Source organism: Micromonospora sp. NPDC000207 (assembly GCF_040300925.1).
Classification (GTDB): Bacteria; Actinomycetota; Actinomycetes; order Mycobacteriales; family Micromonosporaceae; genus Micromonospora.
Window position 1 is genome coordinate 1 of sequence record NZ_JBEPEQ010000041.1, and the last position, 44,650, is coordinate 44,650.

Annotated in this window: 37 protein-coding genes; 27 read left to right on the plus strand and 10 right to left on the minus strand. The window is 71.3% G+C overall.

The genetic code is table 11. The annotated features are described in order from the left end of the window. The 7 genes from ABT336_RS12670 to ABT336_RS12700 all read left to right on the plus strand — a co-directional run. On the plus strand, nucleotides 1-672 hold a 672-nt coding region (locus ABT336_RS12670), incomplete at its 5' end, for a glycosyltransferase family 2 protein (protein WP_502891165.1). Beyond that, nucleotides 669-1,829: a glycosyltransferase family 2 protein gene (locus ABT336_RS12675; protein ID WP_350896683.1), complete on the plus strand. Its 1,161-nt coding sequence runs from the start codon at nucleotides 669-671 to the stop codon at nucleotides 1,827-1,829. The genes ABT336_RS12670 and ABT336_RS12675, both read left to right, overlap by 4 nt. Next, nucleotides 1,807-3,228: an aspartate aminotransferase family protein gene (locus tag ABT336_RS12680; protein ID WP_502891166.1), complete on the plus strand. Its 1,422-nt coding sequence runs from the start codon at nucleotides 1,807-1,809 to the stop codon at nucleotides 3,226-3,228. The genes ABT336_RS12675 and ABT336_RS12680 overlap by 23 nt, the downstream gene beginning before the upstream one ends. After that, nucleotides 3,222-4,271, plus strand: coding sequence for an NAD-dependent epimerase/dehydratase family protein (locus tag ABT336_RS12685; RefSeq protein WP_350896684.1), 1,050 nt, complete (start codon nucleotides 3,222-3,224; stop codon nucleotides 4,269-4,271). Before ABT336_RS12680 ends, ABT336_RS12685 begins: the two co-directional genes overlap by 7 nt. Then, the gene (locus tag ABT336_RS12690) at nucleotides 4,271-5,227 is read left to right on the plus strand and encodes a UbiA prenyltransferase family protein (protein WP_350896685.1); all 957 of its coding nucleotides are present in this window, start codon (nucleotides 4,271-4,273) and stop codon (nucleotides 5,225-5,227) included. Before ABT336_RS12685 ends, ABT336_RS12690 begins: the two co-directional genes overlap by 1 nt. After that, the gene (locus ABT336_RS12695; protein ID WP_350896686.1) at nucleotides 5,227-6,366 is read left to right on the plus strand and encodes an endonuclease/exonuclease/phosphatase family protein; all 1,140 of its coding nucleotides are present in this window, start codon (nucleotides 5,227-5,229) and stop codon (nucleotides 6,364-6,366) included. The genes ABT336_RS12690 and ABT336_RS12695 overlap by 1 nt, the downstream gene beginning before the upstream one ends. Before the next feature lie 46 nt (nucleotides 6,367-6,412). Further along, entirely contained in the window at nucleotides 6,413-7,558 is a 1,146-nt protein-coding gene (locus ABT336_RS12700; protein WP_350896687.1) for a glycosyltransferase family 4 protein, read from the plus strand. A 131-nt stretch (nucleotides 7,559-7,689) separates the two neighbouring features. Here ABT336_RS12700 and ABT336_RS12705 read toward each other — a convergent pair whose 3' ends face one another. Beyond that, on the minus strand, nucleotides 7,690-8,532 hold the full coding sequence (locus ABT336_RS12705; RefSeq protein ID WP_350896688.1) for an SAM-dependent methyltransferase: 843 nt from the start codon (nucleotides 8,530-8,532) through the stop codon (nucleotides 7,690-7,692). A 201-nt stretch (nucleotides 8,533-8,733) separates the two neighbouring features. On the opposite strand from ABT336_RS12705, the gene ABT336_RS12710 reads away from it, so the two are divergent. The 7 genes from ABT336_RS12710 (at nucleotide 8,734) to ABT336_RS12740 (ending at nucleotide 18,182) form a co-directional block, all read left to right on the plus strand. Further along, nucleotides 8,734-10,182 (plus strand): hypothetical protein, encoded by a 1,449-nt coding sequence (locus ABT336_RS12710; protein WP_350896689.1) that lies wholly within the window; start codon nucleotides 8,734-8,736, stop codon nucleotides 10,180-10,182. Nucleotides 10,183-10,240: 58 nt separating this feature from the next. Beyond that, nucleotides 10,241-11,248: a hypothetical protein gene (locus ABT336_RS12715; protein ID WP_350896690.1), complete on the plus strand. Its 1,008-nt coding sequence runs from the start codon at nucleotides 10,241-10,243 to the stop codon at nucleotides 11,246-11,248. A 382-nt stretch (nucleotides 11,249-11,630) separates the two neighbouring features. Continuing rightward, complete coding sequence (locus ABT336_RS12720) at nucleotides 11,631-12,872, plus strand: glycosyltransferase family 4 protein (RefSeq protein ID WP_350896691.1); 1,242 nt, start codon at nucleotides 11,631-11,633, stop codon at nucleotides 12,870-12,872. Between the two features lie 185 nt (nucleotides 12,873-13,057). After that, nucleotides 13,058-14,602 (plus strand): O-antigen ligase family protein, encoded by a 1,545-nt coding sequence (locus tag ABT336_RS12725; protein ID WP_350896692.1) that lies wholly within the window; start codon nucleotides 13,058-13,060, stop codon nucleotides 14,600-14,602. After that, on the plus strand, nucleotides 14,599-15,714 hold the full coding sequence (locus ABT336_RS12730; protein ID WP_350896693.1) for a GumC domain-containing protein: 1,116 nt from the start codon (nucleotides 14,599-14,601) through the stop codon (nucleotides 15,712-15,714). The genes ABT336_RS12725 and ABT336_RS12730 overlap by 4 nt, the downstream gene beginning before the upstream one ends. 9 nt (nucleotides 15,715-15,723) lie before the next feature. After that, complete coding sequence (locus ABT336_RS12735; RefSeq protein ID WP_350896694.1) at nucleotides 15,724-17,334, plus strand: flippase; 1,611 nt, start codon at nucleotides 15,724-15,726, stop codon at nucleotides 17,332-17,334. Then, entirely contained in the window at nucleotides 17,331-18,182 is an 852-nt protein-coding gene (locus ABT336_RS12740; protein ID WP_350896695.1) for a sulfotransferase family protein, read from the plus strand. Before ABT336_RS12735 ends, ABT336_RS12740 begins: the two co-directional genes overlap by 4 nt. Before the next feature lie 205 nt (nucleotides 18,183-18,387). Here ABT336_RS12740 and ABT336_RS12745 read toward each other — a convergent pair whose 3' ends face one another. Genes ABT336_RS12745 through ABT336_RS12755 form a run of 3 tightly spaced genes read right to left on the minus strand, consistent with a single transcriptional unit; the run spans nucleotide 18,388 to nucleotide 21,609 of the window. Further along, nucleotides 18,388-19,869: a hypothetical protein gene (locus ABT336_RS12745; RefSeq protein ID WP_350896696.1), complete on the minus strand. Its 1,482-nt coding sequence runs from the start codon at nucleotides 19,867-19,869 to the stop codon at nucleotides 18,388-18,390. Continuing rightward, complete coding sequence (locus ABT336_RS12750) at nucleotides 19,866-20,681, minus strand: sulfotransferase family protein (protein ID WP_350896697.1); 816 nt, start codon at nucleotides 20,679-20,681, stop codon at nucleotides 19,866-19,868. The genes ABT336_RS12745 and ABT336_RS12750 overlap by 4 nt, the downstream gene beginning before the upstream one ends. Further along, entirely contained in the window at nucleotides 20,674-21,609 is a 936-nt protein-coding gene (locus ABT336_RS12755; protein ID WP_350896698.1) for a sulfotransferase domain-containing protein, read from the minus strand. Before ABT336_RS12755 ends, ABT336_RS12750 begins: the two co-directional genes overlap by 8 nt. Nucleotides 21,610-21,859: 250 nt before the next feature. On the opposite strand from ABT336_RS12755, the gene ABT336_RS12760 reads away from it, so the two are divergent. Genes ABT336_RS12760 through ABT336_RS12770 form a run of 3 tightly spaced genes read left to right on the plus strand, consistent with a single transcriptional unit; the run spans nucleotide 21,860 to nucleotide 25,095 of the window. Beyond that, the gene (locus tag ABT336_RS12760) at nucleotides 21,860-23,107 is read left to right on the plus strand and encodes a glycosyltransferase (protein ID WP_350896699.1); all 1,248 of its coding nucleotides are present in this window, start codon (nucleotides 21,860-21,862) and stop codon (nucleotides 23,105-23,107) included. Then, complete coding sequence (locus tag ABT336_RS12765; protein WP_350896700.1) at nucleotides 23,104-24,180, plus strand: sulfotransferase family protein; 1,077 nt, start codon at nucleotides 23,104-23,106, stop codon at nucleotides 24,178-24,180. Before ABT336_RS12760 ends, ABT336_RS12765 begins: the two co-directional genes overlap by 4 nt. A 3-nt stretch (nucleotides 24,181-24,183) precedes the next feature. Next, nucleotides 24,184-25,095: a sulfotransferase family protein gene (locus ABT336_RS12770; protein ID WP_350896701.1), complete on the plus strand. Its 912-nt coding sequence runs from the start codon at nucleotides 24,184-24,186 to the stop codon at nucleotides 25,093-25,095. A 158-nt stretch (nucleotides 25,096-25,253) separates the two neighbouring features. On the opposite strand, the gene ABT336_RS12775 is transcribed toward ABT336_RS12770, so the two are convergent. The 6 genes from ABT336_RS12775 to ABT336_RS12800 form a co-directional block, all read right to left on the minus strand. Continuing rightward, entirely contained in the window at nucleotides 25,254-26,336 is a 1,083-nt protein-coding gene (locus tag ABT336_RS12775) for a hypothetical protein (protein ID WP_350896702.1), read from the minus strand. A 163-nt stretch (nucleotides 26,337-26,499) separates the two neighbouring features. Continuing rightward, on the minus strand, nucleotides 26,500-27,471 hold the full coding sequence (locus ABT336_RS12780) for an ABC transporter substrate-binding protein (protein WP_350896703.1): 972 nt from the start codon (nucleotides 27,469-27,471) through the stop codon (nucleotides 26,500-26,502). A gap of 61 nt (nucleotides 27,472-27,532) precedes the next feature. Continuing rightward, on the minus strand, nucleotides 27,533-28,132 hold the full coding sequence (locus ABT336_RS12785) for a GTP-binding protein (RefSeq protein WP_350896704.1): 600 nt from the start codon (nucleotides 28,130-28,132) through the stop codon (nucleotides 27,533-27,535). After that, nucleotides 28,116-28,556 (minus strand): DUF742 domain-containing protein, encoded by a 441-nt coding sequence (locus ABT336_RS12790; RefSeq protein ID WP_350896705.1) that lies wholly within the window; start codon nucleotides 28,554-28,556, stop codon nucleotides 28,116-28,118. The genes ABT336_RS12785 and ABT336_RS12790 overlap by 17 nt, the downstream gene beginning before the upstream one ends. After that, nucleotides 28,553-28,978, minus strand: coding sequence for a roadblock/LC7 domain-containing protein (locus tag ABT336_RS12795; protein WP_350896706.1), 426 nt, complete (start codon nucleotides 28,976-28,978; stop codon nucleotides 28,553-28,555). Before ABT336_RS12795 ends, ABT336_RS12790 begins: the two co-directional genes overlap by 4 nt. Next, a complete protein-coding gene (locus ABT336_RS12800) occupies nucleotides 28,968-31,451 on the minus strand; it encodes a sensor histidine kinase (protein ID WP_350896707.1) in 2,484 nt (827 codons plus the stop codon). The genes ABT336_RS12795 and ABT336_RS12800 overlap by 11 nt, the downstream gene beginning before the upstream one ends. 275 nt (nucleotides 31,452-31,726) lie before the next feature. Here ABT336_RS12800 and ABT336_RS12805 point away from each other — a divergent pair, with 275 nt between their 5' ends. The 10 genes from ABT336_RS12805 to ABT336_RS12850 all read left to right on the plus strand — a co-directional run bounded on the left by ABT336_RS12805 (nucleotide 31,727) and on the right by ABT336_RS12850 (nucleotide 44,512). Beyond that, complete coding sequence (locus ABT336_RS12805; RefSeq protein ID WP_350896708.1) at nucleotides 31,727-32,302, plus strand: hypothetical protein; 576 nt, start codon at nucleotides 31,727-31,729, stop codon at nucleotides 32,300-32,302. Nucleotides 32,303-32,563: 261 nt separating this feature from the next. After that, nucleotides 32,564-34,255 carry a ribulokinase gene (gene araB / locus ABT336_RS12810; RefSeq protein WP_350896709.1) on the plus strand — a complete coding sequence of 564 codons (1,692 nt, stop codon included), beginning with the start codon at nucleotides 32,564-32,566 and terminating at the stop codon, nucleotides 34,253-34,255. A 22-nt stretch (nucleotides 34,256-34,277) separates the two neighbouring features. Further along, nucleotides 34,278-34,970, plus strand: a complete 693-nt coding sequence (locus ABT336_RS12815) for an L-ribulose-5-phosphate 4-epimerase (RefSeq protein WP_350896710.1) — start codon at nucleotides 34,278-34,280, stop codon at nucleotides 34,968-34,970. Between the two features lie 146 nt (nucleotides 34,971-35,116). Further along, on the plus strand, nucleotides 35,117-36,124 hold the full coding sequence (locus tag ABT336_RS12820; protein WP_350896711.1) for an ABC transporter substrate-binding protein: 1,008 nt from the start codon (nucleotides 35,117-35,119) through the stop codon (nucleotides 36,122-36,124). 63 nt (nucleotides 36,125-36,187) lie between these two features. Further along, a complete protein-coding gene (locus tag ABT336_RS12825; RefSeq protein ID WP_350896712.1) occupies nucleotides 36,188-37,726 on the plus strand; it encodes a sugar ABC transporter ATP-binding protein in 1,539 nt (512 codons plus the stop codon). Next, nucleotides 37,723-38,793 (plus strand): ABC transporter permease, encoded by a 1,071-nt coding sequence (locus ABT336_RS12830; protein ID WP_350896713.1) that lies wholly within the window; start codon nucleotides 37,723-37,725, stop codon nucleotides 38,791-38,793. The genes ABT336_RS12825 and ABT336_RS12830 overlap by 4 nt, the downstream gene beginning before the upstream one ends. Beyond that, nucleotides 38,790-39,782, plus strand: coding sequence for a galactofuranose ABC transporter, permease protein YjfF (gene yjfF, locus ABT336_RS12835; protein ID WP_502891167.1), 993 nt, complete (start codon nucleotides 38,790-38,792; stop codon nucleotides 39,780-39,782). The genes ABT336_RS12830 and yjfF overlap by 4 nt, the downstream gene beginning before the upstream one ends. 32 nt (nucleotides 39,783-39,814) lie before the next feature. Beyond that, nucleotides 39,815-41,317, plus strand: coding sequence for an L-arabinose isomerase (gene araA, locus ABT336_RS12840; RefSeq protein ID WP_350896714.1), 1,503 nt, complete (start codon nucleotides 39,815-39,817; stop codon nucleotides 41,315-41,317). A gap of 112 nt (nucleotides 41,318-41,429) precedes the next feature. Then, entirely contained in the window at nucleotides 41,430-42,425 is a 996-nt protein-coding gene (locus ABT336_RS12845; protein WP_502891168.1) for a LacI family DNA-binding transcriptional regulator, read from the plus strand. A gap of 65 nt (nucleotides 42,426-42,490) precedes the next feature. Continuing rightward, entirely contained in the window at nucleotides 42,491-44,512 is a 2,022-nt protein-coding gene (locus ABT336_RS12850) for a heavy metal translocating P-type ATPase (protein ID WP_350896716.1), read from the plus strand. The last annotated feature ends 138 nt before the right edge of the window (nucleotides 44,513-44,650 follow it).

The following is a 44,650-nucleotide window of genomic DNA, read 5'->3' on the forward strand; positions in this document are numbered from 1 at the left end:
GGGATGGTGCAGGGGATCTATGCGCCGGAGCCGTTGTTCGACGACGGTCCGGTGGAGGCGTACCGGGTGGCGTTCGAACACTTCTGGCGGCGGCGCAGCGTGGGACGCCCCCGGGCGGCGACCCTCTTCGCCGCCAGCCTCATCCGTCGGGAGGTCTTCACCGCCACCGGCGGGTTCGACGAGCGGCTGCGCACCGGGGAGGACACCGAGTTCGGCACCCGGATGCCTCGGCAGTGGCGGCTGGTCGTCACCGACCGGGTGGTCACCCGGCACGACGACGTGGACCGGTTCCTTCCCTTCGTCAGGGAGCAGTTCGGGTTCGCCACCGACACCCCGATGGTGATGCTGCGGGCCGGTCGTCGGCGCAACGCCGGCAACGGGATGCGGGTCAACGCGATCTCCCCGACCGGACTGGTCTTCTCCGGCCTGGGGCTGCTCACCCTGCCGCTGGTCCCCTTCCAACCGTGGCTGCTGCCGGTCTGGGCGCTGCTGGTGGTCGCCTCCGCAGTGCCGAGCCACCGGTTCCTGCGCTTCACCTGGCGGATCCGGGGTGCCGGGTTCGCCGCGTACGCCACCGGGATGCACCTGCTGCTCTACGTCCTGGCCGTACTCGGCACCGGCGTGGGGACCCTCCGGGTGGCCTACGCGCTGGCCCGGGGGAGTGCCCGGTGACCGGGGCGGCGCCGCCGGGGGCGGTTCCACCGGTCGGGGTGGGGGACGGGGCGGCGCGGGTGGCGGTGGTGGTGCCGAACTTCAACAAGGCGAAGACGTTGCGGGCGTGTCTGGAGTCGGTGTTGGGGCAGTCGTTGGCGCCGGTGGAGGTGGTGGTGGTGGATGACGCGTCGACTGATGGTTCGCGGGAGATCGTGGCGGAGTTTCCGGTGCGGTTGGTGGTGCAGTCGGTGAATCGGGGTCCGGCGGCGGCGCGGAATGTGGGGGTGGCGTCGTGTTCTGCGCCGTTGGTGTTCTTCGTGGATTCGGATACGGCGTTGGCGTCGGATGCGATCGAGGAGGCGGTGGGGATTCTGCGGGGTGGTGTGGGGGTGGGGATGGTGCAGGGGATCTATGCGCCGGAGCCGTTGTTCGACGACGGTCCGGTGGAGGCGTACCGGGTGGCGTTCGAACACTTCTGGCGGCGGCGTACGGTCGGCCGGGAGACCGGGGCGCTGTTCGCCGCGACCCTCGTACCCCGGGAGGTCTTCACCGCCACCGGCGGGTTCGACGAGCGGCTGCGCGACGGGGAGGACGACGAGTTCGGCACCCGGCTTCCGGGCCGGTACCGTCTCGTCGCCACCGACCGGGTCACCACCCGGCACGACGACGTCGACAGGCTCGCCCCGCTGCTGCGCGAACAGTACGTACGGGCCCGCACGAAACCGGCCCTGATGGTCCGGACCCGACGTCGCCAGCGGGGCGGAGCGGTCACCGGCGAGCGGGCCGACCTGATGTCCACCGGCCGGTACCGGCGACTGGACCGGGACGCGCAGCTGTCCCTGGTCACCTCCGCACTGGCGCTGGTGGTGCTGCCGGTGGCGGCGTTCGCGCCGGTGGCGGCGTTGGCCTGGCCCGTGCTGGTCGCCGGGTTCGTCGCCGCCAACGCGGAGTTCCTGCGCCTGGCGTACCGGCTGCGGGGGGCGGGGTTCGCGCTGACCGCCGCCGGACTGCACCTGCTCTCCCACACGGCCCTCGTCGCCGGGCTCGGCGCGGGCCTGCCCCGCGCCGCCGTCGCCCTGCTGCGCGACGTGGCGGTGGTTAACCGGAGGTCGTCCGCCGCGGATGCGGCGCAGACAACAGAGAAGAGGGTACATGCCCAGGTTGATCGGTCTTGAGGAGTGCGAGGCACTGACGGTACGCGAGGTCCACGACCTCTACCGCCGGTACGTCAGCAAGTCCCAGGTGTCGTTGATGACCACCTTCGGGTTCGGCCGGGAGTTGGTGGAGCGGGCCGAGGGGGCCTGGATCCACCTGCGTGACGGCAACCGGGTCCTGGACCTCTCCGGTGGCGTCGGCGTGCTCAACCACGGCCACAACCACCCCCGGATCCTCGCCGCCCGGGCCCGGTTCGCCGCCGAACGCCGGATGGAGGTGCACAAGGCGTTCTTCTCGCCGTACCTTGCCGCGTTGAGTCACAACGTCGCCGAACTCCTCCCCGGGGACCTGTCCATCTCGTACTTCCCGAACTCGGGGGCGGAGGCCAACGAGGGTGCCATCAAGATGGCGTACAAGTACCACGGGGGGAAGCGGCAGACGATCCTGCGCGCCGACATCAGCTTCCACGGCAAGACCCTCGGGGCGGGCAGCCTGACGGGGTCGGCGGAGAACCACTTCCGCTTCCCCGGCCTGCCCAACGCCGTCGTCCACCAGTACGGGGACGTGGCGGCGGTCCGGGCGGCGATCGAGTCCACCCGTCGCCCCGACGGCGGATGCGACGTGTACGCGCTGATGGTCGAGCCGTACAGCGCCTCCAGCATGCGCTGCTGGTCGGAGTCGGCCCTGCGGGAACTGCGGCAGATCTGCACCGACGAGGACATCGTGATGATCTTCGACGAGGTGTACACCGGGTGGGGCAAGACCGGCAGTCTCTTCTACTTCATGCGGTACGAGGGACTGCTGCCGGACATCCTGGTCTACTCCAAGTCCCTCGGCGGGGGCAAGGCGTCGATCTCCGGCTACACCGCCCGGGAGCGGCTGTTCCGGCGGGCGTACGACCGGCTGTCCGACGTGATCCTGCACAGCACCACGTACTACGGGTTCGGCGAGGAGACCGCCACCGCCATCGAGGCGGTGAACGTGACGGTGGAGGAGGACTTCCCGGGGCGGGCCCGGCAGATCGAGGCGATCCTCGGCCCCGGCCTGGACCGGATCCGCAAGGCCCACCCGGACGCGGTGGACCGGGTCGCCGGGGTCGGCTCGCTGCACGGCGTCTTCCTCGCCGGCGGCCCGAAGCTGTTGGACCTGGCCGGGAAGCTGGTCCCCGGGTTCGCCAACGACCCCCGCTTCGGCACGAAGCTGATCACCCTGTCGGTGATCTCGCACCTCTACCGGGCGCACAAGATCATGACGTACTACAGCCCCAACGTGGAGAATCCCCTGATGGTGGCCCCCACCCTCATGATCGAACCGGCCGACCTGGAGTACTTCCTGGAGGCCCTCGACGCCACCCTGGCCCTGGGGCTGCGCCGTCTGCTCACCGGGTTCGTCCGGGAGAAGGTGAGCGCGTCGTGGTGACTCCAGCGCCCCCGGGCCCGACGGTGGTCACCGGAGCCAGCGGAATGCTCGGCGGGTTCGTCGTCAGGCGGCTGCGCGACGAGGGTCTGCCGGTACACGGAGTGGACGTCCGCCCCGGCGACCCCGGGATCCCCGCCACCGTCGCCGACGTCCGCGACCGGGCCGCGATGACCGCCGCGTTCGCCGGTGCCGGTGCGGTGGTCCACTGCGCCGCAGCGCTGCCCAGCTACGCTCCGCAGGAGATCGGGTCGGTGATCGTGGACGGCACCCGTACGGTGCTCACCGCCGCCCGTGACGCCGGGGTGCCGAGGGTGGTCCACGTCTCCACCACCGCCGTGTACGGCCTGCCCACCCGGGTACCCACCCCCGAGGAACACCCCCGGGAGCCGGTGGACACCTACGGCCGGGCCAAGGCCACCGCCGAGGAGGTCGTCGAGGAGTTCCGGGCCGCCGGGCTCTGCGTCCCGATGCTGCGACCCAAGACCTTTCTCGGGCCGGGACGGATGGGCCTGTTCGCGATGCTCTTCGAGTGGGCCGAGGAGGGGCGGCACTTCCCGATCCTCGGCCGGGGCGACGTGCGGATCCAGATGTGCGCGGTGGAGGACCTCACCGAGTGCGTCCGGGTCGCCCTCGGTGCCGACGAGGACGTCGCCAACGACACGTACAACGTCGCCGCCGCAGACTTCGGCACCCTCCGCGAGGACTTCCAGGCCGTCCTCGACGCCGCCGGTCACCGCCGCCGGGTGGTGTCGGTGCCCGCCCGGCCCGCGCTGCTGACCCTGCGGGCGTTGCGCAAGGCCCGGCTCTCCCCGGTGTACGACAGACTCCTGCACAAACTCCTCGCCGACTCCTACGTCAGCACCGACAAGGTGCGTCGGCGACTCGGGTTCACCCCGACCCACTCCAACCAGGACGCCCTGCTGCGCACCTTCAGGTGGTGGCGGGAGCAGCGGGAAACCGGGCGGACCCGACCGTCGACCGGCCGGACCAGTCGCGAACCCTGGTCCCAGGGGGCGCTGCGTGTGGCGAAGGCGTTCTTCTGATGGCCCCGGTCACCCAACCCCTCGTCGTCCCCGCCACCGGACCGCGACCCACCGGGGAGTTCCCGCTGCGGCAGGCCGGCACCCTGGTCCGCGCCCTGGTGCAACTCGCCCGCCCCGGTCAGTGGCCCAAGAACCTGCTGGTGGTCTCGGTACCGCTGCTGGACCCGCAGTCCTGGGGACGGACCCCCCTGACCAACCTGGTCTGGGCGGTCACCGCGTTCATCCTGACCTCGGTCCTGGTGTACGTCCTCAACGACATGGTCGACCGGCGCAGGGACGCGGCGAACCCGGCCCGGTGGCACCGACCGATCGCCTCCGGCCGGGTGACGCCCCGGGTGGCTGTGGTGTTCGCCGCGGTGGTGGCGGCGGCCCTGGCCGGGGTGCTCAGCACCTTCACCCCGGCCACTGCCTGGCCGGTCGGGGTGTACCTGCTGCTCAACCTCGGGTACTGCCTGGGGCTCAAACACGTTCCGCTGCTCGACGTCTTCCTCGTGGCGAGCGGGTTCGCGTTGCGTCTCATGCAGGGCTACCTCGCCACCGGCACCACCGTCTCCGGGTGGCTGCTCACCGCGGTGTTCACCCTCTGCCTGCTGCTCACCCTCGGCAAGCGCCGACACGAGCTGAAGAACAGCGGCGGTACGCACCGACCCGCCCTGCGGGGCTACACGGTGCCCCTGACCGACCAGCTGATGCAGCTCTCCGCCGCGCTGACCGCCGGCAGCTACCTGCTCTACCTGCGCGACGAGGCGCCCCTGGCCGCCCACGCGTCGATCGCGGCGGTGCTGCTCACCCCGCTGGCCATCTTCGGGCTCTTCCGCTACCTGCAACTCGTCCTGGTCCACGACGCCGGTGAGAACCCGGTACGGGTCCTCGTCCGTGACCCCGTCATGGTGGCCAACGCGGCCCTCTGGGCCACCCTCTCCGGGGTGCTGCTGCTCGCCGCACGGGGGGCCTGATGACAGCCGTCACCGACCCGGCCCCGGCCCCGGTGACCCGACGCCCGGGTCGAGGCACGGTGGCCTGGCCGGTCGTCGCCGGGGCGTGGCTGCTGTTCGTGCTGTCCCACACGTACCTGTCCGGCCGGGCCTGGTGGTGGAACCTCCCGGACCTGCTGCCCCCGGTGGCCCTCCTCGTCGTACCGCTGCTGCTGGTGGTGGTGGTCGCGGTGGCGGTGCGGCGGCGGGCCCGACTGGTCGGTCTCGGGCTGGCGGTGGCGGCGTTGCTCCTCGGCTGGTCCGGCAACGGGGTCGTGGCCGCCACGCTCTGGCACCGGCCGCCCCCCGCCCCGGCGGACGCGGTCACCGTGTTCGCCTGGAACACCTGGTACTGGGACGAACTCCTGGCCATCGGCCCCGACGGCGAGCGCACCCGGGACCCGGACCGCTTCTACAGCTACCTGCACGCCCAGGACGCCGACGTGTACCTGCTCCAGGAGTACCTGTACCTCACCCCGGAGCTGGACCCGCTGCCCGTGGACGGCCTGGACCGGTTGCGCCGGGAGTTCCCCGGATTCCACGTCGCCGCCGTCGGGGAGCTGGTCACCGTCTCCCGGTACCCGATCGTCCGGGAACACCCCGTCGACCTGCGTCCGTTCCTGGACCGTCGGTGGCCGGACCTGCCCCCGGCGGACTCCCGCCTCCCGGAGTACCACACAGTCAAGACGCTCCGGACCGACCTGCTGGTCGGCGGGAGGGTCCTGTCCGTGTACAACTCCCACCTGCACGTGCCGATGGTCGGGCTGCCCGCCCGCCGTTCCGACACCGCCGACGACACGCTGGCCCGCCACGACCTGCGGCAGGCCGACTACCGGGCGCTCGCCGCAGACGTCGAGGACAACCCCCACCCGGTCCTGCTCGCCGGAGACCTCAACACCTCCTCGGCGATGCGCCTGCTGCGGACCATCCCGGACCGCCTCGTCGACGCCAGCCCCGCCCTGGGCTCGCCCTACCCGGTCTCGTGGGCCCGCTACGGACTGCCGCTGTGGCGGCTCGACTGGCTCTTCACCACCGACGACGTGACAGTGCACAGGTACCTGATGGTCGACCCGGCCGGACTCTCCGACCACACCGGACAGCTCGCCGTCGTCTCCCTGTGACCCCTCCCGCCACCGTTTCGCCAGCTTGGAAAGGACGTCGCACCCGATGAGCACCGCCGAACCCCGGTACGACCTGACAGTGGCCCTCACCTACTACACCCCGTACATGAGCGGGGTGACCCACACCGCGCAGACCGTCGCCGAGGGGCTGGCCGCCCGGGGCTGGCGGGTCGCCGTGGTGACCAGTCAGCACGACAGGTCCACCCCGTTGCGCGAGACGATCAACGGGGTCGACGTGTACCGTGCCCGGGTCCTCGGGCAGATCACCCGGGCGCAGATCAGCCCGGAGTATCCGGTGTTGGCCGCCCGGCTCGCCCGCCGCTCCGGGGTGTTCCTGCTCAACCTGCCGATGGCCGAGGGGGCGGTGGTCGCCCAGCTCGTCGGCTCGACCCCGATCGTGAGCATGCTCCACATCGACCTGTACCTGCCGCCGGGCCTGCTCAACCGGGTCGCCGTCGCGGCCTCCGACGTCACCTCGTGGGCGGCGCTGCGCCGTTCCGCAGCGGTGGTCGCCTACAGCGACGACCAGGCCCACGCGTCGAAGTTCTGGCCGACGATGCGACGCCGGGAGCACCGGTTCATCCCGGCACCCTGCCTGGACCGTCGGGGCGGGCAGCCCCGGTACCGGCGTACCGGGGGACTGCACGTCGGGTTCCTCGGCCGGATCGTCGAGGACAAGGGGATCCCCTACCTGGTCCGGGCCTTCCGGAAGATCACCGATCCGGACGCCCGGCTGCTGATCGGCGGCAACTACAAGACGGTGATGGGCGGGGACGACCTCGCCGCGATCCGGGCCGAGATCGGCGCCGACGACCGGATCGAGGTCCTCGGGGAGCTGCGCGGCAAGGAGATCGACGACTTCTACGCCTCGATCGACGTGTTCGCCCTGCCGTCGGTGGCCGAGTCGTTCGGCATCGTCCAGGCCGAGGCGATGATGTGCGGTGTCCCGTCGGTCACCACCGACCTGCCCGGCGGGCGGTACCCGGTCCTGGCCACCCAGTTCGGTGCCGTCGTCCCACCCCGGGATCCGCCGGCGCTGCACCGGGCGATCCTGGAGCTGGGCGCGGCCCCGGCCGACTGGCGGGACGCCAAGGCCCGGGAGGCCCGCAAACTCTTCGCCGCCGAACACGGCCTCGACGCCTACCAGGACCTCTTCACCCACCTGCACCCCAACCCCCCCACCCGCCCCTGACCCCTGCTTCTTTCGTTGATCAAGGGGTTTGCGTCATCGCCACGCCGGATTCTGACGCAAACCCCTTGATCACCGGGGTGGTCGGGGGTGGGGGAGTGGGATGGGGTGGGGGTGGGGGTGGGGGTGGGGGGTCAGGGTTTGCGGGCTAGTGCGCCGTAGATGGAGGTGTCTGCCAGCGGGGGTAGGTCCTCCAGGGGTGCCTCGGGGCGCCACCGGCTGACCGCCTCGATGCCCGGTTCCACAAGCTCCAGGCCGTCGAAGAACCGGGCGACCTGCTCCCGCGACCGGGGGTAGCCGTCCGTCCGCATCCGGCCGCTGGCGGCCTGCGCCGCCATCTGCGCCAGGATCTCCGGCGGCATGAAGTCCATGGTGACGTGGCTCAACGCCAGGTAACTGCCGGACGGGAGGGCGTCCACCAGCCGGGCGACGAGGTCGTACGGCCGGTCGTCGTCGTGCAGGAAGTGCGCCACAGCGATCAGCATCAGCCCCACCGGCCGGGACAGGTCGAGGGTCCGGTGCAGCTCGGCGTCGGCCAGGATCCGCTCCGGATCCCGCAGGTCGGCGTCGAGGTAGGCGGTGGCACCGGCCGCAGAGCTGGCCAGCAGCGCCCGGGCGTGCACCAGGACCATCGGGTCGTTGTCCACGTAGACCACCCGGGACTCCGGGGCCACCGACTGGGCCACCTCGTGGGTGTTGTCGGCGCTGGGGATGCCGGTGCCGACGTCGAGGAACTGTCTGACGCCCGCCTCGGCAGCCAGGAACCGTACCGCCCGTTGGAGGAACCCCCGGTTCTCCCGGGCCACCGTCCGGATCGCCGGGTAGAGGGCGGCGATCTGGTCGCCGGAGGCCCTGTCGACGGCGAAGTTGTCCTTGCCGCCCAGCCAGTAGTTGTACCGCCGGGCCGGGTGCGCCACTGTGGTGTCGATCCGGTCCGACAACCGGCTGACCTGCTCCGATTCCGACGACGCGGTCATGATCCAGACCTCCGAGGTCTCTCGACGGCAGTCCCGGCTCGTCCCGGGCCGGACCGCTGGCCATCCTAGCCCTGACCGGACACTCGACCGAGACCTCAGAGGCCACAGAGGACGGTACGGGTTTCTTCGACAGGTCTCGAACCGCCGCCCGTCGCGGGCCGTAGTCGGTGTGACCGATCGGCGATCCACGGGAGCACCGTCATGGACGATTACGACAGGGAGCTCGACAGAGTTCTGAAGACGCACGGCTGGCATTTTGAAAGAGCCAAGCAGACGCTCGACGACCGGTTGACCCGGTGGGTGGAGCAATCCGGCCTCGGCTACGGACCTCGGGACCCGGAGATTCCCGACCACTTCCTCGGCACCCAAGAGGGTTCCGACTACGTCGAGGCGGTGGAGCACGCACTCCGAGGGCTGACCTCCCCGAGGGTCGAGGAGGAGCCCGAGCTCTTCGCGTTGAGGAATCCCCCGGTCAACGAAGACGCTGAGCGCTGGCTCCAACAGCAGTACGACTCCCCGCCGGCAGCGCTCCCCTACAACCCCTTCAGCCCGGGTGCGGAGAGCCCGCCGGCGAGAGCACCGATGCCGATGAGCCCGGGTGTGGCGAGCACCGCCGCGGGAAGCCCGAGTGCGGCGAGCCCGCAGGGCAGCGATTTCGCCACAGTCGACTACACGGCTTCCGATTCCTGCGGCCCTCGATTCTGGCGGTCGGAGATAGATCTCGAAGACAACATCAACATGCTGCTCAGTGGGAACGGTGCAGACTTCCCCAAGAACGACCTGCACCTGGCGGTCGAACAGTTTGCGTTGCGCTGGGGCTACCGGAAGGAGGACGAATCAAAAATAAGCGATCGAGTCTACGAGGCGTACCTGAAGAGTGGAAGCAGAGGATTCCTGCTCAAGGACATCAGGGAGGCGCGTCAGAAACAGTTGGAGAAGGACGAGAACCTCAAGGCGGTGTTCCCGAGGCCTACCCTGCAGAATGCCCTCGACTTCGACAGGGCGCTGCTACGCTACTGGTCTCGCGAGACGGGATCTTTCCAGGACGAACTCGAACCGAGCGAGCGTGTTCCGCAGTTCGTCCGGCGCGACTTCGTGGAATCGGGGGCAGCGCGGAAGGCTCTGCTCGGTCCGCGGCGGGCACTGCAGCCAGGTCGGGGGCACCCTCAGCAACAGCCGATGCGCCCCGGTCGGCAGGCTCCCTGGCCTCCGCCTGCCGGGTGGCAGGCTCCCGGGCCTTCCGGGTGGCAGGGTCAGGGCGCGGGCCGGGCGGTGCCGTACGGCGACCCGTCCCGCGAGCCGACGCCCGGTCCGTACGCGGCGCAGCAGGTTGCGATGCAGTCGTACCGGCAGGCTCCGGCCCCGGGCGGGTACGTGCCGGGTCACGGCCCGCAGGGACAGCCGATGGTGGGCTACGGACCCCAGCGGCAGGACGTGCCGGGGTACCCGGGGGGCCAGGCGTACAGCATCGACCAGATCGCGGCGATGCAGTTCGGTCCGGGAAGGATCCAGCCCACCACCGTCCAGGGTCGCCCCGGGCCTGGTGCTGTCCCGGACCCCCACTATCCGCCGCAGAGGGGGCCGCGGCCGCCACAGCAGGGATACGGTCCGAACCCCCACAACTCCGCCCAGGGACACGGGCTGAGGTAGCCGACTGGAATTTCCGATGAGGTGGTGGTGGAAGTGTTGATTCCAGAGGTGGGTAGAAATGGACTCTGTCGGGTACGACCAGCCCTTTGGTGACGAATACCAGAAAGAACTCGACCGGATCGTGCGGAGCTACGGCTGGTCTGAGGTGTCTGAGGTTCGGCGGGCGTTCGACGGGCGGCTGAGGCGGTTTGCCCAGGAGTGCGGAGACTTCGAAAATCCGGAGAGGATCCCCGATGACTTCGTCGCGTCCGCGGAAGGCTCGGTCTTCGTCGAGAACGTCGAGGATGTACTGCAGGCCCGCAGGGAGCCGCCGCTTGAGGAGGGTGAACTCCGTGTCGTCTTCGAGGAGGTGTGGGGTCGCCTGAGGCCGTTCTGGCGGCCGGAGTTGGACCTGTCGGGCAACGTTGGAATGCTGCTCAGTGGCTCCGGTGCCTCGCCCGAGGATCTGGCCCTGGCCGTCGAGCGGTTCGGCGGGACCTCCCGCCGCCTCGGGCCGGAAGATTCGACGATGTCCGATCAGCTTTACGAGGAGTATCTGCGCCGGGGCAGTAGGCGCTTTCTTGTTCAGGACATCACGGCGACAAGGGAGAGACGACTCAGGGAGGATGTCTGGCTGCGGGCGGTCTTCGCGAACCCCACGGTCGAGGACGCGCGGAACTTCGACAGTGAACTGAGGAGGTACTGGTTCCGCAAACGGCGTGCTCCCGCGTGGACGCCGAACGAACGGGTTCCCTTGTCGGCCCGACAGGAGTTCGTGGAGAGCAGGCAGGCCCGTCGAGTCCTCCTCGCCGAGCGGCCGGGCATGAGGTACGTGCCTCTGCCGGGTCCCGGTCCTCAGTCGGACCAGCCCCGATACGGATTCCGGCCCCCACAGCAGTCGGGGTTCGGGATGCTGTATCCCTCACGACAGACACCCGGTGTCGAGCAGGTCGCCTCGGCGGCAGCCGGGTGGGGTCACCTGCCCGCCGGTCGACCCCAGCCGTCCGGCAGCCACCAGCGCCCCCACCGGCAACAGGGACACGGTGCCAACCCACAGAACCCGGGCCAGGGCCACGGACCACGGTAGTCCGACGGCGTGGGAGGTCGGCTGGAGCAGCCGGCCTCCCACTGCTCGGTGGAGGTGCCCGGGGGCGTGCCGGCTGCACGGCGGCAGCGACCTGTGACACGGCGGTACCGCCGGATTCGAAACCCCCTCGTCCGGCCGTACCGATTCGACGCCGGGTGACGTTGGGCGATGGAGCGGGTGTCGAGGGTAACCGGAGCCGTGGCGTCGAACGTCGCCGATGGAGGTCGGGAGGATCAACGGTGCGCCGGTCGGGCAACCGGCTGAACGTGTCTGTTCGCCTGGCTGTCCGGCCCTGTCCCGCCTGGCCGATCATGATTTAGCGTCCGGGGCGTGGAGTGCCTGACCAGGGGCTTCGGAGTCACTCCGTGGGGGGATGGACACTGTGCACTCGCACGATCACGCCACCGAGGCGGTCGGTCTGCCGCAGCCCGGACCGCCCCGCGCCGACGAGGACCGCCCGCCGGGGTGGCGCCCCCTGCGGGTGGCGATGATCGGCCAGAAGGGGGTACCGGCCACGTTCGGCGGGATCGAGCGGCACGTGGAGGAGATGGCGAGCCGGCTGGCCACCCTCGGCCATGAGGTGACCGTCTACTGCCGGGACAGCTACGGCGGCGTCACCGACCCGTCGTACCGGGGGATCCGGCTGCGGCGGGCACCCACCGTCGCCAGCAAACACCTCGACGCGATTGTGCACTCCACCACCTCGACCGTCGCGGCCATGACCGAGCGGCCGGACGTCGTCCACTACCACGGACTCGGCCCGGTCCTGCTCGCTCCGTTGCCCCGCTACACCAGCCGCGCCCGGGTGGTGCTGACGGTGCACGGGCTGGACAACCAGCGCAACAAGTGGGGCCGGGCGGCGCGTACCGTCCTCGGTGCCGCGTACCGGCTCAGTGGGCCCGTACCGCACGGATTGGTGACTGTCTCGCGGGGACTGGCCGCCCACTACGCCGAGCGGTTCGGCCGGGCCGCCCACTACATTCCGAACGGGGTGTCCAGCCCCAAGCACATGCCGGAGCAGGAGTTGACCCGCTTCGGGCTCACCCCCGGCGGGTATCTGCTCCTGGTCGGTCGGCTGGTGCCGGAGAAGTCCGCCGACCTGCTGATCCGGGCGTTCCGGCGGTCGAGCACCCCGCTGCGGCTGGCAGTGGTCGGCGGGTCCGCCTTCACCGACGACTTCGTCGCCCGGCTCCGCCGGGAGGCCGGCGACGACCCGCGCATCGTGTTCACCGGGTTCGCCTACGGTGACCTGCTCGCCGAGTTGTACTCCCACGCGGCGGCCTTCGTCCAGCCGTCCCGCCTGGAGGGGTTGCCGCTGACCCTGCTGGAGGCGGCGTCGTACGGGTTGCCGGTGGTGGCCAGCGACATCGAACCGCACGTGGAGGTGCTGGAGCGGGACGCCCCGGGCCGCCGGTTGTTCCGGGAGGGCGACGAGACGGACCTGGTGCGGGCGCTGGACACGGTGACCGCCGACCTGGACGCCGAACGGGTCGGTGCCGGTGCGCTGCGCGACCGGGTCCTCGTCGAGTACAGCTGGGACGCCGCCGCCCGCGACCTGGAACGCCTCTACCTCACCCTGCGCCCCCCGAGGCAGGGAAGGGACCCCGCTCAACGCGTTCCGTAGCGCAGGTGCCCCGCGCGGACGCCCGGACCGAGCGGGGCCGACGATGCGTCGGGCAGACCCGGCGCAACGGCCCATATGCCCTGCCGGTGGGACCCGTTAGATTAGGCCGTTCCCCTGGTCCCGCATGGAGGCGATCGGCGGATCACAACCCCTGTGCACACCTACGAGCGAGTGGTCGGCGGGCGATGGACGGACAGCGGCACGGCGCGGTACGCGACCAGGAGACGCCGGACGCCCCGGCGACCCGGGTCGACGACGCGACCCGACCGGCGGCCCGCCGACAGGTCCCCGACCTGACCGTACGGCTGCTCACCGGCGGCGCGGCGCTGCTCTGCGCCGTGGCGGCGGTCCTGTCCGGCGTGGCAGGCAGCGAGGGCGACCGGGTCCGGATGGTGCTGCCCCTGGTGCTGGTCGTCGGGCTGATCGTCGGAGTCCTCGCCCTGACCCGGTTCGCCGCGTACGTGATGCTGATGCTCGCGGTCCGCTCCTGCGTCGACCTGTTCAAGCTCAGCGGACCCACCGCCGGACGGGCCGACGGGGGAGCCGGTGGCCGGCTGTCGGACCCGTCGACGATCCTGGCCGTGTTGTTCCTGCTCGCCGCCGGTTTGTGGCTGGCCGCCCAGCTGCGCCGCCACGGTCGGCTCCGGACCTCCCCCCTGGGTGTGGCCCTGCTCCTGGTCGGCGCGACCGGCCTGGTCAGCGCCTTCGGAGCGGCCCAGCCGACGCCCAGCTTCCTGGAGGCGCTGCGGATCGCCACCGTCGTGGTGATGTTCCTGGTGTTGGAGCAGTTGATGCCGGACCTCCCGGCGGTCCGGCGGATCCTGCTGGCCGTGTACGCCTCGCTGGCCCTCGCGGTCGGCTACACGGTCGTGATGTCCCTGCTGGGCAGCCCTCCGGCCGAGGTCAAGGGCGGTTTCACCCGGATCAGCGGCCCGTTCACCCAGTCGACCACGTTCGGCCGGTACCTGATGTTCATGGTGATCTTCGGGTTCGGTGTCCACAGGTACCTGGAGCGGCGGTGGCGGGTCCCGATGGGTGTCCTGCTCACCCTGTCGCTGGTGTTCCTGCTGCTCACCAACACCCGTAGCGCGATCCTCGGGGCCGGAATCGGACTGGTGGTGGTCGCCGTGCTGCACCGCAGCAAGCGGATGCTGGTGGCGCTCTGCCTGGCGGTGGTGGTGGGCGTCACCCTGCTGCCGACGGTGGCCGACCGGTTCGGGCAGATCGGGCAGAGCACCGCTGTCGGGGGCGGCCCCACCGGCAACACCCTCGCCTGGCGGGTCGGCTACTGGTCGGAGATCGTCACCCTGGCCAACCGGAACCCGGTCACCGGGGTCGGGCCGAACATGACGAAGTTCGAGGCCGACGAGGCGAAGAAGCCGCACAACGACTTCCTGCGCGCGTACGTCGAGACCGGGGTCCTGGGTCTGGGGGCGTACCTGGCGATGATGTTGCTCTGTCTGCACACCGGGCGGACGGCGCTGCGCCGGGCCCCGCCGGGAAGCCTGCCACGCGGGATCGCTGTCGGGTTCCTCGGCTGCGCCGTCGCCTTCGTGGCGGTCAGCGCGGCCTCGAACGTGATCTCGAACGTGGTCACCCTCTGGTACTTCGTGGCCTTCGCCGCTGCGGCGAGCGCGGTCGCCAGGGGCGCGACCGGAACCGGCGCGACCACCACGACGGTGCGGGCCGGAACCGGCCCGGCGGTGGCGGTCGGAGGCGACATCCGATGATCTATCAGACAGTGGGGAGCGCAAGGGTGGAGATCGTCGACTATCTGCGGGTCGCGCGGCGTCGACTCTGGATCCTGCTGGGGATCCCGTTGCTCGCCGCGAGCGCGGCGGCACTGGTGGTCCTGACCGGCCCCGACCGGTACGCGGCGACCTCCTACGTCGCCGCCCCGGCGCTGGTCGGCGGGACCGCCGCCCAGCAGTACACGGGCACCCAGGCGGCCAGCCAGTTCGCGGCGGCCTTCGCGGCGGCGGTGACCGCCCCCCAGGTGGTCGACCAGGTCGCCGGGGACACCGGGGTGTCCACCCGGACCCTGCGCGACGGGCTCTCCGTCGCCCAGGTCGGCGCGAGCAGTCAGCTCACCCTGACCTACACCGCGACCGACCGGGACACCGTCGCCCCGGTGCTGACAGCGACCGCCCAGCGCGCCCTGGCGTTCCTCTTCGCCAGCCAGGTCAACATCGCCGAGAGCGAGGTGAAGGTTGCCAACGACGAGTTGACCACCGCCACCCAGGTGATCGACGAGTGGGAGAAGGAGAACAAGGTCCGCCAGCCGGACCGGCTCTACCAGTCCACCCTGCAGGAGATCGCCACGATGCGGCAGCAGCGGCTCCAGATGCAGGCGGTGGGCAACGGGCGCGGCGTCTCCGAGGCCGAGAAGGCGATCACCGACGGGCAGAAGCGTCTCGACGGGCTGGGGCCGAAGCTCCCCCAGTACCAGTCGCTGCTGGCCCAGCGCGACACCGCCAGTGGCAGTCTCGCCTCGGCCCGCCAGGGTCTGCAACGGGCCCGAGCCCAGTCGCAGGCCGCCGACCCGGCCCAGGTGACGAGCCTCGGTGCGGTGGAGGCGGTCGACCGGACCCGGGCCCTGGTCAACCTGGTGCTGCCGGTGGCCGGTGCCGGCCTGCTCCTGGCCGTCCTGCTGGTGGCGTTGGTGGAGCAGCTCTCCCGGGGCCGGGCCACGCCCGCCGTCGCCGGGACCACCGCCGGTCGGGGTGCCGCCGGGCGGGCCGCCCCGGTGCCGGCGCAGCCGCAGGCCGGGCAGTCGGGACGCGGCGCAGACGACACCGTCGTCCTACCGGTGGTGGGCGACACGAACACGCGTCCCCGGTAGGCCCGTGGCGTGACCGAGCAACCGAACCGGCCGGCGACCCCGGTGACCGCCGCCGAGGCCGAGGCGGACGAGGCGACCGGCTCCGGGGACCGGCACGTACGGGGGATGGCCCGTGGCGGGGGCCTGAACCTGGTGGGTGCCCTGCTCAGCCAGGCGGCCGTCTTCCTGATCATGCTGCTGTTGGCGCGGGTCCTCGGGGTCCGGGAGGTCGGCAGGTACGCCCAGTGCTACGCAGTCCTGTCCCTGTTCGGGCTGCTGTCGCTCTCCGGTTTCCGGGCCGGGTTGACCCGGTTCGTGGCGGTGCACCTGGCCGACGACGACGCCCCCGCCCTGCGCGGGACCATCCGGCTCGGGCTGGGGGTGTCCGTCGGGTCCGCGGTCCTGCTCGCCACCGGTCTCGCCGCCGCCGCCCCGTGGCTCGCCGAACAGCTCAACGATCCCGGGCTGACCACCGGACTGCGCCTGGTGGCGTTGACCCTGCCCGCCACCACGATCTGCGAGGCGGCGTTGGCCGCCACCCGGGGGTGGCGTACCCAGCGTCCGTTCACCTACATCGGGCAGCTCTACGAACCGGGGACACGGCTGCTGGTCACGGTGCTGGCCCTGGTCACCGGTGCCGGTCTGACCGGGGCGTTCTGGGCGTTGGTGGTGGCCGGCTGGTCGGCGGCGGTGCTCGCCCTGGTGGCGCTGGCCCGGCTGCTGCGCCGCGTCGAGCCGGCCCGCCCGGTGTACCGTCCCCGCCAGCTGTTCGGCTTCTCCACTGTCAGTTGGGCGTCGTCGCTCTCCTCGACCGGGCTGATCTGGATGGACACCCTCCTGCTCGGGTTCTTCGCCAACCCGGAGATCGGTGTCTACAACGTCGCCACCCGGCTGGTCACCGTCGCCATCTTCGTCCTCGCCCCGATCAACGCCTCGTTCGGTCCGTACATCGCCTACCTGTACCACCAGGGTTCGCTGCCCGACGTCCGGCGGGTCTACACGGTGGCCACCGGGTGGGTGGTCCGGTTGTCGCTGCCGGCCTTCGTGGCGCTGCTGATCCTCCCCGGTGACCTGTTGCGGGTCTTCGACGGCAGCATCGCCACCGGGGCGACGGTGACTGTGGTCCTCGCCCTCGGGCAGTTGGTCAACGCCGCCACCGGGCCGTGCGGGACGGTGCTCAACATGTCCGGCCGGGTGGCGTTGAACATGGCCGACAACGTGGCCGCCCTGGTCATCAACGTGCTGCTGAACCTCTGGTTGATCCCGGCGTACGGGATCGTCGGATCGGCGGTGGCGTGGAGCGTCTCCCTCATCGTGGTCAACATCGCCCGGGTGTGGCAGGTCCGGTACCTGATCGGTGCCCTGCCGTTCAGCCCGGGGATGCTCAAGGGGGTGGCCGCCGCCGGGGTGGCGGCCCTCGCCGGTCTGGGCGCGCAGGCCCTGGTGCCGCAGTGGCCCTGGTCGCTGGTCGTCGGGTTGACGGTGATCGCCGGCAGCTACCTCGCCGTGGTGCTGGCCCTGGGACTGAGCAAGGAGGACGTCATGGTGCTGCGGACCCTGCGCCGCCGACGCGGTCGGGGCCGCAACGGTCCGCCGCCCACCGCCGGCACCCCGACCGCCGCGTCCGGGGCGGCCCGGTGAGCGCCGGGCGGCGGGGTGGGGTGGATCGGCTGCGCCGGACGGTACGCGCCACCCGGGCGTACCTGCGGGCAGCCCGTCCCGGGCCTCCCGGGGCCCTGCCCGACTTCTTGATCATCGGTGGGCAGCGCTGCGGCACCACGTCGTTGCACGCCTACCTTGCCGGACATCCGGACGTCAGTGCTGCCACCGGCAAGGAACTCCAGTTCTTCACCCTGCACCACGAGCGGGGGGAGCGGTGGTACCGGGCGCACTTCCCGCCCCCGGCACCCCGACGGCAGACCTTCGAGGCCAGCCCCTACTACCTGTTCCACCCGAGCGTCCCGCAGCGGGTGGCCCGGCTGTTGCCGCAGGCCCGTTTCGTGGCGCTGTTGCGCGACCCGGTGGAGCGCGCCTACTCGCACTACCTGCACACCCTGTCGTACGGGCTGGAACCGTTGAGCTTCGCCGACGCGATCGCCGCCGAACCGCAGCGGCTGGCCGAGGCGCTCCGCGACGGCCCGGACACCCCCGCCGCCCACCACGCCCTGCGCAACCACTCCTACCTGGCCCGGGGAAGGTACGCCGAGCAACTGCACAGGTGGTACGCCCACGTTCCCGCCGAGCGCCTGCACGTCATCCGCAGCGAGGACCTCTACGCCGACCCGGCCACCGTGTACGGGGACGTCCTGCGCTTCCTCGGCCTGGCGGCGTACGCCCCGCCGCAGTTCGCCCGGCACACCAGACGCAGGGACCGGACCTCCGGCGAACTCACCCCCGACCTCCGCGCCCACCTGACCGACCACTTCGCCACCCCCAACGCCACCCTGGCCACCCTCCTCTCCCACCCCCACCCCTGGTGGCCCGCCTGACCCCCCTACGCCCCTGCCCCGCCACCCCCTGCCCCCGCCACCCCCGCCACCCCCGCCGCCCCGCCGCCCCGCCCTGCCCCGGTGATCACGGGGTTTGCGTCAGAGTCGATCTCCGAATTGACGCAAACCCCTTGATCAACGCTCCCGACCGAGGGGAGGGAGGGTGGGGTGGGAGGGGTGGGGGGTGGGTTGGGGTGGGGTGGGGTCAGCGGATGGGGGAGAGGAGGGTGGTGGGGGTGCCGGGGCCTCGGAGGACGACGGGGGAGGGGCCGATGGTGACAGCGCCGGAGCGGGCGGCGGAGTCGGTGCCCAGTCTGTCGTTGGTGACCCCGGGTGCGGCGGGGACCGACACGGTGCTCGCCGAGGAACTCCAGACGACCAGGGTGCTCTCCTCGCCCCGGCGGAACGCCACACCGGTCAGGCCCTTCTCGGCGACCGGTTCGATGGTGGCGTCCCGGGCGGCGTCGGCCAGTTCGGCCATCATGGTGCCGGCCAACCGTTCGGTGCCGTCCGGGTCGAGCAGGCCGTAGCGGACCTCGGAACCGGCCCGGTTGTTCGGGTTGTAGCCCAGCGGCAGCCAGAGCACCTGGTCGATCCCGCCGGCCACCAGTTGGCTGACCGTCTTGACCATCTCGTCGCTGCGGGACGCGGCGTCGCCGTCGCCGTCGCGCCAGAACTGGCCGACCTCCCACGCCTGCGTCGGCACCCCCTCGGGGCTGCGGGCCCGCAGGTAGTCCAGGAGGACGGGGACGGCGGAGAAGTGTTCGTAGAAGTGGAGCTGCCGGACGTCGACGACCCGCTCGGCGATCAGCTCCTCGGTGGCGGCGAGGAACTGAAGGTTGCGGGAGTTCTGGTCGTTGGCGAGCGCACCGCGTAGCACCGTCACGTCGTCGACCTGGGGGATCTTCTGTCCCCGGGTGCCGACCCGGCGTTGGAAGTAGACCTGGTACGCGGCGATCGCCCCGGGCTCGTCCCCGGCCTGGAGCAGCCGGTCGGCCACCCCCATCCCGTACGCGACGCTGGAGATCCCGGAGTCGACCACCCGGGCCTGCGGGTCGGCAGCCCGGATCGCCTCGGCCGCCGAGGTGACCAGTCGCTTGTAGTCGGCGGTGCTGCCCGCCCAGTACTGCGGGGCGTTGACCTCGTTCTCGATGGCGAACTGGCGCACCCCGTACGGCGCGTACCGCTTCACCACCTCGGTGACGAACCCCTGGTAGACGGCCATGTCCAGGGGCATCGCCGACTCGGTCTTGTTGAGTTGCCCCCTGGTGAACTGCGGGCTGCCGCCGGTCGCCCAGCACATCCCGGTCCGGATCTTGATGTGCAGGGTGATGTTCAGGTCCCTGCTGCGTTGCGCGATCCGGTCCAGCCCGGACCAGTCCCGCTCACCCCTGGTCCGCTCGATCGCACACCAGGTGATCTCCTGGTACGTCGCCGATCCGGAGATCTTGGCCAGGTAGGGCTTGAACTGGTCGTACCGGGACCAGTCCCAGTGCGCCCCGAAGGGGTTCGGGACGCTCGACGTACCGTCCGTGGCCGGTCCCGGCCCGCCGGTCGGCCCGGCTCCGTCCGGGGCGGCGCTGGGCGGTGGCGGGTTCGGCTCCGGCTCCGGGTCGCTGGTGCAGGCTCCGGCGGTCAACGCCAGGACCACCGCCCCGACCAGCAGCCCCACCCGGCGGCGTCTCATCGGTATCCCAGCTCACGCAGCGTACGCCCGGAGAAGACCCGGGTGAGGATCCGCAGGAACGGGTCAAGTTCCCGCCGGTACGTGCCGACCCGCGACTCGTAGATCGAGGAGTCGGTGCCGGCGGCGGCCCGCCGCCGGTCGGCCTCCACCGTGTACTTGCCGGCCACGTCGTGCGGCTTGTCGCCGTAGTCGAGCGCACCGGGTTCCCACGGCTCGCCGAGGAACTCGAACAGGGTCCGCATGGTCTTCTCCGGTTCTCCGACGGCGTCCTCGTAGCGAAGTTCCAGGTAACGGTCGGGGGGCAGCGCCGCTGCCGAGGCCCGCGCCACCCGGATGTAGCGGGGCCACTTGACCACGCACTTCACTGCCGACCAGTAGCCGAACCGTTTGCGGTGCGACACCACCACGTCGCGTCCGTCCCGGATGACGTGCACGAACTGCGCGTCGGGGAAGACCTCGGCGAGGAAGTCGACGGACAGTGCGTACAGCGGGGTCTTGTCCGCCCACCGGGTCTTGCCCCGGGAGCGGGCGTAGTCCTCGTGGACGCCGCCGAAGAAGTCGGCGATCCGGCGCAGCCAGTCCTCGCGGGGGAGACCGAACCGGGCCAGTCGTTCCCAGTCCCGGCCGACGATGCGCTGCATGTCGGCCAGGAACCGGGTCTCCGGCCCGCAGCTGATCCGGGAGTGCGAGTCGAGGACCAGACGCAACATGGTGGTGCCGGAACGCTGGCACCCGACCAGGAAGATCGGCCCGGACCGCCCGACGGGTGCGTGCGCCCCGGTCGGTGGGGTCTCGACGTCGTCGTCAGCCACGCTGTCCCTCCAGGGGCCGCCCGGCCACCGCGTCCAGTCGTTCGGTCAGCCCGGTGCACAGCGCCCGGACCCGGTCGTCGATCGGCAGGGGGTTCCGACGCGGGGCGCGGGCCTCGACGTGGGCGTGCAGTCCCGCGTCGTACGGCAGGTCGAGGAAGTCGCACAGCCGTCGGGTCGTCCCGGCCGGGTCGGCCACCAACGCGTCGTACGAGCTGAGCAGCACGTCGGAGCGGTCGGCCAGCCCGAGGGTGAACAGCAGGGAGTTGCGGACGTACCAGAACAGGGCGGCGGCGGTGTGCGGGGACATCCGTCCGTAGTCGAAGGAGGCGACAAGTTCCCGGGTCGGATCGTCCAGCCGTTGCCCCTGCCACCGGTCGCCGATGGTGCCCTTGGCGACGGCCTGCAACGCCCGCAGGTTCGCCTCCCCGAACTTCGCCACCTCCGAGCGGGCCCGGTCGTCGACGTCGCGGTACGCCCACACCGCCCGTCCCGGCGCCAGCCCCGGCAGGGCCAGCAGCTCGTCCACCCGGTGGGTCTGACACAAAGGCTTGACCAGCACGTACCGGTGTCGACTGCGCCGGATCACCTCGGTGACCACCGGGTCGGGGCGCAGTTGGAAGCGGTGGAACACCCGCCTGTCGTTCTCGTTGCGGACCTCGACCGCTCCGGCGGCGTCCAGGCCCCGGGTCAGCATGTTGGTGCCGGAGCGTTGCAGGCCGACCAGCCAGACCGGGACCGCCCGCCCGGCCGGGGTCGGGTTGGCCCGTCGCCAGCGCCGTTTGGCCAGCGCCGTCCCGACGCGTTCCACAGGGTTGAGCCGGTCCTCCTCGACCAACCGCCGGATCCCCTCGGTGCGTGCCCACCGGGTGTGCCGGACGACCCGCCGCACGGTGTACGCCAGCGCCGACGGCTCGTCGGGGTCGGCCATCGGATCCTCCTCGGGCACGACGGTGCGGGGCTGCGCACACGCTACCGTTCCGGCGTCGTGGCTGGCCACGTGGCCATGCGGCCCACCCATGATCAGCCGTGTGGTCACTTGGCGGCCCTGATCTGGACTCATCCGTCCGGTTTGCATAGCGTGGGCCACTGGTCGGCCCCCACTGACCGCGCCCCCTCCCCGCGACGACCCGGCACCCATCCCTCAGCGGGCCCCAGCAGGCCACCTTCGGAGCAGGCCCATGCGTGTCCTCCATGTCAACAAGTTCCTCTACCGGCGCGGCGGCGCCGAGGGGTACCTGCTCGACGTCGCCGAGCTGCAACGGGCCGACGGGGACGAGATCGCGTACTTCGGCATGGACCATCCCGAGAACGACACCCCCACGCCGTACACCGGGTTCTTTCCGCCCCTGGTGGAGCTGGACCCGGCACCGCGCGGGCTGCGCCCCCGGGCCTCGGCGGCGGCGCGCATGATCTGGTCCCCGGCGAGCCGTCGGGGGTTGGCCCGGGTCATCGAGGACTTCCGTCCCGACGTGGTGCACCTGCACAACGTCTACCATCAACTCTCCCCGTCGGTGCTGGCTGCGACCCGGGTGGCCCGGGTGCCGGCGGTGATGACCCTGCACGACTACAAGCTGGCCTGCCCCAGCTACCAGATGCTCGACCGGGGTCGGGTCTGCGACGCCTGCGTGACGGGTGGGCCGCTGCGGGCCGCGCGCCGCCGCTGCAAGGACGGGTCGCTTGCGGCCAGTTCCCTGCTGGCTGTGGAGTCCTGGCTGCACCGGTCGACCGGGGCGTACGCGCCGGTGCAGGCGTTCGTCAGCCCGAGCCGGTTCCTCGCCGGGGTGATGCGCCGCGCCGGGGTCTTCCCGGACCGGATCCACGTGGTGCCGCACTTCGTCGACGTGGCGGCCACGGCGGTGAAGCAGACCCCCGGCGGGTCGGTGGTCTTCGCCGGTCGGCTCAGCCCGGAGAAGGGCGTCGACGTGCTGATCGAGGCCGTCGCCCAGCTGCCCGACGGGGTCCGGCTCGACGTGGCCGGTGACGGCCCGGCCCGTGCCGACCTGACCGACCTGGCGGCGCGCCGGGCCCCGGGCCGGGTCCGGTTCCACGGCCGGCTCGACAAGGCCCGGTTGCAGGACCTCCTGCGGTCGGGGGCGGTCGCTGCCGTGCCGTCGCGGTGGAACGAGAACCAGCCGATGGCGGTGCTGGAGGCGTTCGCCTGCGGGCTACCGGTGGTCGCCACCGACCTCGGCGGGCTTCCGGAGCTCGTCACCTCCGGGGTGGACGGACGGGTGGTGGCCGCCGACGACCCGACAGCCCTGGCCGACGGGCTGCGCGACGTCCTCGCCGACAGGCAGCGGGCGTACCGGTGGGGGCAGGCGGGTCGGGACCGGGTGGAGCGCGACTTCAGTCCGCAGGCCCACCTGAGGCGTCTGCGTGAGGTCTACACCGCCGCCACCGCACGGCGGGCCGGGGTGCCGGCGTGAGTGCCCCGGTCCGGGTGCTCTACCTCGCCGGCAGCGGGCGCAGCGGCAGCACCCTGGTCACCACCCTTCTCGGCCAGTACGACGGGGTGCTCGCCGCCGGGGAGCTGCGCTACCTGTGGCAACGCGGTGAGCTGGACAACCGTCCCTGCGGGTGCGGCAGGTCGTTCCGGGACTGCCCGGTGTGGTCGGCGGTGCGCCGGGACGTGCCGGTGCGTGACGCCGCCGGGATCGCCGCCCGACTGCGCGCCCGACTCCGGATGCGGGGGGTGCCCGCCCTGCTGCGGCGGGCCCGCGCCGGTCGTCGACCCGTGGATCCGCACCCCGACGACGCCGTCCTGACCGACCTGTACGCCTCGGTCGCCCGGCACGCCGGCGCCACGACCGTCGTCGACTCCTCCAAGCTCCCCCCGTACGGGGCGCTGCTCGGTGCGCTGCCCGGCATCGACCTGCGGGTCCTGCACGTGGTCCGTGATCCTCGGGCGACAGCCTTCTCCTGGCGTCGTCGCCGGGGCCTCGACGGCGAGCGCGACGAGCGACTGATGAGCCGACCGCCGGTGTGGAAGGCGGCACTGCTCTGGTCGGTGTGGAACGCCGTCACCGTCCGCCTCTGGGCCGGTGACTCCGACCGGTACCTGCGGATCCGGTACGAGGACCTGACCGCCGACCCGGCGGGTGTCCTGGCCCGGGTCACCGCGTTCGCCGGCGTCGACCCGCAGCCCGGCCCGTTCGCCGGAGCCGGGCCGGACGCAGAGCCCGGCCCGTTCGCCGGAGCCGGGTCGGACGCAGACGCAGACGCAGACGCGGGTGCGGGTGCGGGTGCGGTGACGGTGCGGATGGCCCCCACCCACTCGGTGGCGGGCAACCCGTCGCGCCACCGGACCGGGCCGGTGCCGATCCGCGCCGACGACCAGTGGCGCGCGGGCCTGTCCCGGACGTCGTACGCGGTGGTGACCGCACTGACCCTGCCGGGGCTGCGTCGCTTCGGCTACCCGTCGGGCCGTACGGACCGGACCACGAACTCCGGTCGGCGGGACACACCGGTCGACACCCCGACCGGTCACGAGGAGGGCTGAACGATGTTGTCGGTGGTGGTGGGGACCGGTCGGTGCGGGTCGACCCTGGTGCAGGAACTGCTCTCCCGGCATCCCGGGGTCGGCTTCGTCTCCGGGGTGGACGACAAACTGTCCCGGCTGAACCTGAAGGGGCGGTTCAACGGGTCGCTCTACCGCCGCTCCGCCCCCCGCCCGGCCGGGATGACCTCGCTGGCGCACGCCCGCCGGCTGCTGGAGTCCGGTCGGGTACGGGTCGCCCCGTCGGAGGCGTACCGCCTGCTCGACAGGCACGTCATGGCGGGGTTCTCCCGCCCCTGCCGGGATCTGACCGCCGAGGATCTCACCCCGTACGTCGCCGGGCGGCTGCGGGGCTTCTTCGACGACCGGGTACGCCGGCAGCGATGTCGGACCCTGGTGCACCACGTGACGGGCTGGCCGCGTACCGGTTACCTCCGGGCCGCGTACCCGGATCTGCGGGTGGTCAACGTGGTCCGCGACGGCCGGGCGGTCACCAACTCGTGGCTTCAGATGGGCTGGTGGGACGGGTGGCAGGGGCCGGAGAACTGGTTCCTCGGGCCGCTGCCGACCGACCTGCGGCAGGAGTGGGAGGAGTACGACAGGTCCTTCCCGGTGCTCGCGGCGTTGGGGTGGAAGCTGTTGATGGACCGGTTCGGGCAGGCCCGGGCCGCCCACCCCGAGGCACAGTGGCTGGACGTGCGCTACGAGGACCTGGTCGCCGACCCGCGTGGTGAGGTGGGCCGGATGTTGGACTTCCTCGGGCTGGAGTGGGACCGGACCTTCGAACGCGGGTTCGGACGGTACCGGTTCGAGGGGGGTCGGCGGGCCGCCTACCTCGACGAGTTGAGCCCCGGGCAGGTCGCCGACGTGGAACGGGTTCTGGACAAGCCGTTGCGCGAGTGGGGCTACCGGGGCTGACCCCGGCCCGACCGCTCTACCGTCGGTCGGCGGTGGCGATGTCGCGGCAGGCGGTGGCGACCACCAGTCCGAGGCCGACGGCCAGGGTCGGCAGTCCGAGCCCGAAGGGCAGATCGGTCACGGAGTTCGGCGGCTGCCCGGATCGGAGCGGCTCACGGTCATGGTCGATGTCCCTGTCGCGGGGTCCTGCGTGCTGTCACCCCCGACGTCTGCCCGGGGGCGGACGGTAGCGACGGGCTTGACCGGGTGTCCACCGGACGTCCGGGTGTCGGGCAGACGAGTGCGGCGGCGGAGGAGGTGGAGGCGGTCGCACTCGGTTTCCGTGCCGGCTTGCCGGCAGAACCCTTTCGGCCGGCCGAGGCGGTCTTCATACGCTCCTCGAAAGGGAGCGAGGCATCGCTGCCCCGAGGAACGACATCGGCTTGCCGATGGGGGTAGGTGAGGAAGAACGCCACCTCTTCCGGAGTGATTTTGGCCTGTCCCGTACTGAGTCGGTAGAACCGCTTCCGGACCTCCGGCGGGACCTTCGCCCGAGGGTCGGACAATCCTGCCTCTCGATACCGCGTCACCTGGTCGGCTCCGCTCAGACTGTCTCGGGTCCGGGCCGGCAACGGAGCCGAGCCGTTCGCTGCACCGTCGTATGCGGTCCGGTTCTTGGAGCCCGGTGGGAGGAGCGCGTCCACCCACTGGGGATGCTTCTGGAAGAACGCGGCATCTCCGGGGGTGAGGCGAATCTTGCCCACCCGCACCTCGGTCAGGTGGACATAGAGAGAGTCGAACCGAAGCAGCGGGTGCTCGGCAGGCGCAAGCCCGCGATGTTCCCGGTACTTCGCCAGGAGTTCACGCCATTCCTCCTGTGGCAGGATCTCCGTCCTGGAGGTGGGCCGGCGGAGGAGGTCGTAGCCGTCCGATGCGTGGGCTGCGGCCCGCCGATAGACGCCGTCGGGGTCCGGGTCGCGCGGCTCGGTCGGCCCCTGTCGCCTCGTGCTGCCGTCCACGCCCTTCGACGGGGTCGTCGGCCCGGACTGGTCCAGGCCCGGGAACAGTTCCTGGAGGTCGGCATCGACGAGGTGGGGCTCGACGACCAGCGGGTCGGCGAGGTCGACGCTGCCGGGTTCGGAGCCCACGAGGGAGGCCAGGTCGTCCCCGGGCATCAACTCCGGCGTCAGGACCAGCGAACCGTCGTGGGCGACCGAGCCGGCGACCGGCAGGTCGTCCAGGCCCCAGTCGACGTCCGTCATGGCAGCGTCGCCTCCCGGCGAACTCGTCGGGCTGGGACCGTTCTCCCAGTGACGGGCCATGTTCCCTCCTCGGTGTACGCGTCATCGTCACGACGTACCCCGGGACCGTCGCGTTCACCGGGGAGGGACCGGGTCGGCCGGGCGTCGACGCCGGGCCTGGGGGTCAGTCGGCGGGAAGCCAGTCGGCCCAGACCTCCGGGTTGGCGTCCAGCCACTTCTTGGCCGCCTCGTCGTAGGACAGCTTGTCGACTGTGAGGTAACGGGCCACCTCGTTCTGGTGGGCGTTGGTCCACTGGAAGTTCTTGATCAGCTCGGCGGCCGGGTTGCCGGACTCCGCGAACTCCCGGTTGGCGATCTTGTCGAGGTCGTACGGCTGGTAGTCGCAGGCGATCTTCTCCGGGTCGACGTCACAGCCGGGCGTGTAGGGGGGCAGCTTGACGTGCACCAGGTCGACCTCGGCCAGGAACCACTGTGGGGCGTAGAAGTAGCCGATGGCGGGGCGACGGTTGCGCTCGGCGTCCCGGAACGTGTCGATCAGCTTCTCCTCGCTGCCGGTGACGCTGACTGTGAAGTCCAGCTTCAGGTTCCGGAACAGCGCCGTCTCGTTCGTCTCGTAGGAGGGGTCCGCGAGGAGGAACGCGCCCTTCCCACCGGAGGTGGGGGTGCGGAACAGGTAGGCGTACTTGTTGAGGTTCTTCCAGTTGGTGATGTCCGGGTACCGCTCGACCATCCACGGCGGGACGTACCAGCCGACGACGCCCCTGTTGCCTGTCATCCCGTGCTCGACGGCGAGCCGTTCCTCGTCGATGTAGCGCTTCTTCTGGCTGTCCCGGCCCCAGTTCTCCAGGATGGCGTCGACCTCACCGGCGGCGAGCGCGTCCCACGCCTCCTCGGCACCAAGCTCCTTCTCCACCACAGTGCAGTCGAGCCGGTTCTTGGCCAGGTAGGCCACCACAGCGAGGTTCGCCTCGTAGCCGACCCAGGGCAGGTTCGCCAGGGTCACGGTCCCGCAGGGTACGTCGGTGGGCAGGCCCGGAGGGGCGACCCGGGGCTCGACCTCCGTCGCGCAACCGGCCAACGCCAGTACGGCCGTCCCGGCGAGCGCCGCCGCCCGGATCCAGCGTGCTGTCTGCATCGCTCCTGTTGTCCTCTCTCGTCGCCGGGAGTGCCGGGTCACTGTCGTCGGGAGTGCCGGGTCACCGTCGTCGGGAGTGGCCAGCGCGGGCCAGGCGCTGGGCCAACACCACCTCGGTGAGCGAGACCAGCACCTGCTTGACCGACTCCCGACTGCGCGCGTCGCAGTCCACGATGATGACGGCGTCGTCGACGCCCAGGGCCTCCCGCACCTCGGCCAGGTCGAACCGGCGACCGGCCGGGAAGTGGTTGATCGCCAGCAGGAACGGGATCTGGTGGTCCTCGAAGTAGTCGATGGAGGGGAAGCAGTCCTCGATCCGTCGGGTGTCGACGAGGACGACGGCCCCGAGGGCGCCGTCGACCAGGTCGTCCCAGAGGAACGCGAACCGGTCCTGCCCGGGCGTGCCGAACAGGTACATCAGCAGGGTCTCGTCCAGGCTGATCCGGCCGAAGTCCAGGGCGACGGTGGTGGTGGTCTTGGCGGTGACCCCTGTGGTGTCGTCGACGCCCACCGACACCTCGGTCAGGTCGGCCTCGGTGACCAGCGGCTCGATCTCCGAGATCGCACCGACGAAGGTGGTCTTGCCGACTCCGAACCCGCCGCTGATGACGATCTTCACTGCGGTCGGGGCGGCCGTCGCGGGGCTAGAGGGCGCGTACACGGTCCCTGATCCTTTCGATCATGGCGACGGAGAGTTCGCCCTGTTCCTCGCGCCGCAGGTATCCCTCGGTGAGGAGGTCGGCGACAAGGACCCGGGTGACCCCGAGGGGTACCCGCAACCCGACCGCCACGTCGGCGACGGAGGTGGGGCGCTGGCACAGCTCGACGATGCGGCGGGCTTCGAAACGCAGCGGTGCGGAGAGCGCCGCCGGCTGGGCGGAGAGGATCGTCTCGACCCGGAGGCCGTCCTGGACCGGGCGGGTACGCCCCCCGGTGAGCAGGAACGGGCGGACCACCGCCTGGTCCTCGGGCTCCTCGGTGAGGTCCCGGTGCCGGGGGCCCGCACCGGGGTCGTCACTCGGTGGGGTGGGGGTCCAGTGCGGGATCATCCTCGGGTCCGGCAGCCGGGGTCCGGTGTCGCTCACCGGGGCAGGATCCGTCGCGACTCGGAGATCAGTGCCGGGGTCAGCATCCCCCCGAAGCGCTCGGCGAGCAGGGAGATCTCGTACCCGACCAGCCCCAGGTCGCACTCGCCGTCGGCGAGGACCCCCAGACAGCTGCCGTCGCTGATCGCCGACACGAGCAGGAACCCGCGCCGCATCTCGATCATGATGAGCTTCAGGCCGTCGAAGTCGTACTTGCGCGAGGCGGTCCGGGCCAGGCTCGCCATGCTCGACACGATCGCCGCCAACTGGTCGCCGGCCCCCCGGTCGAGTCCGGCCGACGCGGCGATCAGCAGGCCGTCGGAGGAGACGGCGACGGCGTCGCGTACCCCGTCGGTCTGCCTGACGAAGTTCGCCAGCAGCCAGTTCAACTGGTGCGGGTCGGCCTGGGTGTCAACCGTCACGGCTCCTCCAAAGCTCGGTTGCGGCGTCGTCGTCGCCGGTTGCGGTGGTCGGGGTCGTCAGGATGTCCTGGCCGCGCCGGATGCCGGCCCGCAGCGCGGTCAACCGGTTGCGGACCTCCGCCGGGGAGTCCTCGATCGTCGCCGGACGCTGCTCCGTGGTGGGCCGGGTCCGTGGCGTCGGTTGCGGCGGGCCACCGGCGGCGGGTCGCTGGTCGCGGGGCAGTCGCCGACGCAGCCCGTTCGCTGTCAGCGACGGGACGACGGCCGGAGCCGACCCGGGGTGCGCCGGTGGTTCGGGCGTCACCGGTCCGGGACTCAGCGGTCCGGGCGGGGACGTCCGCCGGTCGGGGGCGGCGAACAGCTGCTCGGCAACGGGGGTGCCCACCAGGTCGATCTGGCCGGCGGCGGGGGCCGGGTGGGTGCCGATCGCCCGGACCGTACCGGTGTCGGCCGGGGGGCCGGTGTGGGCGGTGACCCGCGTCGGGGCGGGGGTGGCGGTGATGGTCACCGGCTGCCCCGCACCGACGGCGGTCTGCTGCGGTCCCGGCGCTGCCGACGAGGTCAGCAGGCTGTTGGGCAGCACGACCCGGGCGGTCACCCCGGTGACCGGGGAGGGGGCGAGCTGGACGTCGATCTCCAACTCCCGGGCGAGCTGACCCACCACGTGGTGGCCGAGGTAACGGGTCGGAGCCGAGACGAAGTCGACCTCGCCGCGCAGTCGGGCGTTGGCCTGCGCCAGATCCTCGGCGGACATGCCGATGCCCTGGTCGGTGATGGCGATCAGGTAGCCGTCGGCGGTCCGCCGACCCTGCAGCTCGACGTCGGAGTCGGGGGGTGAGAAGGTCAGCCCGTTCTCGACCAGCTCGGCGAGCATGTGGGCCACCGCACTGACGTGGGCACCGACCACGAAGGTGTCGTCGATGCGACGGAGCTGGACCCGGCGGTACTCCTCCACCTCCGAGATGGCAGCGCGGATCACGTCGGCGATCGGCAGGGGGTTCGCCCACTGACGGGGACCCCCGGCCCCCACCAGCACCAGGAGGCTCTCGGCGTTGCGTCGCATGCGGGTGGCGAGGTGGTCGAGTTCGAAGAGGTTCGCCAGGCCGGTGGGGTCGGTCTCCTCCCGCTCCAGCCGGGTGATGAACCCGAGCTGACGGCGCAGCAGGTTCTGGTTGCGTCGACCGAGGTTGGCCAACGACTCGGTGGTGCTGCGCCGCAGCAGGGCCTGCTCGGTGGCGAGGTGGAAGGCCACGGCCTGCACCTGGTCGAGCGCGCCGGCCACCGACCGGACCTCCGAGGTGGAGGTCATGGGCACCCTGACCGGCTCCGGTGGGTCGGGCGTCCGGTCGTCGGTGTGACCGGTCTGCACCTGGCGTACGGCGGCGGGCAGGCTGTCGGTGGCCAGTCGGTTCGCCTCGGCGGCCAGGACCGCCAGCGGGCGGGTGATCGACCGGGAGGCGACGACCAGCAGGGCGATCGCCCCGGCCAGGAAGAAGAGCACCAGGATGGTGACCACTGCGATCCGCCGGGTCGACTCGTTACGGCGCTCCTCGGCCCGGGCCTCGATCTCCGCGCCGACGTACTCCTGCATTCCGCGCATGCCGTCGAGGACCGTGGTCAGCGAGGACCACCAGGACTGCGGGTTGAGCTGCACCTGTCGTCCGTCGGACGAGTCGAGTGCGACCTGCTCGAAGTGGGCGGCCACCCGGGCGGCGCCGGTGTCGAGGACGTACTCGTTGGACGCCCGCTGGACGGGGGTGGCGTGGTCCTCGAAGTCCGCCAACGCGGCCTCGCGCGCCGCGCGCATCTCGGCGAACTGGAGGAACTCGCCGCGCTCGAACCCGCCGGCGGAGAAGACGCCGTTGAGGAACGCGCGCTGCTGGGCGGTGCTCTCCTTGATCCGGCTCAGCGCCTCCAGGGTGGCGACGTGGCCGCGCAGTTCGGCGTCGGCGACCTCGGCCAGGCCGAAGTCGATCCGGTTGAGCGCGGTGATCCGGTCGGTGAAGAAGGTGAAGGTCGCGGCACGTCCGGCGCTGCCGTCGTCGGCGCCGGAGCGGATCACCGGCAGTCCGTCCAGTTCCCGAAGGGCCGCGCCGACCCGGTCGGCTGCCGGTCCGCCGTCGGCGATGGCCTGTTCGACCTGCTCGCGTCGCTCGTCCACCCGCTGTCGTGCCGGCGCGAGTTCGTTACGGAACCCGTCGTTGCCGCCCAGGAGGCCGGCGGTGAGACCACGCTCGGCCTGGAGTTCCTGGGTCAGGTCCTGCACGGCGAGGGCGACGGTCACCGCCCGGCTGGCGGTGGTCGCCGCCCGGTAGTCGGCGACCTCGACGAACGTCACGTACCCGAGCAGCAGGAGCACCGCCAGCGCGGGCAGGGCGAGGATCCCGATCAGGCGACTGCGGATCGTGCCACCACCGACCGGGCCTGCGCCGGTCGGTGGTACCGGCTCGGCACCGGGTTGCTGTGTGGACACGGGGAAACTCCAAACACCGACGGGGCCGTCGAGGGGGTGCGACCGATCGGGTACCGGATGAGTTGATCAACCGTACTCTTGCGGCGTTTCCGCAGCCTGGCAACCTCTCGGCCGGATCTTGTCCGTCCGGTTTGGAGCGTCCCACCGACCGGACCCCCGACCCCGGTACTGATGCGAGGCCCTCCCGATGACCGGGGTGTCCCGACCGATCGCCCGTCGAATGAACCAGGACGGCTCGGATCCGTCAGGAAGGGGATGCCGTCGAAGGAGGAGTCGTGACGAGAAAGTCGGGATCCGCAGGAACCAAGTCCTACCAGGAGAAGTACGCCGAGTTCGTCGCCGCCCGCGACGCGGGTGAGATCGTCTACTCCGAGACGGAGGGATTCACCACGTGGAGCGCGGACGCCCAGGCGATCAGAAGGGACCTCAACAACTGGGTGGCCAACGGCATTCCGGCGAGGTTGACCGCCGAGTGTCCCGAATTCGAGAAGGCTCTCATCGATTTCTGCCCGAGACTGGCCGAGGCCAACATCGCCCAAGCCGGCAAAGACGCGAGATTCGCCAATCTCCTGCGCGCATACCTGAGGAAGGAACTCACCGGTAAGGAAAGGAAGAGGGCTACTGAACGCCTGAGCCTGATCAACAGGGACATGGTGGGGGCGATGGGGGACGGGAGTTCGAGGTCTTCCGGGAGCACGAGGACTTACGGGCGCGACTACCCCTCGGCTCGAACAACCGTCGGCGGTTTCTCGATTTTTAACAGCGGCGGGATCGGGAGGATGGCCTGTCGGCGGGATCCGGTGGGATCGAGCAGGCCGAGGCGGCCGGGATCTCCTGGATGGCTGCCCTGAGGGGGCCTGTGGCGGGCTCGTCCACCGGTGACCCGTTGGCGGCCCAGGGGCAGTTCTGGCGGTCGAGTCGGTCGACAGACGCCCCGGGTGCCGATCGCCGGTCCAGGTCCCCCCGCTGAATCCGTCGTAGGGGGCACTTCGGGGGAAGTCGACTGGGGTGCCCCGATCGCGGTCGGGACGCGTGGCGAGTTTCCGGTCGACATCTTGACGAACATCCATGTGAGCGCTAACACTGTCTGCGACTCGTCAGGGGAGGTGCACATGAGCGTGGTGTCCGGGACCGCCGACCGGTACGTCGTCGGTGTCGACTTCGGAACCCTGTCCGGTCGGGCCCTGGTGGTCCGGGTCGCCGACGGTGCCGAGGTGGGCACGGCGGTGCACCCGTACCGGCACGGGGTGATGGACTCGGTCCTCGCCGCTGCCGACGGGCGGACGCTGCCCGCCGACTGGGCCCTCCAGGACCCGGACGACTACCGCGACGTGCTCCGGCACGCGGTGCCGGCGGCCCTCGCCGCCGGCGGGATCGACCCCCGCCAGGTGATCGGGATCGGCATCGACTTCACCGCCTGCACGGTGCTGCCGACCCTCGCCGACGGGACCCCGCTCTGCGAGCTGCCCGAGCTGCGCGACGAACCGCACGCCTGGGTCAAGCTCTGGAAGCACCACGCCGCCCAGTCGCACGCGGACCGGATCAACGCCCTGGCCCACGAGCGCGGCGAGCCGTGGATCGGCCGATACGGCGGCAAGATCTCCGCCGAGTGGCAGTACGCCAAGGGCCTGCAACTGCTGGAGGAGGCTCCGCCGGTCTACGCCCGGGCGCAGCGGTGGATCGAGGCCGCCGACTGGATCGTCTGGCAGCTGTCCGGCGTCGAGACCCGAAACGTCTGCACCGCCGGCTACAAGGGCATCCACCAGGACGGCCGATACCCGTCGACGGAGTACCTGACCGCGCTGAACCCCGACTTCGCCGACTTCACCGCCAAACTCGACGGACCGTTGGTGCAGCTCGGTGACCGGGCCGGGACCCTCACCGTCGAGGCCGCCCGGTGGACCGGCCTGCCGGAGGGGACCGCCGTCGCCGTCGGCAACGTGGATGCCCACGTCACCGCCGCCGCCGCCCAGGCCCTCGAACCGGGACGGCTGGTGGCCATCATGGGCACCTCCACCTGCCACGTGGTCAACGGCGTCGAGCCCGCCGAGGTCGCCGGCATGTGCGGCGCGGTGTACGGCGGGATCAGCGCCGGGAGCTGGGGTTACGAGGCCGGTCAGAGCGGCGTGGGGGACATCTTCGGGTGGTTCGTCGAGCACTGCGCCCCGGCCGGGTACGCCACGCACGAGGCACTGACCGAGGCCGCCGCCGCCCAGCCGGTCGGCGCGCACGGGCTCGTCGCACTCGACTGGTGGAACGGCAACAGGTCGCTGCTTGTCAACCACGACCTGAGCGGGGTGATCGTCGGGTTGACCCTGGCCACCCGCCCCCCGGAGGTCTACCGGGCGCTGTTGGAGGCCACCGCGTACGGCACCCGGATGATCATCGAGGCGTTCGCCGAGGCCGGGGTGCCTGTGGACGAGCTGATCGTCGCCGGCGGACTGACCAGCAACACGCTGCTGATGCAGATCTACGCCGACGTGACCCGGCGTCCCCTGGGGATCATCGGCTCCACGCAGGGGCCGGCGCTCGGGTCGGCCATCCACGCGGCGGTCGCCGCCGGGGCGTACCCCGACGTGCCGGCCGCCTCGGCGGCGATGGGACGGGTCGACCGCGACGTCTACCGCCCCGACCCGGAGCGGGCCCGCGCCTACGACGAGCTGTACGCGCAGTACCTGCGGCTGCACGACCACTTCGGCCGGGGCGGCGACGACGTGCTGCTGCGCCTGCGGACGATCCGTAACACCGCCCGGGCGTCGACGGCGGTCGAGACGTCCGCAGCCCTGGTGGAGGTGCCGGCATGAACGAGCGGAGCGAGGTGGCGGCGTGAACGAGTGGGATGCCGACGTGGCGCGGCTGCGGGAGCAGGTCGCCGACCTGCACGACGAGTTGGTCCGGTACAACCTGGTCGCCTGGACCGCCGGCAACGTCTCGGCCCGGGTGCCGGGACGCGACCTGATGGTCATCAAGCCCAGCGGGGTCTCCTACGACGACCTCACCCCGGACCTCATGGTCGTCTGCGACCTGGACGGGGTGGTGGTCTCCGGTGACCTCGCCCCGTCGAGCGACACCGCCGCCCACGCCTACGTCTACCGGGCGATGCCCGACGTCGGCGGGGTGGTCCACACCCACAGCGGGTACGCCACCGCCTGGGCGGCGGTCGGCGAGGCGATCCCCTGTCACCTCACCGCCCAGGCCGACGAGTTCGGCGGTGAGATCCCGGTGGGACCGTTCGCCCTCATCGGCGGGGACGACATCGGCAAGGGCGTCGTCGCCACCCTCGCCGGGCACCGGTCCCCGGCCGTGCTGATGCGCAACCACGGTGTCTTCACCATCGGCGCGGACGCCCGGGCCGCTGTCAAAGCGGCGGTGATGTGCGAGGACGTGGCCCGCACCATGTACCTGGCCCGGACCCTCGGTCGGCCGGTGCCGATCGCCGACGCCGACGTCGACGCACTCCACGACCGCTACCAGAACGTGTACGGCCAGCCCGGTTCGACGGCCACCACGGCGGTCTGACCCGGCTGCCCGACGCACCTCCCTCCACCGGTCTGCGGGTGGCACACCACCACCGCCGACCGTCCACCCCTGCCCGTCGCCTCCAGCGGCGCGGCCGGACGTGCACACCCACACCCCCACCACACCCCTTCGAAGGAGTCCAGCAGATGTCGAAGACGGCAACCTTCACCCGGCGCGGGATCGGCACGATCCTTGCCGCCGGTCTGCTCGCCGGCGGTCTCGCCGGATGCGGTAACAGCGACACCGGTGGTGACGCCGGCTCGTCCGGCGGCGACGACAAGATCGTCCTGGGCTTCTCCCAGGTCGGCGCGGAGAGCGGGTGGCGGACCGCGAACACCACCTCGGTCAAGGAGGCCGCCACCGAGGCGGGCATCGAGCTGAAGTTCGACGACGCCCAGCAGAAGCAGGAGAACCAGATCAAGGCGATCCGCAACTTCATCCAGCAGAAGGTGGACGTGATCGCCTTCTCCCCGGTGGTGGAGTCGGGCTGGGACACCGTCCTCAAGGAGGCCAAGGACGCCGACATCCCGGTCATCCTCACCGACCGGGCCGTCGACTCGGCGGACAAGACCCTCTACAAGACCTTCATCGGCTCCGACTTCGTCAAGGAGGGCCGTCTCTCCGGGGAGTGGCTCGTCGAGCAGACGAAGGCCGCGACCGGCCCGGTGAACGTCGTCGAGTTGCAGGGCACCACCGGGTCGGCACCGGCCAACGACCGCAAGAGGGGCTTCGCCGAGGCGATCGCCGCCAACCCCAACCTGAAGATCGTCGCCTCGCAGAGCGGCGACTTCACCCGGGCCGGCGGCAAGCAGGTCATGGAGCAGTTCCTCAAGGCCAACCCGAAGATCGACGTTCTCTTCGCCCACAACGACGACATGGGGCTGGGCGCCCTGGAGGCGATCACCGCTGCGGGCAAGGTGCCGGGCAAGGACATCACCATCATCACCATCGACGCGGTCAAGGACGGGATGCAGGCCCTCGCCGACGGGAAGTTCAACTTCATCGCCGAGTGCAGCCCGCTGCTCGGCCCGCAGCTGATGGACCTGGCGAAGAAGGTCCACGCCGGTGAGAGCGTCCCGGAGCGGGTCGAGACCGAGGAGACCACCTTCACCCAGGAGCAGGCCAAGGCCGCCCTGCCGTCCCGTAAGTACTGACCGACCGGGGCCGCCGCGCGGTGAGCGGCGGCCCCGGCCTCCAGTGGAAAGGTCTGGTGGGGGATGTCGCAGCGGCATCCGGTCCTGACGATGACCGCGATCAGCAAGCTCTTCCCGGGAGTACGGGCCCTCGACGGCGTCGACTTCCGGCTCTTCCCCGGCGAGGTCCACGCCCTGATGGGCGAGAACGGCGCCGGCAAGTCCACTCTGATCAAGGTGCTCACCGGTGTGTACGGCACCGACTCCGGCACCATCACCCTCGACGGGCGGAAGGTCGACTTCACCGGCCCGATGCAGGCCACCTCGGCCGGGGTGAGCACCGTCTACCAGGAGGTCAACCTCCTACCCAACCTCTCCGTGGCCGAGAACGTCTTCATCGGGCGTGAGCCGCTCCGGTTCGGGACCGTGGACTGGCCGACGATGCGGCGCGGGGCCGCCGACCTGTTGGCCCGGTTCGACCTGCACCTCGACGTGACCGAGCTGCTGGGCACCTACTCCCTGGCCGTGCAGCAGATGGTGGCCATCGCCCGCGCTGTCGACGTCCGGGCCCGGGTGCTGATCCTCGACGAGCCCACCTCCAGCCTCGACGCCGACGAGGTCGCCCAGTTGCTGCGGATCATGCGTCAGCTGCGGGACGAGGGCATCGCGATCCTCTTCGTCACCCACTTCCTCGACCAGGTGTACAGCGTCGCCGACCGGATCACGGTGCTGCGCAACGGACGCCTCGTCGGCGAGTGGCCCACCGGGGAACTGCCCCAGCTCGCCCTCGTGGAGAAGATGATCGGCAAGGAACTCGACGCGTTGGAGAGCATCGACGCCGCCGCCGGCCGCGATCCCGACCGGGTCGCCGCCGGTGCACCACTGGTGGCGGCGGACGGTTTGGGCCGCAGCGGTTCGGTGGCCCCGTTCAGTCTCACCATCCACGCCGGGGAGGTGGTCGGGCTGGCCGGGCTGCTCGGCTCGGGTCGTACCGAGGTCGCCAGGTTGTTCTTCGGGGCCGACCGCGCCGACTCCGGGACGCTCACGGTGGACGGCCGACCGACGGCGATCCGCAACCCGGTGGCGGCCATCGACCGGGACATCGCCTTCTGCTCGGAGAACCGGCGCACTGAAGGGCTGGTCGGGGAGCTGACCGTCCGGGAGAACATCCTCCTGGCGATGCAGGCGGCCCGGGGTTGGCTGCGACCGGTGCCCCGACGGCGGCAGGACGAGCTGGTCAAGCGCTGGGTCGAGGCGTTGAGCATCCGACCGGCCGACCCGGAGCTGCCGGTGCGCAACCTCTCCGGGGGCAACCAGCAGAAGGTCCTGCTGGCCCGCTGGCTGATCACCGAACCCCGGCTGCTGATCCTCGACGAGCCGACCCGGGGCATCGACATCGGCGCGAAGACCGAGATCCAACGCCTGGTGGTCGAGCTCGCCGACGGTGGGATGGCGGTGCTGTTCATCTCCGCCGAGCTGGAGGAGGTGCTGCGACTGAGCCACCGGGTCGTGGTGATGCGCGACAGGCAGATGGTCGCCCGACTGACGAACGACGAGACCCTCGACGCCGGGCAGGTCATGGCCGTCATCGCCGGCGGCGACCACCAGGAGGCGACGACGTGACCACGGTACGGACCCGTCTCGGTGCGGCCACCGCCCACCGGCTGTTCTGGCCGCTTGTCGTGCTGGCGCTGTTGATCGCGGCGAACACCGTCCACCGGCCGGGGTTCCTCGCCGTGGAGCTGAAGAACGGGCACCTCTACGGCAGTCTCGTCGACATCGTCCGGCTCAGTGCCCCGCTGATCCTGGTGGCCCTGGGCATGTCGCTGGTGATCGCCACCGGCGGCATCGACCTGTCGGTGGGCTCCGTCGCGGCGGTCAGCGGCGCTGTCGCCTGCCTGCACATCAGCAACCAGCCCGACCAGAACGGCATCGGCGGGGTGCTCACCGCCCTGCTGCTCGCCTTCGGGGTGGCCCTGCTGCTGGGGGTCTGGAACGGGGCCCTCGTCGCCGTCGTCGGCATCCAACCGATCATCGCCACCCTGATCCTGATGGTCGCCGGGCGCGGACTGGCCCAGTTGGTCACCGAGGGTCAGATCATCACGATCAACAGCGAGCCGTACCGGACGATCGGGGTCGGGCACCTGCTCACCCTGCCGTTCGCCATCGTCGTCGCCCTGGCGGTGACCCTCGTCGTCGCGGTGCTGACCCGACGGACCGCGCTCGGCATGATCATCGAGGCGGTCGGGGGCAACGCCGAGGCCAGTCGGCTCGCCGGGATCCGGTCCCGACGGATCACAGTGCTGGTGTACGTCATCAGCGCGGCCTGCGCCGCCGTCGCCGGGTTCATGATGACCGCCAACGTCTCCAGCGCCGACGGCAACGCCGTCGGGCTCTGGGTGGAACTCGACGCGATCCTGGCCGTCGTCATCGGTGGCACCGCCCTGGCCGGTGGCCGCTTCTACCTCGGCGGCACCATCGTCGGCGCGCTGCTCATCCAGACCCTGACCACCTCGGTCTACGCCATGAGCATCGACCCGCAGACCGCCCTGCTGTTCAAGGCGGTGGTGGTGATCGCCGTCTGTCTCATCCAGGCCCCGGCGTTCCGGGCGCGGCTGCGCCGCCGGAAAGCCCCACCCCCGCCTCCACCGTCCACGGTCGAGACCCCGAAGGAGCAGGTCCCGGCATGACCATGACCCCCCTTGTCGCCCGCCCTGCGAGGGTACGGCGACGGGTGCCCCAGCGGCACGTACCGGTGCTGGCCACCCTCGCCCTGCTGCTGGTCATGTACGGCGTCGGCGTCTCGCAGTACACCGCCTTCTCCAACATCCAGGTCGTGTTCAACATCTTCATCGACAACGGCTTCCTGCTGGTGGTCGCGGTCGGCATGACCTTCGTGATCCTCACCGGTGGGATCGACCTGTCGGTCGGTTCGGTGGTGGCGATGACGGCGATGGTCTCGGCGTCGCTGCTGCGCTCCGGCCTGCACCCGTCGTTGGTGCTGGTGATCGCGTTGCTGATCGGCCCGACCCTCGGGTTCGCGATGGGCTGTGTCATCCACTTCTTCGACATCCAGCCGTTCATCGTGACCCTGGCCGGGATGTTCTTCGCCCGGGGCATGTGCACCTGGATCAGCGCCGCCTCCGTCCCGATCACCGACGGGTTCTGGACCACGATGGCCCAGCACCGCATCCGGATCGGGGAGAACTTCGTCAGCATCAGCGTCCTGATCGCCCTGGTGGTAGTCGTGGTCGCCGCGTTCGTGCTGGCGTACACCCGGCTGGGACGCAACGTGTACGCCATCGGCGGCAACCCCCAGTCGGCGCTGCTGATGGGGTTGCCGGTGGCGCGTACCCGGATCGCCGTCTACACCGTCAGCGGGCTCTGCTCGGCGATCGGCGGGATCATGCTCTCCTTCTACACCCTGTCCGGGGCGCCGTTGATCGCCGTCGGCATGGAGTTGGACGTCATCGCCGCCGTGGTCATCGGGGGGACCCTCCTGACCGGTGGTTCCGGTTACGTCTTCGGCACGGTGCTGGGGGTGCTGGTGCTCGGGGTGATCCAGACGTTGATCACCTTCGACGGCACCCTCAACTCGTGGTGGACCAAGATCGTGATCGGTGCCCTGCTGTTCGCGTTCATCCTCCTGCAACGGCTCGTCGGCCTCCGCGCGAAGTGACCCTCCCGCCCGTTGATCGGAAAGGCAACCCCATGACCAGCTCATCACCGGCCGAGGTCTGGTTCCTCACCGGGAGCCAGGGCCTCTACGGCCCGCAGACCCTGCGTCAGGTCGCCGAGCAGTCGCAGCAGATCGCCGCGCACCTCGACGCCGACCCGGCCATCCCCGCCCGGGTGGTGTGGAAGCCGGTGCTCACCTCCAGCGCGGAGATCCTGGCCGTCTGCCGGGACGCCGCCGTCCAGGGGGCGATCGGCGTGATCGCCTGGATGCACACCTTCTCCCCGGCGAAGATGTGGATCTCCGGGCTGGACGCGCTGCGGACCCCGCTGCTGCACCTGCACACCCAGTCCAACGTCGAGCTGCCCTGGGCCGACATCGACATGGACTTCATGAACCTGAACCAGGCCGCCCACGGCGACCGGGAGTTCGGGTTCGTGCAGACCCGCCTCGGGGTGGCCCGCAAGACAGTCGCCGGTCACGTCAGCAACCCGCAGGTGGCGGCGCGGATCGGCGCGTGGACCCGGGCCGCGCTCGGGCGGGCCGAACTGCGGTCGCTGCGGTTGGCCCGGTTCGGCGACAACATGCGCGACGTGGCTGTCACCGAGGGGGACAAGGTCGAGGCGGAGCTGCGCTTCGGCGTCTCGGTGAACACCTACGGGGTCAACGACCTGGTGGCTGTCGTCGACGCGGTCCCGGACGCCCGGATCGACGAGCTGGTCAAGGAGTACGACGAGCGGTACCGTCTCGCCGCCGAACTGCGTACCGGAGGGGACCGGCACGACTCGTTGCGGTACGCCGCCCGGGTCGAGGCGGGGCTGCGCGACTTCCTCGACGCCGGGGGGTTCCGCGCCTTCACCACAAACTTCGAGGACCTGGGCGGACTGCGCCAGCTGCCGGGAGTCGCGGTGCAGCGGCTGATGGCCGACGGGTACGGCTTCGGCGGTGAGGGCGACTGGAAGACCTCGGTGCTGGTCCGGACCCTCAAGGCGATGTCGGTGGGTACCCAGGGCGGCACCTCCTTCATGGAGGACTACACCTACGACCTCACCCCGGGCCGGGAACTGGTCCTCGGGGCGCACATGCTGGAGGTCTGCCCGACCATCGCGGCGGACACCCCGACCGTGGAGATCCACCCGTTGGGCATCGGCGGGCGGGAGGACCCCGTACGGCTGGTCTTCGACGCCCGCCCCGGCCCCGCGGTGGTGCTCGGCCTGGCCGACATGGGGGAGCGGTTCCGCCTGGTCGCCAACGAGATCGACGTGGTGGCCCCGCCGTATCCGCTGCCGAGGCTGCCGGTGGCCCGGGCGGTGTGGCGGCCCCGGCCGGACCTGGCCTCCTCGGCGGAGGCCTGGCTGACCGCCGGTGCGCCGCACCACACCGTCCTGTCCCAGGCGGTCGGGGTGGAGGAGCTGCACGACCTGGCCGAGATGGTCACCACCGAGCTGGTGGTGATCGACGCCGACACCCGTCCGCGCCGGTTCGCCCAGGAGTTGCGCTGGAACCAGGCCTACCACCGGCTGGCCCGGGGCTTCTGACCAGCCGCGCCACCAGGCACGACACCCGTCTATGTTGATCATCGCGGGTTACCATGGCGGCGGCGAGGGGGTGGAGTGCGTGGGTCAGCAGCCGGTCGCGCGGGCAGCGGTGATGAACGACGTCGCCCGGCTCGCCGGAGTCTCGCACCAGACCGTGTCCCGGGTGCTCAACAACCACCCGAGTGTCCGCCCGGAGACCCGGGAGCGGGTGTGGCGCGCCGTCCACCAGCTCAACTACCGGCCCAACGCCCTGGCCCGGGGGCTGGCCGGACGACGGTCGCGGGTCATCGGCGTGGTCAGTTTCGACACCATCCTGTACGGGCCGGCGGCCACCCTGCTCGGCGTCGAGCGGGCCGCCCGCGCCGCCGGGTACGGCATCAACATCGTCACCCTGGAACGACTGGACCGGGCGGGGATGACCGCCGCCATCGACGCGTTGACCGAGCAGTCGGTGGCCGGCGTGGTCATCATCGCCCCGATGATGACGGCGGCGGTCGCCGTGCACGGGCTGCCCACCGGCGTACCGGCGGTGGTGGTGGAGGCCGGGGGCGGCACCGGCGAACTGCCCAGCATCTCCGTCGACCAGGTCGCCGGGGCCCGGCTGGCTGTGGAACACCTGCTGGAGCTGGGCCACGAGACGGTGTGGCACATCGCCGGCCCGCGCGACTGGCTGGAGGCCCGGGACCGGGTCGACGGGTGGCGTCTGGCGTTGGAGGAGGCGGGACGGCCCGTGCCGACCGTCGTCCAGGGCGACTGGAGCCCCCGGGTCGGGTACGAGATCGGGCAGACCCTGCTGGACCGGCCGGACGTGACGGCCGTCTTCTGCGCCAACGACCACCAGGCACTCGGCCTGTTGCGCGCCATGAACCAGCGGGGGCGACGGGTGCCCGAGGACGTGAGTGTGGTCGGGTTCGACGACATCCCCGAGGCCGAGTACTTCTCGCCGCCGTTGACCACCGTCCGGCAGGACTTCGACGAGGTGGGCCGCCGGTGCGTGACCACACTGCTGGAGCTGTTCGACGCCGGCGGTGCCAACGGGACTCCGGTCCATCCCCCGGTCGAGCCGACCCTGGTGGTACGCGACAGCACCGGTCCCCGTCCCGGGTGACGGGGCCGCGACCTCGACCGTGAATACCCCCCAGGGGCATATGGTCGCCGTCGGAGGTGGTGACCGTGGACCCCGAGCAGCTCCGCCGACGGTTCTGGCTCAGCCTGGCCCTGACCGTCCCGGTCGTCGTCACCAGCCCCATGGTGATGGACTGGTTCGGCTACTCGCTGCACCTCCCCGGCATCGGCGCTGTCGGCCCCGTCCTCGGATCGGTGGTCTTCGGCTACGGCGGATGGCCCTTCCTGGCCGGTGGGGTCCACGAGATCCGCTCCCGGACCCCGGGCATGATGCTGCTGGTCTCGATGGCGATCGTCGTCGCGTACCTCGCCTCGGTGGCCACCGTCCTCGGCCTCTTCGACCTGGACTTCTGGTGGGAGCTGGCCGCCCTGGTGACCATCATGCTGCTCGGGCACTGGCAGGAGACGAAGGCCGTCGGCCAGGCCCGGGGGGCGCTGTCGACCCTCGCCGCCCTGCTGCCCGACGACGCCGAACTGATCGACCCCGACGGCTCGGTCCGCCGGGTGGGGCTGGCCGACCTCACCGTCGGTGACCTGGTCCTGGTCCGCTCGGGTGCCCGGGTCCCCGCCGACGGCCGGATCACCGACGGCACCGCCGAGCTGGACGAGTCGATGATCACCGGGGAGTCCCGGCCGGTCCGCCGTACCGTCGGGGACCGGGTGGTGGCCGGGACGGTGGCCACCGACTCCACCGTCCGGGTCCGGGTCGAGGCCGTGGGCGAGGAGACCGCCCTCGCCGGGATCGGCCGCCTGGTCACCCAGGCGCAGACCGCCACCGGACGGGCCCAGACCCTCGCCGACCGGTTCGCCGCCCTGCTCTTCTATGTCGCCACGGCCACCGCGCTGGTCACCTTCGGCCTGTGGTGGACCCTCGGCGACCTGGACGCCGCAGTGGTCCGGACGGTGACGGTCCTGGTGATCGCCTGCCCGCACGCCCTCGGCCTGGCGATCCCCCTGGTGATCGCCCTCTCCACAGCGCTGTCGGCCCGCGCCGGGATCCTGGTCGAGGACCGGTTCGCGCTGGAACGGATGCGGACAGTCGACGCGGTGCTGTTCGACAAGACCGGCACCCTGACCAGGGGGGAGCACACGGTGACCGGGGTCGCCGCCGCCGACGACCTCGACGAGGACGAGGTGTTGCGCCTGGCCGCCGCCGTCGAGTCCGACAGCGAACATCCCCTGGCCCGCGCGCTGGTCACAGTGGCCGACGAGCGCGGGCTGCGGACCCCGGCCGAGGACTTCCGATCCCTGCCGGGGCGCGGCGTCCGCGCCACAGTCGACGGCATCCGGTACGCAGTCGGCGGCCCCGCCCTGCTCGCCGAGCTGTCGGTAGCCGTCCCCGACGTCCTGACGCGGGCCGCCACCGGGTGGTCGGCGCAGGGCGCGGCGGTCCTGCACCTGGTCCGCCTGGGCACCGGCCCCGACGGCACCGGTGCCGACCTCGACGCCGCCACGTCCGAGGCCGTGGCGGTCGGCGCGTTCGCCCTCGCCGACGAGGTACGCCCGGAGGCCCGGACTGCGGTCGCCGAGCTACGGACCCAGGGCGTCGGCACCATCGCCATGATCACCGGGGATGCCCGCCCGGTGGCCGAGTCGGTCGCCGCCGAACTGGGCTTCCGTCCCGGTGTCGACAGGGTCTACGCCGAGGTCCTCCCCGCCGACAAGGACCGGGTGGTGGCCGACCTCCAGGGTCGGGGACTGCGGGTGGCGATGGTGGGCGACGGCGTCAACGACGCACCCGCCCTGGCCCGCGCCGACGTGGGCATCGCCATCGGGGCGGGCACCGACGTGGCCATCGAGTCCGCCGGGGTGGTCCTGGCCTCCTCCGACCCCCGTGGGGTGGGGGCGGTGATCAGACTGTCAAAGGCGTCGTACCGCAAGATGCTCCAGAACCTGGCCTGGGCCGGCGGCTACAACGTGGTGGCCCTCCCGCTGGCAGCCGGTGCCCTGGCCTGGGCCGGGATCACCCTCAGCCCGGCGCTGGCGGCGGTGTTGATGTCCGCCTCCACGATCGTGGTCGCCCTCAACGCCCAACTTCTGCGCCGGGTCCGCCTCACCCCGCAGGAGTAGCCTTCGCGTCACGGTGTGTGAGAAGTCGATCCGCTTTGGACCGCTAAGGGACGTCTCGTAACTCGGCTACCGGTCCATGGTGGATCATGTTGGGGTGCAGGTGATCTCGGCAGCTCGCCCGGAGTGGATCGTCCCGTT

Bases quoted from the DNA above. Each gene is read 5' to 3' on its own strand.
- ABT336_RS12710 (WP_350896689.1), top strand. From the start codon at position 8,734: ATGGACGATTACGACAGGGAGCTCGACAGAGTTCTGAAGACGCACGGC.
- ABT336_RS12700 (WP_350896687.1), top strand. From the start codon at position 6,413: ATGAGCACCGCCGAACCCCGGTACGACCTGACAGTGGCCCTCACCTAC.
- ABT336_RS12770 (WP_350896701.1), top strand. From the start codon at position 24,184: ATGTTGTCGGTGGTGGTGGGGACCGGTCGGTGCGGGTCGACCCTGGTG.
- ABT336_RS12695 (WP_350896686.1), top strand. From the start codon at position 5,227: ATGACAGCCGTCACCGACCCGGCCCCGGCCCCGGTGACCCGACGCCCG.
- araB (WP_350896709.1), top strand. From the start codon at position 32,564: ATGAGCGTGGTGTCCGGGACCGCCGACCGGTACGTCGTCGGTGTCGAC.
- ABT336_RS12715 (WP_350896690.1), top strand. From the start codon at position 10,241: ATGGACTCTGTCGGGTACGACCAGCCCTTTGGTGACGAATACCAGAAA.
- araA (WP_350896714.1), top strand. From the start codon at position 39,815: ATGACCAGCTCATCACCGGCCGAGGTCTGGTTCCTCACCGGGAGCCAG.
- ABT336_RS12780 (WP_350896703.1), bottom strand. From the start codon at position 27,471: ATGCAGACAGCACGCTGGATCCGGGCGGCGGCGCTCGCCGGGACGGCC.
- ABT336_RS12820 (WP_350896711.1), top strand. From the start codon at position 35,117: ATGTCGAAGACGGCAACCTTCACCCGGCGCGGGATCGGCACGATCCTT.
- ABT336_RS12775 (WP_350896702.1), bottom strand. From the start codon at position 26,336: ATGACGGACGTCGACTGGGGCCTGGACGACCTGCCGGTCGCCGGCTCG.
- ABT336_RS12760 (WP_350896699.1), top strand. From the start codon at position 21,860: ATGCGTGTCCTCCATGTCAACAAGTTCCTCTACCGGCGCGGCGGCGCC.
- ABT336_RS12825 (WP_350896712.1), top strand. From the start codon at position 36,188: ATGTCGCAGCGGCATCCGGTCCTGACGATGACCGCGATCAGCAAGCTC.
- ABT336_RS12755 (WP_350896698.1), bottom strand. From the start codon at position 21,609: ATGGCCGACCCCGACGAGCCGTCGGCGCTGGCGTACACCGTGCGGCGG.
- ABT336_RS12690 (WP_350896685.1), top strand. From the start codon at position 4,271: ATGGCCCCGGTCACCCAACCCCTCGTCGTCCCCGCCACCGGACCGCGA.
- ABT336_RS12745 (WP_350896696.1), bottom strand. From the start codon at position 19,869: ATGAGACGCCGCCGGGTGGGGCTGCTGGTCGGGGCGGTGGTCCTGGCG.
- ABT336_RS12680 (WP_502891166.1), top strand. From the start codon at position 1,807: ATGCCCAGGTTGATCGGTCTTGAGGAGTGCGAGGCACTGACGGTACGC.
- yjfF (WP_502891167.1), top strand. From the start codon at position 38,790: ATGACCATGACCCCCCTTGTCGCCCGCCCTGCGAGGGTACGGCGACGG.
- ABT336_RS12845 (WP_502891168.1), top strand. From the start codon at position 41,430: ATGAACGACGTCGCCCGGCTCGCCGGAGTCTCGCACCAGACCGTGTCC.
- ABT336_RS12725 (WP_350896692.1), top strand. From the start codon at position 13,058: ATGGACGGACAGCGGCACGGCGCGGTACGCGACCAGGAGACGCCGGAC.
- ABT336_RS12730 (WP_350896693.1), top strand. From the start codon at position 14,599: ATGATCTATCAGACAGTGGGGAGCGCAAGGGTGGAGATCGTCGACTAT.
- ABT336_RS12705 (WP_350896688.1), bottom strand. From the start codon at position 8,532: ATGACCGCGTCGTCGGAATCGGAGCAGGTCAGCCGGTTGTCGGACCGG.